Below are 52,761 nucleotides of genomic sequence, written 5' to 3' on the forward strand. Positions count from 1 at the left end.
CGGGATGATCCACGAATCTGCACCGTGGGGCCCTGGGCCTACAAGGGTCTCAGAACCCCCACCCTCATAGGGTCTGACCCGCCCACCCCGTCGCGTGCTGTCGGGTTTGAGAATCATTCTCATTAGACGGTAGAGTCGGGGCATGGCCCCCCACCGTCGTCCCCTCGTCGCCGCCGCACTCGTCGGCGCGCTCGCGCTGTCGGGCTGCGCGGGCGGCGCCTCCTCCGCATCCGACGGTGTCTTCACGATCGTGACCTCGACGACCGTCTACGCCGACATCGCCGCGGCGATCGCGGGGGATGCGGCCGAGGTCACCCCGATCATCGCCTCGGCCTCGCGCGACCCGCACGAGTACGAGGCCACCGCCGCCGACCAGCTCACGGTCGCCGGTGCCGACCTGCTCATCGTGAACGGCGGCGGCTACGACGGCTTCGTCGACACCCTCGTCGACGCCACCGGCACCACCGCGCCGGTCCTCACCGCCACCGGTGACGCCGGCCACGACCACGGCGAGCACGAGGATGCCGACGAGCATGGCGACCACGAGGACGACGGCCACGACCACGGTGCGAACGAGCACGTCTGGTACGACCCGGCCGCCATGGGCGCCTTCGCCACCGTCATCGCGACCGAGCTCGGCGAGCTGCTGCCCGACGACGCCGACACGTTCCAGGCCAACCTCGACACCTTCCTCGCGGGGATCGACGGGCTGGACGCCGAGCTCGCCGGCATCCGTGCCGAGTACGGCGGCACCCGCGTGCTCGCGACCGAGCCGGTCGCCGGCTACCTGCTCGAGGCCGCCGGGCTCGACGACGTCACACCGCCCGCCTTCAGCGAGGCCGTCGAGGAGGGACAGGACGTGCCGCCCGCCGTGCTCCTGGACGTGCTGGAGCTCATCGCCGATCATGGTGCGGGGGCGGTCGTCGCCAACGCACAGACCGGCGGCGCGGAGACCGACCGGGTCATCGCGGCCGCAACCGACGCCGGCATCCCGGTCGTCGAGTTCACCGAGTCGCTGCCGGACGGCCAGACCTACCTGCAGTGGATGGAGCAGAACGTGACCGATCTCGCCGAGGCGCTCTCCCGGTGAGCGACGCCCCGATCCCGCTGCGCATCACCGGCGCCGCCCTCCGCCGCGACGGGCAGGAGCTGTGGAGCGGGCTCGACCTCGCCGTCGCGCCGGGCGAGCTCATCGCGGTGCTCGGCCCCAGCGGTGCGGGCAAGACGACGCTGCTGCGCGCGATCCTCGGCCTCGAGCGGCTCAGCGCCGGCACGATCGAGGCCGTCGGTCGGCCGGTGCGCCGCGCCGGGAACCGCCGCATCGGCTACATCCCGCAGCAGCGGCCGCTGCCGCGCCACACCGCCCTGCGCGGTCGCGACCTCGTCACGCTCGGCGTCGACGGCCACCGGTTCGGCCTCCCCTTCACCCGCCGCGGCGACCGCGACCGGGTCGACGCGCTCGTGGATGCGGTCGGCGCAGCATCCTTCGCCGATCGCCCGGTGGGGGTGCTCTCCGGCGGGGAGCAGCAGCGCCTCCGGGTGGGGCAGGCGCTCGCGAACGACCCCGGTCTGCTCCTGTGCGACGAGCCGCTCACCAGCCTCGACCTCGCGAACCAGCAGGCGGTCGTGGCACTCATCGACCGCTACCGCCGCGAGCAGGGGGCGGGCGTGCTGCTGGTCACCCACGACATCAACCCGGTGCTGCACCACGTCGACCGCATCCTGTACCTGGCGGGCGGCCGGTTCACGCTCGGCACCCCCGAGGAGGTGCTCACCTCGAGCACGCTCAGCGACCTGTACGGCGCCCCGGTGACGGTACTCCGCGCCGGCGGGCGGCTCGTCGTGGTCGGGGCACCCGACGCCACCGAGACGCATCACCACCACCCGCACGAGCACCCGGAGGTCGGGCTGTGAACTGGTCCGACATCGGCGACGCCCTCTTCGGCGGCCTGCCGCAGTACGGGGCCATCCTCGCCCTGGTGCAGAACTCCGTCTGGGCCGGCGCGGTGCTGGGGATCGTCGGCGGACTCATCGGCGTCTTCGTGATCCAGCGCGACATGTCGTTCGCGGTGCACGGCATCAGCGAGCTGTCGTTCGCGGGCGCCGCCGCGGCCCTGCTCGTCGGCGTCGACGTCGTGACGGGGTCCCTCGTCGGCTCGCTGGCGGCGGCGGTGCTCATCGGCTGGCTCGGCGCCCGGGCGCGGGACCGCAACTCGATCATCGGCGTGCTCATGCCGTTCGGCCTGGGCCTCGGCATCCTCTTCCTGTCGCTCTACAGCGGCCGGAGCGCCAACCGCTTCAGTCTGCTCACCGGCCAGATCGTGTCGGTGCGCAGCAGTGAACTCGGTGCGCTCATCGTCATCAGCGCGGTCGTGTTGGTCGCGCTGCTGCTCGTCTGGCGGCCGCTGCGGTTCGACTCCCTCGACCCGCAGGCCGCCGCCGCCCGCGGCGTGCCCGGTCGCGGCATCTCGCTCGTGTTCATGGTGCTGCTCGGGCTCATGGTCGCCGTTGCCGTGCACATCATCGGCGCCCTGCTCGTGATGGCGCTGCTGGTCACCCCGGCCGCCGCCGCGATGCGGGTGTCGTCGGGGCCGGTCGCGGTGCCGCTGCTGGCGGCGCTGTTCGGATTCGTCTCGGCCGTGGGCGGCATCCTGCTCGCCGTCGCCGGGACGCTGCCGGTGAGCCCGTACATCACCACGATCTCGTTCGTCATCTACCTCGTCTGCCGCGGCGTCGGCGCCCGACGCGACCGCTCCCTGGCCGCCGAATGAGCACCCGTTCGGTGACCGCGCACCCGATCGGATGCGCACTCGCGAAACGGGTGCGCGCTCACCGGATGCGGACTGCCGGGCCGTCCTCAGACGGGCATCGGTAGACTCCGGGCATGGCTCAGCGCAACACCTGGCAGCGCGAGCGCGTCCGCGAGGAGCTGCACGACGCGCAGGGGTTCCTCAGCGCGCAGGAACTGTACGCGCGGCTCCGCGAGGCCGACACCGGCATCGGGCTGGCGACGGTGTACCGCGCGCTGGCGACGCTCGCCGCCGACGGCTCCGCCGACACGCTGCAGAGCCCCGAGGGGGAGAGCCTGTACCGGGCGTGCGAGTCGACCGGGCACCACCACCACCTCATCTGCCGCTCGTGCGGCATGACGGTCGAGATCGAGGCCTCCGAGGTCGAGCAGTGGGCGCAGCGGACCGCCGCGAGCCACGGGTTCCGCGAGGCCGAGCACGTCGTGGACATCTTCGGCCTGTGCGCGGCGTGCGCCGCGGCTGAGGATGCCGATCGTGACGACGCGTAGCCCGTTCACCCCGCAGACCGTCAAGGTCCGCCCCCGCGGCGCCCGCACCGCAGCCGGGCTCGGCATCGGGATCGCCGTCATCGCGGCGATCGTGCTCGTCGACGTCGTCGCACCGGGCCTGATCCCGGGCGGGCTGCCCTCCCGCCTGCAGGACGGCCTCACCCTCGCGCTCAGCGTCCTCATCGAGTCCATGCCGTTCGTCGCGCTCGGGGTCGGGCTGTCGATCCTGATGCAGGTGTGGATCCCGGCCGGGACCATCGAGCGGTGGCTGCCGCGCGCCGGCTGGGCGCGGCGAGCCGTGCTGTCCGTCCTCGGCATGGTCATCCCGGTGTGCGAGTGCGGCAACGTGCCCTTCGCGCGCGGCCTGCTCATGCGCGGGTTCAGCGTCTCCGAGACGCTCACGTTCCTCATCGCCGCGCCGATCGTGAACCCGATCGTGATCATCACGACCCACCAGGCCTTCGGGTTCTCGGACGGGGTGCTCGTCGCGCGGCTCCTCGGCGGCTTCGCGGTCGCGAACCTCATCGGCTGGCTGTACAGCCGGCATCCCTCGCCCGACGCCCTCCTCACCGACCGGTTCCGCGACGCCTGCGACCTCGTCGTCGGCGAGACCGGGGGCCGCGGTCGCCGCACGCTCGCGCAGCTCGTCGTCGAGTTCCGCGCCGTCATGCCGGCCCTCGTCATCGGGTCGGCGCTCGCGGGCGCCGTGCAGGTGCTCGTCCCGCGGGAGACGCTGCTCGCGATCGGCTCCGACCCGATGCTGTCGATCATCGCGATGATGGCGCTCGCCCTCGTCGTCTCGATCTGCTCGAACGTCGACGCCTTCTTCGCGCTCTCGTTCGCCAGCACCTTCACGCCGGGTTCGCTCGTCGCGTTCCTCGTCACGGGTCCGCTCGTCGACGTGAAGATGATCGCCCTGCTGCGCACCACCTTCACGACCCGGGCGCTCGCCGGCATCGTCGCGGTCGTGCTGCTGTTCTCCTTCGCGCTCGGGACGGTGGTGAACCTCCTTGTCTGAACACGCGTCCCCGGCCGCCCGTCGCCGTTCCCTCGCCACCCGGTGGCTCGGGGTCGGGCTCGCGGCGTGCCTGTCCGTCGTGACGCTGGGACTCGCGGTCACCGGCCGCCTCGGCCTCTACATCAACCCGGACTCGACCTGGTTCGCCGTCGGCATGGCGGTCCTCACCCTCGTCGGTGTCGCCGCGAGCTTCGTGCTCCCGTGGGGTGCCGAGGACGACCACGGGCACGACCATGCGCACGCGCACGATGCGGCGTCGGAGGCGGATGCGGGTCACCACCGTGTCGGCCCGCTCGGCCGTGCCGCCACCGCCGTCGGGGGCACCGTCGCGACCGTCGTGGTGCTCGGCGCCCTCGCGCTGCCGCCGGCCTCGCTCTCGCCGGAGCTCGCCGCATCCCGCGACGTCGGCACGGCGCCGCTGTTCGGCGGCGTCGACACCGTGGCCCTCGCGACCTCCGGCGACACCGCGGAGTTCGGCGTGGGGGACTGGGCGAGCGTGTTCGCCACCGCCACCGACCCCGGCGCATTCGCGGGGGAGCAGGTCACTCTCACCGGGTTCGTCGGCGGCGGTGACGGCGACGGCTTCGCCCTCACCCGCCTCGTCATCACGCACTGCGTCATCGACGCGCAGACCGCGAGCGTCCCGGTCGCGTGGGCCGACGCCCCGGCCGACGGGCAGTGGGTGACCCTCAGCGGCACGATCCGCGAGGGCGCGGACGGACTCGAGATCGTCGCCGCCGAGGTGACCCCGATCGACGAACCGGCGGAACCGTATGAGTACTGACCCGGCCGCCCGCCGCGGGTCGGCCGCCGCATCCCGCCGCTCCCGGCGCGACCGTTCACGTCGCCGGCGGTACCTCGGCGCGTTCGCGGCGGTGCTGGGCGCGCTCGCGCTCGTGGGGGCCGGGGCGGGCGCGGTGCTGACCGTGCAGGGCCCGCGCGTGACCGCGGAGCAGTTCGACCCGGACGCGGCGGTCGCCGCATCCGGGGCGCGCATGATCTTCACGACCAGCCAGGCGCTCGACGAGGTGACCCCCGAGCAGGTGCGTGTGACCCCGGCGGTGCCGGTGACGGTGGCGACGTCCGGACGCTCGGTCGGCGTGCGGTTCGGGGCACCGCTGTACGACGACACCGAGTACACCGTCACGATCAGCGGCCTCACCGGCGTCGGCGGCGGTGCGACCTCGGAGATCACCCGCACGTTCCGCACGCCGACGCTCGACGTGTTCGCGATGCGCCGCGGCGACGACGCCGACACGGTCTACCGGTCGCCCCTCGACGGCGAGGACGCGGTGGCGCTGTTCTCGCACCCGCACATCGAGGACTTCCGGGCCACGGCGTCCGCCCTCGTGGCCTCCGTCCGCGACGAGGACGACCTGCCGCAGCTCATCGTCACCGACCTCGCCGGCGAGCACGCCCGCACCCTGCCGCTCCCGGGCGACGGCACCGGCACCGTGGCCGAGCTGCAGTCCGCCGACCGCGGCGACGTGATCGGCTACACCTACACGGATGCCGACATGACCGCCCCCGACGCGCGCGCGAGCGTGCTGTACACCGCGTCGTTGAAGCCCGGCGAGGCCGACGCGGAGCCGGTGCCGGTCACCGTCGCGGGGGAGCCCGTCAGCGCGGTCGGCTGGCGCTTCGTGCCCGACACCGACCGCATCCTGGTGCTGAGCTTCGACGGCAGGCTGCTGCTCGCGGCGCCCGGCGACGAGGAGACCGTCGACCTCGGCGACGCGTCCGGCATCCTCGGCGTCGCCCGCGGTGCGACGTCCGCCGTCATCCAGCGCGCGGACGGCCTGTACGTGATCGACCTCGCCGACGGGTCGAGCGAACCGCTGCCGCCCGCGACCGGCGTCGAGGGCTACCTCGGCCGTGTCGTGCCGCTGCCGGGCGGCGACGAGACGCTGCAGCAGTACACCACCGCCGGTGCGAGCAGCGTGTACCGGGTGAGCGCCGACGGGGCGGCCGAGCCGGTGTTCGCGGTGGACGGCACCGACGCCCTGCTGCAGACGTGCGTCTCGCCGTCCGGCCGGTACGCCGCGTTCCTGGTGCAGCCGGATGCCGCATCCAACCCGTACCGGACCGGCTACGACCTGCCGCTGCCCGAGCGCGTCGACACGCACGTGATCGACCTCGACGAGGGGTCCGAGGTGTCGGTGCTCGGCGCGTTCGGCATCTCGTGGTGCCAGGCCCCGGTCTCCTGAGCGCACCACGAAACCCTGATCCCGGGGAAAGTTCATATCTTCCCATTGACAATGGGAAGATATCTTCTCTATAAAGGATCCATGCGACGGAAACCTGGCACCCTGCTGCCGATCGAGGTGGCGATCATCGACGCGGCGCTGCAGCTGCAGCGGCGTGGCGAGGAGCGGTTCCACGGATTCGGCATCGCGCGGGTGATCGCCGAAGGCGGCGATTCCGACGGGCTGACGTCGCACGGCACGCTCTACAAGGCCCTCGGGCGGCTCGAGGCCGCCGGGCTCCTCTCCAGCACGTGGGAGGACGCCGCCGAGGCCGCCGCCGAGGGTCGCCCGCGTCGTCGCCTCTACGCGATCGACGGCGCCGCGGCCTCGGTGGCGCTGGCCCAGCACCGCCAGTCCTCCTCACCGGCCGTCCCGGCATCCCGCCGGGCGGCATGGGGCACGCTGTGACCGGGCTGCGGGTGCCGGAGCGCACCGCCGGACCGGGGGCGGGGTTCGCCGCCGACATGGTCCGAGGATGGGTCGACTTCTACACGGGTTGGGTGAGCGCGCCGGCGGCCGAGCGTCGACGCGAAGAGATCCGCTCCGACCTGTGGGAGCAGCAGGCCCACGCCCGTGAGATCGGGACCCCGCCCATCGCGGTCTCCCTCTCGATCGCACGGCGTGCAGTCGTCGGCATCCCCGCCGACGTGCTGTGGGTACAGAATCAGCGCGCGGCGATGCGGAGTCGGCCGGCAGAACAGAAAGCGACAGCAATGAACTCCGTAGGACGTTTCGCATCCCGCTGGTGGTGGGCCCTCGGCGCCGCCGTGCTGGCGGTGGTCATCTTCGCGCAGGGCCTCGGCCAGCTGCTTGAGCCCGGCATGCCCTACCTCGCGGGCTCGATCTCGGCCATCGTCGTGTCGATCCTCCTGGCCGCGGGCGTGGTGCTGAAGGCGCGCATGCCGCGCACGGCGGCCGCGCTCATCGCCGCCGGCGCCTCGGCCCCCGCGATCCTGTGGTGGGCACCGCTCGTCATGATCGCCGGCATCGCCGTCTTCCTCGGGGCCGCGGTCGACCTCGTCCGCCGCCTCGCCCAGCGTGATGTCGCGCTCGGCGCGTTCGCCGGGCTCGGCATCCTCGCCATCGCCGCCGCGTTCATCGGCTACGTCGTGGTCGCGAACGACGCCGACCCCGTGGGCCTCGTATGGCTCGCGCCGGCGCTCGCCGGCGCCGCGGTCCTCGTCGTCGTGGGCAGGGCCCGTCCCCGCTCCGGGGCGAAGCGCACCGCACTCGTCTGACCGTGGCACGCGCCCCGTCCGAGGCGGCACCCGCCCCTCGGACCCCTCCGACCCCTGCGCGCCGAGGCCTCCGCCTCGACTCCGCGCGCGCCGGGGCGCGCCCCGGGATGTCGCTCGGAACCGACATCCCGGGACGCGTCGTCTCCGTCCGTAGACTCGCCGCATGTCGGATGACCGGGTGCGCGCGGCGACGCGCGACGACCTCCTCGACCTGCCGCTGCACGTCGCCCCCCGCCTCCTCGGCGGTCGGCTCGTGACGGAGGTCGGCGGCGAGCGGGTCGTGCTGCGGATCACCGAGGTCGAGGCGTATCACGGCAAGGGCACGGGCGAGATCCCGGACCCCGGCTCGCACGCCCGCATGGGCCGCACCGCGCGGAACGCGACGATGTGGGGCGAGCCCGGGCACCTGTACGTGTACCTGAGTCACGGCATCCACTCCTGCGTGAACGTGGTGAGCGGCCCCGAGGGGCTCGCCGGCGGGATCCTGCTCCGCGGCGGCGAGGTGCTCGAGGGCGCGGATGCGGCGACCCGCCGCCGCACCGAGCGCCGGGGCGTCGTGCGCTCGCCGCGCGACCTCGCCCGGGGGCCGGGCCGGCTCGGCGACGCGGTGGGTCTGCGTCATCCGGTGCACGACGGGATCGACGCGGTCACGGGCACCCCGCAGGCGGGCGCCGTCGCGCGGCTGCTGCTGCGCGCCGAGCCGCTCGCGGACTACGCGTCCGGGCCTCGCGTGGGGGTCGCCGGTGTGGCCGGCACGGCCGCGTTCCCGTGGCGGTTCTGGATCCCGGGGGACCCCACGGTCTCCCCGTTCCGTCCCGGCCGCGGCGCCGCCTGACCCGCCCCCCGCCGGCACCGATCACCGATGCCGCCGAGACCACATCCATTCGCCGAGACCACATGCAATTGGATGTGGTCTCGCGCGCAAGATGTGGTCTCGCGGCCGGTTAGTCCGTGAGGATGAGGCGCTCGATCGCGCTGACGACCCAGGCGCGGTAGGCGGACTCGGTCCAGCCGGCGTCGTGCACGAACTGGGTGTGCCCCTCGGGCGAGATGAGGAACGACAGCGCGCTCGCGAGCTCGGCGTCGGGGCGCGCGCTCGCGCACAGCCCCTTCGCCCGGAGCATGCCGACCGCGGCGAGCATGTCGTCGCGCCTGCTCGCCTGGAGCGAGGCGAGCCGCGTCGCCACCGCCGCGTCCGCCGACGCGGCGTCGAGCACGCGGGGCCACAGGCGGGAGACCCGGGCGTTCGCCGCCGTCACGAAGTCCACGACGAACGGGACGAGCTCGGATGCGGGCAGCGCCGCCGCGCGCTCGCCGAAGTCCCGCTCGTGGAGGGGGCCCTCGCCGGTCTCGGCCCCCACGAACGCGTGGTCGAAGGCGGCGAGCAGCAGTGCCGACTTCGGGCCGTGCTGCTTCACCGTCTCCACCGAGACGCCCGCCACGGCGGCGATCCGGGCGAGCGAGGCGCCGGCGTAGCCCTGATCGCCGAACACCTCGGCGGCGGCTTCGAGGATGCGTCGGCGGGTGTCGGCGGCCTGCGCTTCGCGCAGCGGAGAAACATAGGGAGCCACGATGATTGACTTTCCTTTAGGGGTAGTGAATACTTCACGGGTAGTTTCAACATCCTAACAGTTCAAGGACAACCGATGCTCTCGCTCCTCATCTGCTGCACCCCGGTGCACGGGCACGTGATGCCGACCCTCGCGGTCGCGCGCAGCCTCGTCGCCGCCGGCCACGACGTCCGCTTCCTCACCGGCGCTCGCTACCGCGCCGCGGTCGAGTCGACCGGCGCCCGATGGGTCCCGCTCCCCGCGGAGGCCGACTACGACGACCGCGACATGGATGCGGCCTTCCCCGGCCGCGTCGGCCGCACCGGCGTCGCGGGCGCCCGGTGGGACCTTCGCAACATCTTCCTCGAGCCGGCCCCGGCACAGCTGCGCGCCGTCGACGACCAGCTGCGGCTCCAGCCGGCGGACGTCGTGCTCACTGAGAGCATGTTCTTCGGCGCCATGCTCCTGCTCTGCCGCCCCGCCGGTGCACGGCCCCCGGTGGTGAACCTCGGCATCGTGCCGCTCAGCGTCCGCAGTCGCGACACGGCGCCCTTCGCCCTCGGCATCCCGCCGCTGCCGGGGCCGGTCGGCCGCATCCGGAACGCCCTCATGGGGTGGACCACCGACCGGTTCGTGTTCGCCGAGCTGCAACGGGATGCCGAGCGCATGGCCCGCGAGGTGGTCGGCGCGCCGCTGCGGCAGCCGGTCATGAACTACCTCGCGACGGCCGACGCGATCGTGCAGTTCAGCGTCGCCGAGTTCGAGTACCCCCGCAGCGACCTGGCCGTGCCGGTGCACTTCGTCGGGCCGGTCTCGCTCGCCCGGCCCTCGGATGCGGCCGTGCCGGACTGGTGGGACGACGTCGAGCGCGGCGACCGGCCCGTGGTGCACGTCACCCAGGGGACGGTCGCGAACGCAGACCTCGGCGACCTGGTGCTGCCGACGATCCGCGCACTCGCCGACCGCCACGTGCTCGTCGTCGCCAGCACGGCCGGTCGCGAGCTCCCGGCCGGCGCGCTGCCGACGAACGCGAGGGTGGCGTCGTACCTGCCCTACGACCGGCTCTTCCCGCATCTGCGGGCGCTCGTCACGAACGGCGGGTACGGCGGCGTGCACTATGCCCTGGCGCACGGGGTGCCCATCGTCGCCACCGGCAACACCGAGGACAAGGCCGAGACCGCCGCCCGGGTCGCCTGGAGCGGTGCCGGCCTGCGCCTGCGCCCGCAGCGCGACGGCCGGGTGGCCGAGGGGGAGCTCGCCCACGCCGTCGGACGGCTCCTCGCCGAACCCGCCTTCACGACGAACGCCCGCCGCATCGGCGACGCGATCGCCGCCGCACCGGGACCGGCCGGTGTCGAGGCGGTGCTCACCGAGCTCGCCCGGCCCACGGTCCGATGACCGCCGGGGCGGGGTCAGAGCGACGCGACCTCCGTACCCAGGTACTGGCCGTAGAACACCCGGGTCGCGACCTCCCGGCGACTGGAGGCGCCGGTCTTCTCGAAGATCGACTTGAAGTGGTCCTGCACCGTGTAGGGGGAGAGGTGGAGGGATCGGGCGATCTCGGCCGTGCTCTCGCCGCGGAGCATCGCCTGCACGACCGTCGCCTCCCGCTCGGTGAGCCCGTAGGCGGCGACGAGCAGCCCCATGATCTGCGGCGGCGACGCCGGTTCGATCGTCACGGCGATCTGCGTCGCGTCGCCGTCGGCGAACGGCGCCGCGTGCAGGGTGTACCAGCGGCCGGAACGCCCCCGCGCGCTGATGCGGGCGGCGCCGAGTCGGCGACCGCCGACGAGCGAGTCGACCAGGGCGGTGACCGGGATCGGCAGCTCGGCCGGGCGGGCGGGGGCGAGGTCGGCGAGCCGGTCCTCGGCCGCGGCCGTGGCGTGCACGAGATCGCCGCCGTGGAAGATGAGCACCGCCGGGCCCACCGCATCCTGGAGTCCGCCCGCAGCCACCGCGACGACGGTGCTCGCGCGCAGGCCCGCAGCGATCGTGCCCTCCAGGCGGTGCAGGAACTCGACCTCGGCGTGGTTGAACCCGGGGCCGCCCTCGCGGTAGAGCGCGTACGTGCCCCACAGTGCCCCGCCGGTGCGCGCGACGCCGCGCAGCTCGTGCTCGGCGCCGATCTCGGTGGCCACGACCTCGCGGAACCGGCCGCTGGCGTTCTTGTCGCCGTCCGTCTCCTCCTCGAGGATGCTGACGCCGACCGTGCGCGTGGACAGCTCAAGGAAATGCGCGTAGTCGGTCTGCGCGTACTCCCAGAACAGGAAGGTGCGGTCGCCGACGCCGTCCAGCCCGATCTTGTGCGACCGGGTGAGCAGCGACGTCGCCGGATCGACCGTGCCGACGCAGATCGCGTCGAACGGGACCGCGCGTGCGAGCACGTCGGAGACCTCGGTGACGTAGTCCTCGAACCCGAGTCCGGCGCGCGCGAGCGCCGTCAGCGCATCGCCGGTGCGCGAGGCCGGAGCGGTCGTCATCCCAACAGTGTCCACCCGCGCCCCGCGCGACGAAACCCCAGGTTTCTGGGGTCTTCCGCACCCCAGGTCGGCGGCCGCCGAGGACCCCTCGAACGAGGTCTTCCGCGCCCCGGCGTACAGGAGCATGCTCGACCCATCCAGACGGCGATCCCCCGGACGCCCTGCCCACGAACGAAAGCGACGACATGACCACCGAACACCTCTCCTCCCAGCGGCCGGTCCTCCCCGGCGAGCACCTCGAACGGCTCCGCGCCGACCTCCACGGCACGCTCGTGCTGCCGGGCGACGCCGACTGGGACGCCGCGCGACAGGCCTGGCAGCTCCTGGCCGACCAGCACCCGACCGCCGTGGTGCTCGCGGCCGACGAGCACGACGTGATCGCCACCATCACCGCCGCCCGCAAGCTCGGTCTCAGCGTTGCGCCGCAGGGCACCGGGCACGCCGGCAACACCATCGCCTCGCTCGAGGACACGATCCTCCTGCGCACCGGCGCGATGGACACCGTCGAGATCGACCCCGTCGGCCGCACGGCCCGGGTCGGCGCGGGTGCCACCTGGGGCGCGGTCGCGAACGCCGCCGCCGAGCACGGACTCGCCGCGGTCACAGGCCTCGCCGGCACCGTCGGCGTCGTCGGGTTCAGTCTCGGCGGCGGCCTCGGGTGGCTCGCGCGCTCGCACGGCCTCGGGGCCAACAGCATCCTCGCGTTCGACGCCGTCGACGCGCACGGGCGCGCGGTCCACGTCGACGCCGACCAGCACGCCGACCTGTTCTGGGCCGCCCGGGGCGGGATCGCACCGGTCGTGGTCACCGCGATCGAGCTCCGGCTGTACCCGCTGCCGGAGATCTGGGCCGGCAGCCTGATGTGGCCGCTGGAGCGGGCCGCCGACGTCGTGCACGCCTGGCGCGACTGGATCCAGGACCTCCCGGAGACGGTGACCTCGCTCGCGCGCGTGCTGCGGTACCCCCCGATCCCGGAGCTGCCCGACTTCCTCCGCGGCCGCGCGTTCGTCGCCGTCGAGGCGGCGCTGCAGGCCGACCCGGATACGGTCGCGGCACTGCTGCAGCCGCTGCGGAACCTCGCTCCCGAGATCGACACGGTGCACCCGATGTCACCCGCGGAGCTCGCGACCGTGCACGGCGACCCGCCGCAGCCGAGCGGTGCCGAGGGCGCCAGCGTGCTGCTGGAGGAACTCGACGTCGACACCGTCGACGCCTTCCTCGACGCGGCCCTGGCACCGGTCGCCGCGCCCCTCGTCTCCATCGAGGTGCGGCACCTCGGCGGGATGCTGACGCCCGGCCGAGCCGAGGGCGGGGCCGTCTCGTCGGTCGACGGCGAGGGGCTCGTCTACGCGATCGGCATCGTGCCGTTCCCCGAGGCGCTCGAACCGGTGCGCACCGCCACCGCGGCGGTCGCCGACCGGCTCGACCCCTACGCGACGGGGCGGCGGGTGAAGAACTTCTGCGAGACGCCGGTGCCCGCCCGGGAGCTGTTCGGTGCGGCGACCGACCGCATCCGCGCGGTCGCGGCATCCTGGGACCCGGAGGGCGTCATCCGCCTCGGGCACCCGCTCGACTGATGCGCCCGCCGACTGACCCGAAGGCCCGGGTCAAGCGCGACACGCCGGGCGTGCTAGGATCGTCTTTTGTCTGCGCGCACTCCAGCGCGTAGTTCGTGTCCACTCCCTCTCTTCCAGGTCGGAAACGACCGGGCGGAGCGTGGATGCAGACAAGGGATCTTGGGTGGGGCCGTCCGGCCTCACGGTACAGAAGGAGACATCACCATGGCAGCAGTGTGCCAGGTGACCGGCGCGGTTCCCGGCTTCGGTCACAACATCTCGCACTCGCACCGCCGGACGAAGCGCCGCTTCGACCCGAACGTGCAGAAGAAGACCTACTTCGTTCCGTCGCTGGGTCGCAACATCAAGCTGAACGTCTCGGCCAAGGGCATCAAGGTCATCGACGCCCGTGGCATCGAGGCGGTCGTGCGTGACCTCCAGGCGAAGGGTGTGAAGCTCTAATGGCCAAGAAGGCACAGGACGTCCGTCCGATCATCAAGCTGCGTTCGACCGCGGGCACGGGGTACACCTACGTGACGCGCAAGAACCGCCGCAACAACCCCGACCGCATCGTGCTCAAGAAGTACGACCCGGTGGTCCGCAAGCACGTCGAATTCCGAGAGGAGCGCTGATCCATGGCGAAGAAGAGCAAGATCGCGCGCAACGAGCAGCGCAAGGTCGTCGTTGAGCGCTACGCCGCCAAGCGCGCCGAGCTGAAGGCGGCGCTCGTCTCGCCGAACAGCACGGACGAGGAGCGCGAGGCCGCTCGCGTGGGCCTGCAGAAGCTGCCCCGCAACGCGTCGCCGGTGCGCGTCCGTTCGCGCGACGTCATCGACGGTCGCCCCCGCGGTGTCCTCACGAAGTTCGGCATCTCGCGTGTCCGCTTCCGCGACATGGCGCACCGTGGCGAGCTGCCCGGTGTCACCAAGTCCAGCTGGTGAGCTGACCACAGCACAGACGGAAGGCCGGGATCCCCTCAGCGGGGTCCCGGCCTTCCGCTGTTCCCGGGGGCGAAATCCCGGTTTCCGGGGCGGATGCGGGCCCAATCCGGGGGACACGCCGTCACAGTGGGCGCGAAATCGCCGAAAATCCGCGGAATCACGCGGATCGCGGGTATATTCGAGCGCGGTCGACCGACCAACCGGGATCCGCTCCCGGACCATAGCCAAGCAACGGCGGCATCCGCCGTCTGGAGGACAATCCACATGGCCGACAAGTCCATCACCAAGACCGAGCTCGTCGCGAGCATCGCCAGCGCCACGGGCCAGAGCCAGTCCGCCGTGTCGACCGTGCTCGACTCCCTCTTCTCCACCGTCGCCGAGGCCGTCGCCAAGGGCAACAAGGTGTCGATCCCGGGCTGGATCGCGTTCGAGCAGGTCGAGACCGCCGCCCGCACCGGCCGCAACCCGCAGACCGGCGCCGAGATCGCCATCCCGGCCGGCAAGCGCGTCAAGGTGACCGCCGGTTCCAAGCTGAAGGCCGCCGTCAAGTAACGACGCCTCCGCACCCGGAAGGGGGACGCCGCGAGGCGTCCCCCCTTTCGCGTCCCCGGCCGCCACAGGTCCCGTCCACCTGCACCCACGTAGGCTGGAGGCGTGATCCCGACCGTTGCCGCCCGCGGCGCGGACGCCCCGCCGGCAGCCGCCGGGCGCGACGTCCTGCGCGTCGCCGGACCCGTGATCCTCCTGATCGCGGCACTCATCGCCCTCGTCGCCGCACTCGTGGTCGGCGGGGGAGCGGCCCCGCTCGCGATCGCCGACGCCGGACCCGTCGTGCGCTGGGGCCTCCCGGTCGCCAAACTGGTCGTCAACCTCGCCGCCGCCGTCATGGTCGGCTCGCTCGTGACCGCCCTGTACGCGCTCCGTCAGGGCGACCGGCCGTTCGACGTGGCGCTGGACCTCGCCTCGCTCGGCGCGGCCGTGTTCACCGTCGCATCCGCGTGCAACGGCTTCCTCACCTTCGTGAACGTGATGAACGCCACCCCGAGCGCCGACTCGCTGTTCGGCGAGCAGCTCGGCCGGTTCCTCATGGAGACCGAACTCGGCCGCACCTGGCTCATCACGACCGTCGCGGGCGCGACGATCACGGTGCTCACCTTCGTCGCCCGCTCGTGGACCGCGACGCTGCTGGTCGCCGTCCTGGCGATCGCGTCCCTCGTGCCGATGGGCACCCAGGGGCACTCGGGCGAACTCTCCAGCCACAACGCCGCGACCGCATCCCTCGTGCTGCACATCATCGCCGCGGCGGTGTGGCTCGGCGGGCTGCTGCTGCTCGTGGTCATCCGTCCGTTGCTGACCCGCACCGCCCTCGTCGACGTGCTCCTGCGCTACTCCAGCATCGCGCTGGTGGCGTTCGTGGTCGTCGCGGTCTCGGGCACCGTCCGCGCGGCGGTCGCGGTGGTCAGCTGGGACAACCTCGTCACCCCGTACGGGGCCGTGCTCGCGGTGAAGGTCGTGGCGCTCCTCGGCCTCGGCGTGCTCGGGGCCTGGTACCGCACCCGCCTCATCCGCGCCATCGCCGACAAGGATGCCGCCGGGCGCCGGTTCTGGCTGCTCGTGCTGTTCGAACTCGCCCTCATGGGGGTCGCGAGCGGGGCCGCAGCCGCCCTCGCACGCACCGCGCCGCCCGCATCCGAGACCGCGGCCGACCTCTCGGACCCGGCCGTGTACCTCACGAACGGCCCGGTGCCCCCGGAGCTCGTCCCCACGAGCTGGTTCACCGCCTGGGACTTCGACCTCATCTGGGTGTTCGTCGTCGCGTTCGGGCTGTTCTTCTACCTCGCCGGGGTGTGGCGCCTGCGCCGCCGCGGCGACACCTGGCCGGTGTACCGCACGGTGCTGTGGGTGCTCGGCATGCTGCTGCTGCTCTGGGTCACCTGCGGTCCGGTCAACGCCTACCAGGACTACCTGTTCAGCGTGCACATGCTCGGCCACATGCTGCTGAACATGGGCGTGCCGGTGCTGCTCGTCCCGGCCGCGCCCATCACGCTCGCGCTGCGGGCGATCCGCAAGCGCGACGACGGCACGCGCGGCGGGCGCGAGTGGATCATGTGGGCGATCCACACCCCGTTCGGCAAGGTCGTCACCCATCCGCTGTTCGCCGCCGCGATGTTCATCGGTTCGCTGTGGCTCTTCTACTACAGCGACCTGTTCCGCTGGTCGCTGTACGACCACCTCGGGCACGAGTGGATGACCGTCCACTTCCTCATCAGCGGGTACCTGTTCGTGCTGAGCCTCATCGGCATCGACCCGATCCCGTACCGCTTCCCGTACCCGCTGCGGCTCGTGACGCTCGTCGCGGTGATCGCGATGCACGCGTTCTTCGGCATCGCGATCATGATGCAGACGGGGCTGTTCGTCGCCGAGTGGTACGGGTCCATGGGGCGCACCTGGGGTGCGACCCCGCTCGAGGACCAGTACGTCGGCGGCGGCATCGCGTGGAGCGTCGGCGAGATCCCGAGCGTCATCCTCGGGATCACGGTGGCGATCCAGTGGAGCCGGAGCGACGACCGCATCCAGCGTCGCCGCGACCGGCACGCCGACCGCACCGGCGACGCCGAACTGGAGGCGTACAACGCCCGGCTGGCGCAGCTCGCCGAGCGCGACGCGCGCGCCACCCGCTGACTCAGCCGGCGTTCATCCCGCCGATGTGGATCGACGCCGTGCCGTCGCCCAGCACGTCGATCGTGCCCGTGACGAGGAACGGCACGTCGGCCGAGACCTCGCGGCGGCTGCCGTCGGAGATCGCCCGCACCCCGACCTCGATGTGCGCGACGGCGGCGGTCTCGGGGATGCGCCAGCCCGCGCCGTCGGCGACGAGCGTCACCTGCGGCTGCTGCACGATCGACCACTCCGGCAGTTCGTCCACGCGGTTGTTCACGACGTACCCGAACGGGCACCCGGTCGGCTGCAGCACCTCCTGCCCGGCGCACTCGAGCAGGAACTCCTCCACGCGCTGCTGCACGAGGTCGGTGAACTTCTCGGTCGGCGCGGCCTCCACCGTCACCGGGACGCTGCGCATCGGGGCGTCGGAGAGTACCGCCACCCCGTTCGTGTGCGCGATGGCGGTGTCCACCGTCACCGCGTAGATGCCGGGGGAGAAGATGAGCATGGGGATCGACGCCGCCGGGTCGGCGTCGACGCCGTCGACCGACACCTGGCGCTTGTCGACCGTGAACCCGTTCACCGCGAAGACCATCGAACCCGTCACCCGCAGGTCGACGACCGCGAGCGGGCTCTGCGAGAACCGCCACGCCGGGGCGATCCCGATCCAGCCGTCGCGTTCGAGCCGGAAGGTCACCTCGCCCTCGTGCCCGGCCGCGGTGAACGCCACGTCGACGACGACCCGGTCGCCGTCCTCGCGTTCGTCCACCACCCGGGCGTCGCGGAGGTTCCCGAGCGCAGCCCGCCGCAGCAGCGCATCGGATGCAGTCGGCGGCAGCCCGGCGGACTCCAGCTGCGCCGAATCCAGCGCGACGCCGGGCAGCGCCAGCGCGTCGGCCGCCCGGCCGTGCTCGAGCATCGACAGGTAGCGCAGCACGAACGCGGACGGACTGTAGAACTCGCGGTAGAGCACGGCCGAGCCCGCGACGAAGGCCCCGAGCAGCAGCGCGCCGACGAGCGCCAGCAGCGTCAGGTCCCGCGCCGCCCGCGCCCGCTCCCCCTTGCCGGCCTCAACCACGGGTTCAGTCTAGGAACCACGACCCGCCGAAGGCTGACGCCGCCCTGTGGAGAATCGCGCCGCGTCCCCGCCGTCGTCCCGCAGGAGGGCGGGCGGCGCCGCGCCGCCTACGATTGAGCGGGTGATCACCGTTCCGCTGTCCACCGAGCAGGAGGCGCTGTTCCGCCTCATCGAGGACACCAGGGAGCACGTGTTCATCACGGGCCGCGCCGGCACCGGCAAGTCCACGCTGCTGCAGTACCTGTCGTGGAACACCTCGAAGCAGATCGCGATCTGCGCGCCCACGGGCGTCGCGGCGCTGAACGTCGAGGGGCAGACCATCCACTCCCTGTTCCGCCTGCCCATCGGGCTCATCGCGAACACCGAGCTCGAGCAGAACGACGCCACGCGCAAACTGCTGAACGCGATCGACACGCTCGTCATCGACGAGGTGTCGATGGTCTCCGCCGACCTCATGGACGGCATCGACCGGGCGCTGCGGCAGGCGCGGGCCAAACGCCACGAACCCTTCGGCGGGGTGCAGGTCGTCATGTTCGGCGACCCGTACCAGCTCGCACCGGTCCCGCCCCGCGGCGACGAGCTGCGGTACATGCGCGACCACTACCGCTCGAACTGGTTCTTCGACGCGCACGTGTGGGCGGGGCAGGAGACCGGCGACGGCCTCGTCGACCTCGGCCGCCACGGGGCGGCGCTGCGCATCGCGGAGCTCCGGCAGATCCATCGGCAGTCCGACGACGGGTTCAAGGCGCTCCTCAACGCGGTGCGCCATGGGCACGTGACCGCCGACATGGCGAAGATCCTCAACGACACGGGTGCCCGGCGCCCGCCGGAGCCCGGCCCCGACGAACCCCCGATAATCACGCTCGCGACCCGGAACGACCGGGTGAACGCGATCAACCGCCGCTACCTCGAGGAGTTGCCGGGCAAGTCGCAGACCGCGCAGGCCGAGGTGAACGGCGACTTCGGCCGGGGCGAGGCGGCGTTCCCCGCCGAACTCGAGCTGCGGCTCAAGGTCGGTGCGCAGGTGATGTTCCTCCGCAACGACGTGCAGCCCTTCGGCGAGGGCCCGCGGTGGGTCAACGGCACGATCGGCACCGTGACCCGGATCACCGGCGGCAGCGTCCGCGTCGAGGTCGACGGTGTGCAGCACGACGTCGAACCCGCCGTGTGGGAGCGGTTCAGGTACGCGTACGACCCCGCGACCCGGTCGCTCAGCCGCGACATCGTCGCGGAGTTCACGCAGTTCCCGCTCCGCCTCGCCTGGGCGGTGACGATCCACAAGTCGCAGGGCAAGACGTACGACCGCGCGATCATCGACCTCGGTTCGGGTGCGTTCGCCGCCGGGCAGACCTACGTGGCGCTGTCCCGGCTCACCTCGCTCGACGGGTTGTACCTCAGCCGTCCGCTGCGCCCGAGCGACGTGCGGGTCGACCCGGATGTGCAGCGGTTCATGCGGGACGCCCGCGCCGCCGCATCCTGAGCATTCCCCGCCCCGGAACGACGACGGCGCCGGGACCGCCCGTGGGCGGTGTCCCGACGCCGTCGTGCGTCCGGTCCGGTCAGGCGACCTGCGCCTGCTTGGCCCGGGCGAGGTCCTCGAAGAGCTCGGTGTTGAAGCGGTAGGCCAGCAGCACCTCGTCGATCACGCGCTCCTGCTCGGCCGCATCCCACGGGGTCTCGTCGAGCTGCTCGCGGTAGGTCTCCTTGAACTGGGCCGGGTCGGCGATGTCGTCGAAGACGTAGAAGCCGATCCCGTTCGTCTCGAAGCCGAAGCGGCGCGCCATGAGCTTGCCGATGAACTGTCCGCCGGACAGGTCGCCGAGATACCGGGTGTAGTGGTGCGCGACGAACCCGCCGGCCCACGTCGCGCCGACCTTGCGGATGCGCTCGACGTAGCGGACGGTCGTCGGCAGCGGCTCGATGCGCTCGCGCCAGTCCGGCCCCACCAGGAACTCGAGGTCGGCCTCCAGTGCGGGGAGCCGGGTGAGCCGATCGGTGATGAACGGTGCGGCGATCGGGTCGGTCTTCATCCGCTCGGCGGCGGTCTCCAACGCCTCGTAGATGAACCAGTGCTGGGCCACGAGCGCGATGTAGTCGTCACGGGTGCCTTCGCCCTTCAGGAGGTCGGACATGAAGCCGGAGCCCTCGCTGTTGGAGTGTGCCCCCGAGGACCGCTCGCGCAGCGCGGTGGAGAAGGGGATCGGGTCGCTCATGCGACTCATCATACCTTCAGGTAAGCAGAACCTAAATCGCTCGGTGACGAGAGGATTCCCGCTCAGTGGGGACGCGGCTCGATCCCGAGCTTCGCGCAGGCCGCGTCGTAGAGCGCGACGATCTCCCGGCGCACCTCGGCGCGCTCGCTGATGGGACCGCCCGGCCACGACACGCGCAGTTCGCCCTCGCCGGCCGTGCCGGTGACCTGCCAGACGCCGCCGTCGCCGTCGAAGCCGGTCATGCGCGACCCGGTGACGTCGGGGTCGGTGCCGAACGCGCGGGCGATGAGGAGGTTGTCGTCGGAGTGGTCGGAGTTCATGTGCCCGAGCACGCCGGCGAGGATCTGGTCGTCGAAGACATGTGCCATGCGTCCAGGCTAGGACCATCGTGATGGGGCTGTGATCTGCGTGTGTTTGAATGCTGGAGCACGACGACCGGGGGTGACCATGCAGTTTCAGTCCGCAGTGCGACGGACGGCTGCGGCGGCCATCGGCATCGCCCTCGTCCTCGCCGCCGCGACCGGCTGCGCCCCCGAGCGCGAGGTGACGATCGACCTGCCCGCGCAGACCGACGCGGCGTTCCCCGGCGAGGTGCAGACGCAGCTCGAGGATGCGGTCGCCTCGGCCATGACCGCGACCGGCGCGACCGGCGCGGTCGTCGGCGTGTGGGCGCCGTGGGCCGGCTCCTGGGTCGCGGGGGTCGGCGAAGCCGACACGGCGGACGCCTTCCGGATCGCGAACGTCACGCGGTCCATGACCTGCGACGTGCTGTACCAGGTGGCGGCCGAGGGCACCGTCTCGCTCGACGACCCGGTCACCGACTACGTCGCCAGCATCGCCAGCGTGCCGTCCTCGGTCACGCTGCGCTCGCTCTGCGACGGGACGAGCGGACTCGGGTCGTACTCGGCCCGCATCGGCTCGGACTTCCTGGACACCCCGGAGCGCCGCTGGAACCCCAACGAGCTCGTGGCCTACGGCGTCGGCAGCCTCGACGCGTCCCTCATCGGCACCACCTGGCGTGACTCCGACGCGGCCTACGTGCTGCTGGGCCTCGCGCTCGAGAAGGCGACCGGCCGCTCGGCGGGCGACCTCTTCGACGCCTACGTCGTCGACCCGCTCGGGCTCACCGCCACCGGGCTCCCCGGCGGCGGCGCCGCGGCCCCCGGCGACCCGGCCCTGACCGGCCTCATCTCGCAGCGCGCCGAGGACGGCACCGTCGCATGCGCCGACACCCGCGACGTCACGGTGCTGTCCTCGAGCATGGGCTTCACCAACAGCGGCGCCGTCTCGACCGTCACCGAGCTCGGCACCTACGTGCAGGCCCTCGCGACCGGCGCCCTCCTGCCCGAAGGCGCGGACCGGTTCGCGTCCCCGATGCCGGTCGGCCCCGACCAGCCCTCGTGGTTCTCCACCGCAGGAGGCGCGTACCTCGCCGGCTCGCTCATCGGGCAGTACGGCTCCGCGCCCGGCTACATCACGGCGGCGTTCTCCGACCCCGCCACCGGGCTCACGGTCGCCGTCGTGCTGAACAACTCCGTCGCACCGGAGTCGCTCGGCGCCTACCTCGCGTGGGAGCTCGCCGCCATCGCGTCGAAGGCCCCCGCCGCATCCGGCGAGACCGCGCCGCCGGCGGGGCTGCCATGGACGGCGCAGCAGTTCCACGACGCCATCACCGCCTACGCCGTCTGCGCCCCGCCCGCCTCGTGAGCGCGCGACTCGGGCGCACGCCCGCCATCGCGCTCGTGTTCGTCGGTCTCGCCTGCCAGGAGATCGGCGCGTCCGTCGCGGTCCTGCTGTTCCCGCAGACCGGCCCGCTCGGCATGGTCATGCTGCGCCTCGTGTTCGCCGCCGTCGTGCTGCTGCTCATCGCGCGGCCCTCGCTGCGCGGTCGCGACGCGGCGTCCTGGCGCGCCATCGCGTGCTTCGGGTTCGTGCTGGCCCTCATGAACGGGCTGTTCTACCTGGCGCTGGAGCGGTTGCCGCTCGGCGTGACGGTGACGATCGAGGTGCTGGGACCCCTCGTCCTGTCCATCGTCGCGGCACGGCGTGCGGCGGCCTGGGTGTGGGCCGCCCTCGCGTTCGTCGGCGTCGCGGCGCTCGGCGGCGGCGGTTGGGACCGGCTGGACCCGCTCGGCGTGCTCTTCGCGCTCGGGGCCGCCGCGAGCTGGGCCCTCTACATCCTGGCCTCGACCGAGACCGGCAAGCGGACCGCGGGGCTCGACGGGCTCGCCCTCGCGATGGGCTTCGGCGCACTCCTGGCGCTGCCGTTCGGACTCGTGGACGCCGGCGACGCGCTGCTGCGTCCCGACGTCCTCGCCCTCGGATTCGGCGTCGCGATGCTGTCGTCGATGCTGCCCTACGCGTTCGAGCTCATCGCACTGCGGCGGGTGCCCGCATCCGTCTTCGGCATCCTCATGGCGCTGGGGCCCGCCACGGCGTCACTTGCGGGGTTCCTGCTCCTCGGGCAGGGGCTGCACGCGCTCGAGATCGTCGGCATCGCGCTGGTCATCGCGGCGAGCATGGGTGCGGTGCTGACGGCCCCCAAACCCGCCGCCGAGGAGCCGTTCACCGAGCCCCTCGCCTGAGCCTCGGCGCCCGGACCGGCGGCCCGAACTCCTCAGATCCGGCGCTGTCCGGGCGGCGACCGGCGGACGGAGGCGGAAACTGAGGAGTTCGGGCACCGCGCCGGTCAGCCGGCGAGGATCGTGTCGACCAGGTGCTCGCCCACGGGCCCGTCCATCCGCAGCACCACGAGGGTGCGGACGCCGTCGTGGTCGCGGGGGCCCAGGCGCTGCCCGCGCAGGTCGGCGATCGTCTGCCCGCGGCCCGGGCCCCAGGAGGTGTCCACCTGCACCGGCACGCGCGGGGCGACGCTCGGTGCGAGAGCACCGGCGGCGATGACGGCCGCGAGCGGGTCGTGCAGCGCCGAGGCGCGCTCGCCGTAGGTCGGCAGGTAGAAGTCGAAGTAGTGGTCGAGGATCTCGCCGATCGCGCGGACGAAGGGACGCTCGGATGCCAGGAGCCGCTGCCGCTGCGCCTCGGTCAGCACGTGCTCCATGGTGACGTCGAGCGGCACGAGCGTGACGTCCCAGTCGGCGCCCAGCAGCGCCTCGGCGCCCTGCGGGTCGTTGTAGACGTTGGCCTCGGCGACCGGGGTGATGTTGCCCGGCACATGCGCGGCACCGCCCATGGCGACGGCGTGGGAGATCCGCGACGGGAGCGTCGGGTCGGCCTCGAGCGCCTGCGCGATGTTCGTCAGCGGGCCGATCGTGAGCAGCACGAGCCGGCCGGCGTGCTCGTGCGACAGGTCGATGAGCAGTTGCGCGGCCGAGCGCGGGTCGAGCGCCGTCGTCGCCCGCGGCAGCTCCACGCCGCCGACGCCGTTCTCTCCGTGCACCCAGGCGGCGCCGCCGCCGTACGGGTGGTCGACGTGGTCGTGCGCGCCGAGCGCCACCGGGATGTCGGGGCGGCCCGCGAGCGCCAGCAGGTCGAGGGCGTTCTGCGCGGCCTGCGCGGCCGAGGTGTTGCCGCTGACGGTGCCGATGCCGACCACCTCGACGTTCGGCGATGCCAGCAGGTAGGCCAGCGCGAGGCTGTCGTCCACGCCGGGGTCGCAGTCGAGGTACACGGGCAGGCGGTCGTCCATGGGGCTCCAGTCTTCAGCGCCCGTCGGGTCACGGGCATCCTTCGGTTATATCCCGCCCGTGTTGCCGGTTCGTGACACGGTGCCCGCCGGACGCCCGTGGTGGAATGGACGGATGCCACAGATCTTCGGCCCCCTCTGCGTGGTGGGCAGCATCAACGTCGACGTCACCGCATCCGTCGAGCGCCTCCCCGGCGCCGGCGAGACCGTGCTGGGCGGTCGGCTGCGTCGGGATGCGGGCGGCAAGGGTGCGAACCAGGCTGTCGCCGCCGCGCGGCTCGGTGCCCGGGTGCGGATGGTCGGCGCGGTCGGTGACGACGACGACGGCCGCGCGATGCTGCAGAACCTGCAGGATGCGGGGGTGGACGCCTCGGCGGTGTGGCTCGGCGAGGAGCCGACCGGCACCGCGCTCATCACGGTCGACGCGGCGGGCGAGAACCAGATCGTGGTGTGCCCTGGCGCGAACGACACCGTGACGGTCGACGGGGTGGACTTCGACCCGGCCGAGGCGGTGCTGGCCCAGCAGGAGATCCCCGAGGCGACGGTCGCGGCGCTCGCCGAGGTCGTGCCGGGGTTCCTGGCCGTGAACGCCGCCCCGGCGCGGCCGCTGCCGGGGGCGCTCGTCGCGCGGGCGGATCTCATCATCGTGAACGAGACCGAGTACGGGCTGCTGCCCGAGGTGCGCGGCGCGCGCCGGGTCGCGGTCACCTACGGCGCCGCCGGGGCCGCGATCCTCGAGCACGGCGCCGAGGTGGCCCGGGCCGCCGCGCCGAGCGTCACGGCCGTGAGCTCGGTGGGTGCGGGCGACGCGTTCTGCGCCGCGCTCACCCTGGCGCTGCACGCCGGCTGGGAGCCCGAGCGCGCGCTGCGCGCGGCCTGCGCGGTCGGCGCCGACGCCGTCACCCGGCTCGGTGCCCAGCCGCCGTTGCGCCGCCTCGACGCCTACGCCTGACCCGCGGCACGGGCCCCCGGAGGCACCGGCCGCCTGCGCACAACTCAGGCAGAATCGGCCTCCGGCGGCCGGATCGGGGCCGAAACGGTGATTCTGCCTGAGTTGTGAACGTCAGGCGGGGTCGCCGATGCGCTCGAGCGCGTCCACGACGAGGCCCCAGAACCGGCCGTGGTCGATGCCCGTCGCGGCGAACGTGCGGCAGTCGGCGGGCGCGGGGGCGCGGCGGTCGGCGAGGGTCATCCCGAGGGTGTGCGTGCCGGTCAGCTCGACCGCGAGCGGCACCCGCTCGGCCGGGACGACGGCCGCGTCGATGACGCGGGCGACCGCCACCGGGTCGTGCACGGGCGGGTGCTCGAAGCCCTGGGTCTCGAGGTAGCTGCGGCCGAAGAAGTCGAGGAGTTCGAGCACGAACCGGGCGGGGCCCGTGCCGACGGCGGCGATCCGTTCGACGACCTCGGGGGTCGCGAGGGCCTGGTGGGTGGCGTCGAGACCGACCATGACGACCTGCCACCCGGCGGTGAAGACGATGTGCGCGGCCTCCGGGTCGATGAGGATGTTGAACTCCGCCGCCGCGGTCCAGTTGCCGCCGGCGGTGCCGCCGCCCATGAGCACGACCTCGCGCACGCGAGCGACGATGTCGGGGGCGAGCCGGGCGGCCAGGGCGAGGTTCGTGAGCGCGCCGGTCGCGACGAGGGTCAGCTCGCCCGGCCCGTGCGCCCGCACCGTGTCGATGATGAGCTGCACCCCGTGACGCGGATCGAGTCCGCCGGTGGGCTCCGGGAGCACCGGCCCGTCGAGCCCGGACTCCCCGTGGGTCTCGGCCGCGGTCTCCTGTGCGCGCACCAGCGGCCGGTCGCACCCGGCGGCGACGGGCACCCCGGTGATCCCGGCGACGGATGCCACGGCCAGCGCGTTGCGGGTGACCTTGGCGAGCGTCTGGTTGCCGGCGACCGTCGTCACCGCGACGAGGTCGATGTCGGGGTTGCCGGCGGCGAGGAACAGCGCGATCGCGTCGTCGTGGCCGGGGTCGCAGTCGAGGAGGATCTTCGTGGGCACCCAGGAAGCCTACGCAGCCGCCTCAGCCCTCGCGGACGTCTGTCGCCTGCGCGGCCGCGGTGATGCGTGCGGCGTCCATCCGCTCCGCCGCCGCGAGGAGGTCGCCGGGTTCGTCGCCGCCGTGCCGGGCGATGAGCGCGAGGTCGCCGCGGAGGTTGATGAGCGCACCGCCGAGGCCCGCCGTGATCGCCTCGGCCGCGACGCCGAGGTCGGCCCGTACGCCGGCCGCCGTGTGGCGGGCGGTCTCGGTGAGGAGCGCGACGAGCGCGTCGCCGGTCTCGCCGAGCTGCACCGAGGTGCGGGCCCCGGTCTCGCACGTCTCGCGGATCGCCGCGTCGCGGTCGGGGTCGTCGGTCGGGCGGGCGAGGGCGGCGCCGAGTCCGGCGGAGGCCGCCGCATCCGCGAGCGTGTCGCGCAGCGCATCGGCCCGCAGCGCGTCCGCCCGGACGCGGAGCCCGTGCTCGTCGTCGGGGTCGCTGTAGGCGAGCACCATCGCGAGGAGGGCCGCGCCGATCCCCAGCAGCACCCCGGATGCGGATCCGCCGCCGGGTGCGCCGTCCTTCTGCGCGAGCCGGTCGAGCCATTCCTGCAGCGGCGCCGACGGCGCGGCGCGTTCCCGTGGATCCATGCGTCCATGGCAACGGGGGCCGGCGGCGGGTGTCAACGGGTGGCGTCCCGGGGACCGCCGTGCCAGGCGGCCGGGTCAGCCCCGGCGGCGACGGCGGTTCGAGAGCACGCCGAACACGCCGGCCGCGAGCACCGCGACCGCCCACGAGGTCACCTCGGACGGGGCTCCCGCCGCGGCGGCGGTCGCGGCGTCGACGGTCGTGGCGGCGTCCGGTGATTCCGCTGCGAGGGCGGGCACGCTCACGAGTGCACCCGCGAGGCCGACCGAGAGTGCGACGAGTCCGGCGAGCAGTCGTGACCACAGGGTTCTCACGTGACGCACCTCGGAACGGGCGGCTCCGGCGTCGCGCGGATGCGCGACGCTCCTTCGACGGTGCCCAGGCCCGAAGGGTCAGCCTAATGAGGGCCGGCGACGGACTGCGTGAATCACCTAGTCGCCCCGGTAGTACACGGCGAGGGGGCCGTCCGGGCCGTCGATGACGCGCACCGGGGTGTCGAAGATCTCGGTGAGCACGGCATCCGTCATGATCTCCGCCGGCGGTCCCGACCGCACCACCGCGCCGTCCTTCACCGCGCAGATGTGGTCGGCGTAGTGCCCGGCGAAGTTGATGTCGTGCAGCACGATCACGATCGTCTTGCCCAGCTCGGTCGCGGCGCGGCGGAGGTGGCGCATCGTGTCGACGGCGTGCTTCATGTCGAGGTTGTTCAACGGCTCGTCCAGCAGCACGTAGTCGGTGTCCTGGGCGAGCACCATCGCCACGTAGGCGCGCTGCCGCTGCCCGCCGGAGAGTTCGTCGAGGTAGCGTCCCTCGAGGTCGGTGAGGCCGAGGAAGTCGATGGCGTCGCTGATGTGCGCCTCGTCCGCCGCGGTCAGCCGGCCCTTCGAGTGGGGGAACCGGCCGAACCCGACCAGCTGGCGCACGGTGAGCCGGGCCACCACGTGGTTCTCCTGCCGGAGGACCGCCAGGAGCTTCGCCAGGTCGCGGGACGGGGTCTTCGCGACGTCGTGCCCGCCGACCTCGATCGTGCCCGCATCCGTGCCGAGGAGCCGTCCGATCATCGTCAGCAGCGTGGACTTGCCCGCACCGTTGGGGCCCACGAGCGCCGTGATGCCGCCCGCCGGCAGAGTGACGGAGACGGGGCCGATCGCGACCTCGGAGCTGTAGTCCTTGCGGACGTCGGTGAGCGTGATCACAGGCGGCCCTTTCTGAGGAGGATGAGGAGGAACACGGCGCCGCCGACGAACTCGATGATGATCGAGACGACGCCCTGCGCGTCGAACACGTGCTTCATCACGACGTACGCGCCGGCGAGCACCACGAAGCCGGTGAGCGCGACGACCGGGAACACGTACCGGTGGTCCGCGGTGCCGGCGAACTGGTACGCCAGCGTCGCGACCAGGAACCCGAGGAAGGTCAACGGTCCGACGAGCGCGGTCGACACGGCCATGAGCACGGACACGAGGGTGAGCGTCCAGATGAGCTCGCGCCGGTGCTGCAGGCCGAGCGCCGTGGCGGCGTCGCGGCCGAGGGCGATCACGTTCAGCCGCCGGGAGCGACTCCAAAGGAGCACGAGCGCGACGGCGGCGAGCGGGACGGCGACCGGGAGCAGCGCCGCATCCGCGTTCGACACGCTGCCGAACAACCGGGCGGAGAGCACGTCGAACTCGCTCGGGGTGAGCAGGCGCTGCATGAACGCGGAGACCGAGCCCAACCCGCCGCCGATGACGATGCCGACCAGGAGCGTGACCTGCAGGTCGCCGCGCCGCCCGGAGAGCAGCCAGCCGTAGAGCAGCAGCGCGAAGCCCACCATGAGCGCCACCTGCAGGAGGAACTGGCCGACGCCCTGCAACGCCAGGACCCCCGCCGTCCCCAGCACGTACACGGCCGTGGTCTGCACGGCGACGTAGAGCGCCTCGAACCCCATGATCGACGGGGTCAGGATGCGGTTCTCGGTCACGGTCTGGAACGCGACCGTCCCCACCCCCTGGCAGCACGCCACGACGGCCATCACGATGACGCCGGTCGTCCGCAGTTCCGCGATCCGCAGGAACCCGGCGGAGCCGAAGGGCATCGGGTTGTCCCAGGCGAGGAGGACGACCGTGATCGCGATCGCCGCCACGGCGAGGATGCCGACGGTGAGGGCGTAGCGACGCCGGGCCCGACGGGTGGGAAGGGCGTGAGCGGTGTGGGATCGGCGCGCCGTGCCTGCGAGCTCAGCCACGGCGCCGCTGCCGGAGGATGAGGGCGACGAACACGACCGAGCCGACGATGCCGAGCACGAGCGACACCGGCACCTCGAAGGGCATGATGACCGTCCGGCCGATGAGGTCGCACACGGTGACGACGGCGATCCCGAGCAGGCACACCCACGGCAGGTTGCTGCGCAGGTCGTCGCCGCGGGCCATCGAGACCACGTTGGGCACGATGAGGCCGAGGAACGGGAGGTTGCCCACCACGACGGTGACGACGCCGGTGGCGATCGCGACGAGGGCGGTGCCGAGGAGGACCACCCGGTCGTGATCCAATCCGACGCCGGTGGCGATGTCCTTGCCGAGCCCCGCGAGGGTGAACCGGTCGGCGGCGATGAAGACCGCTACGGTCACGGCCACGACGATCCACAGCGGCTCGTACTGGCCGCGCAGCACCGAGGTGAAACTGCCGGCGAACCAGACGCCGAGGTTCTGCAGCATGTCGGTCTGCAGCGCGACGAACGTGGAGACCGACCCGACGACCGCGCCCAGCATGATGCCGACGAGGGGCACGGTGAGCGAGGAGCGCAGCGAGATGCGGCGCAGGAACAGGAAGAACACCATCGTGCCGACGAAGGCGGCGGCGATCGCGCCGCCCATGCGTTCGAGGATGCCGGCACCGGGGTGGAGCACCATCACGGTGATGAGGCCGAGGCCGGCCCATTCGGTCGTGCCGGTGGTCGTGGGGGCGACGAACCGGTTCTGGCTGAGCAGCTGCATGAGCAGGCCGCACATCGACATGGCGGCACCGGCGAGCACGAGGGCGATCGTGCGTGGGATGCGGGTGACGGCGAACATGGCGGCGCCGTCGTCGGCGCCGACGACGTCGTACACGCCGGTGAAGAGCGAGAGGACGAGCAGGCCGAGCACGACGGCGCAGCCGATCAGCAGGCGGCCGTCGAGGAGGCGCCCGCGCGTCCGCGCGCGGGACGGGGTGCGGGGGGATGCAGACATGGGAGGGATGCGGGTGGGGCGCCGCGTGCGAGGCGGCGCCCCAGGGGTCAGCGACCCGACTCCAGCGCGTCCGCGAGCGCGTTGAGGAACTCGGTGTAGGTCTGGATGCCCTCGTTCGTGTAGGTGTCGGCGGGCATGTACACGATCCGGCCCTCGGCGACCGCGGTGACGCCCGCGAGCGCCTCGGAGTTCTCGAGGATGTCGGCGGCGGGGGTGTACGCCGGGTCGTCGGCCGAGACGGCCGCATCCCGGTCCATCACGAGGATCCAGTCCGGGTTCGAGTCCGCGATGGCCTCGACCGAGATGTCGTCGCCCTGGTGGTCGTCGGTGGCGCCCTCGACCTGCAGCGCGGGGGTCAGCCCGAGCAGGTCGAACACCGGGCCGAGCGTGCGCCCGACGGTCGGGGCGATGTAGCCGATCTCGCCGCCGGAGGTGGTGACGGCCATCACGGTGTCGTCCGCGTCGTACGCGTCGATCACGCGCTCGACCGCGGCGTCGAACCCGTCGACGAGCTCCGCGGCCTCGGCCTGCTTGCCGAAGATCTCGCCGAGTACGGTGACCTGGCGCTTCAGCTCGGCGCCGAAGTCCTCACCCTCACGGGGGTCGAGGTCGATGATGGTGGCGTCGGGGACGAGCGCGGCGATGTCGTCCTGGTACTGCGTGAACCGCTGCCCGTTGATGACGAGGTCGGGCTCGACGGCGACGAGCGTCTCGAGGTTCGGCTCGCGGTGGTTGCCGATGTCGAGGATCGACTCGTCGGTCTTGTAGGGGTTCGTGGCGGGCATGAGCGACACCGCGGCGGCGCTCAGCTCGACGCCCCAGTCCGACAGGGTCTCGAAGGTGCGGTTGTCGAGCGCCACCACCGAGGTCGGGGGCAGGTCGATCGTGTGCGTGCCGGTGTTGTCCTCGATCTCGACCGAGGTGGCGGGCGCGACCGTCTCGGCGGCGGGCTCCGCCTCCGCAGCGGCGCAGCCGGCGAGGGCGATCGCGGATGCCGCGAACAGCGAGAGCGCGACGAGGGGACGTGATCTGGACATGGGGGTGCCTCCTTGGCGTGGGACGACGGGCTGCGGGCGCGACGAAGGACGCGTTCGGGATCCGGGGGGATCGCCCGCAGCCCGTCTCGATGAGTTAGGTAAGGCATGCCTAATGAACGCGACGTCAGGCTAACCCAGCGGCTCCCGGTTGTCGAAACCCGCGTGTCACACGGGCCGGCCGTCGGCCGGTGCCCATGCGCCCCCGCATAGGATGAGCGGGACCGCGCGCCCGCGCGTCGAGGAGGATGCAAGTGGCCAGCGAACGCACGACGTGGGTGCTCGTCGACGGGGAGAACATCGACGCGACCCTCGGCAGCTCGATCCTCGGACGCCGGCCGCAGCCCGACGAACGCCCCCGGTGGGACCGCATCCTGTCGTTCATCGCGCGCACCTGGAACCAGCAGGCGAACGGCCTGTTCTTCCTCAACGCCTCCACGAACCTGCCGATGCCGTTCGTGCAGGCGCTGCTGGCGATGGGCTTCCAGCCGGTGCCGCTGTCGGGCGACGCCGACGAGAAGGTCGTCGACATCGCCATCCAGCGGACGCTGCAGGCGCTGCGCGACCGGCAGGACGACGTCATGCTCGTCAGCCACGACGGCGACTTCGTGGACGACATCGGCGCGCTCGCCGACGGCTCCCGCCGCCTCGGCGTGCTGGCGTTCGACGAGTTCCGCAACGCCGCGTTCGCGCAGATCCCGGGCGTGCGCCTGTACGACCTGGAGTACGACGCGGGCGCGTTCGACGCGCAGCTGCCGCGCGTGCGCATCATCCCGATCGACGAGTTCGACCCGGCGCAGTTCCTCCGCTGAGCCGCACGGGATTCGGCGTCCCGAAAGGATGAGAATCCGCCGCTCGGTTTGGGGCGTGCCCGTCCGGGCCGGAAGACTGGGAGGGCTCCCGCCGCGTCCGCCGGTGCGTTGAGCCACTCCCCGCCACGCGCCGACGGCCAGCCGCGTGGGCCATCCCCTCCCCGGATCCGGATCCCGTCGTGCCGTTCGTCACCCTGCTCCTGCTCGCCCTCGGCGTGTCCGCCGACGCCTTCGCCGTCGCCCTCGGCCGGGGGCTCTCGCTGCGCGGCGCGGTGGTGCGCAACGGCCTCGTGCTCGCGCTGGCCTTCGGCGTCGCGCAGGCGCTCATGCCGCTCATCGGCTGGCTCCTCGGCAGCGCGTTCGCCGACCTCATCGCCCCGTTCGACCACTGGATCGCGTTCGTCCTGCTCGTCCTCCTCGGACTCCGGATGCTGTGGGAGGCCCGTCCGGGCCGTCACGACGACGCGGTGGAGCCGGAGGACCGGTTCACCGCGCGCGAGGTCGTCGTGCTCGCGGTCGCGACGAGCATCGACGCGCTCGTCGTCGGGGTGAGCCTCACCGTGTGGGACGTGTCGATCTGGCTCGCCGTCGCCGTGATCGGCGTCGTCACGTTCCTGTGCTCCTTCGCCGCCGTGCTCGTCGGACACCGGATCGGCACGCGGTTCGAGAAGCCGGCGGAGGTCGTCGGCGGACTCGTGCTCATCGGCATCGGCGTCAGCATCCTGCTCGAGCACCTGCTGGCCTGAGAAGCGGCAGGCGTAGCGTGGAGGGATGCCCACCACCGTTCGCCGCATGCAGGACCTGACCGTCGAAGACCACCTCATCGAGGTGCCGCTCGTCTGGGGCGACCCCACCGATGGCCGCACCATCACGGTGCACGCCGCAGTGGTGAGCCGTGAGGGCGGCGAGCAGCTGCCGTTCCTCACGTTCCTGCAGGGCGGCCCCGGCAACGAGGCGCCGAGCCCGTTCCACGCCCCGACGAACCCGGGCTGGCTCGACGACGCGCTCGCCCACTACCGGGTGGTGCTCCTCGACCAGCGCGGCACGGGCAGGTCCACGCCGGTGTCCGACGGCATCCTCGACGAGTTGTCCGCCGCCGAGGTCGCCGAGTACCTGACGCATCTGCGCGCCGACAGCATCGTCCGCGACGCGGAGGCGATGCGCGAGCATCTGGGCGCCGAGACCTGGAGCACCCTGGGGCAGTCGTTCGGCGGGTTCACGACGCTCGCCTACCTGTCGACGGATGCGGGTTCGCTCGCCGACGTCTTCATCACCGGCGGGCTCAGCGCGATCGGCCGCCACCCCGACGACGTGTACGCGCTGTGCTACGACAAGATGCGCGTGATGACCGAGCGGTACTACCGCCGGTTCCCCGCGCACCGCGACGCGATGCGACGGCTCGTCGACCTCGCCGACGCCGGCCGGATCGTCCTCCCCGGCGGCGAGGTGGTGTCGCGCTCCCGGCTGCGGTCGATCGGGTCGCTGCTCGGCGGGGACAACGGCTGGCAGACGCTGTGGTCGCTGCTCGAGCACGACCCTGCGACGAACGCCTTCCGGTACGACCTCGCCGCCGCGCTGCCGTTCGGCGGCCGCAACCCGCTGTACTTCGTGTTCCACGAGTCGAGCTACGCCGACGGGTTCGCCACGGAGTGGTCCGCCGAGCGCACCGAGCCCGCCGACTACCGGGACGACGTGACCCTCCTCACCGGCGAGCACGTCCGCCGCGAGTGGGCGCAGACGGTGCCGGCGTTCCAGCCCTGGGCCGAGGTCGTCGACATCCTCGCCGCGCACCCCTGGCCGCGGATCTACGACGCGGACCGCATCCGCGAGGCAGACCCGACCGGCGCCGCCGCGATCTACGTCAACGACGTCTACGTGCCGGTGGAGTTCTCGCTCGAGACCGCGGCGCTCATGCCCGGCGTGCAGACCTGGGTCACGAGCGAGCACGAGCACTCGGGCCTGCGCACCGGCCGGGTGCTCCCGCGCCTCATCGAGCTCGCGCAGCACCGTCGCGTCCGCTGACGGCGCGCCGCCGCATCCGCCCTCAGCGCACGCGGAGCCACACCGTCGTCGCGGCGGGGAGCCGCCCGGCCTCGACCGGGGCGCTCGCGAGCAGCACCTCGCCGTCCGGGAGCGGCACGGGGTCATCGCCGAAGTTCGTGACCGTGCGCCAGCCGCCGGGGCGGGTGAACGACAGCACGGATGCGGCCGCCTCGTCCCAGACGAGGTCCTCGGCGCCCTGCAGCTCGCGGCGCAGCCGCAGCGCGTCGCGGTAGAGCTCCAGGGTCGAGCCGGGGACGCCGTTCTCGGCCTCGACCGCCACGTCGCCGAACCACGTCGGCTGCGGCAGCCACGCGCCGTCGTCGCCGAACCCGAACGACGACCCGCCGCGGGTCCACGGCAGGGGCACCCGGCATCCGTCTCGGCCGAGGCCGTCGAAGCTCCAGCCGTCCTGGCCGACGCACCGCAGGTACGCCGGGTCCTGCCGCGCCTCGGGCGGCAGGTCGCCCACCTCGTGGAGACCGAGCTCCTCGCCCTGGTACAGGTACGCCGACCCCGGGAGGGCGAGCATGAACAGCGTCGCCGCCCGCGCACGCCGCAGGCCCAGGGCGAGGTCGACGCCGTCGGCCGGTGCGCCGGCGAGGATCCACTCGACGCCCTGCTTCTTATCGGTCCGGCCGCCGAGGGGCGGCAGCCCGTACCGGCTCGCGTGCCGGACCGAGTCGTGGTTCGACAGCACCCAGGTCGACGACGACCCGGATGCGGCGACCTGCGCGAGGTTGTCGGTGACCACGGCGCGGAACTGCGCCGCGTCGAAGTCGGCGTTCAGCAGGTCGAAGTTGAACGCCTGCCCGAGGCTCGTCGGCGCGGCGTACCGGGCGCGGCGTTCGGCGTTCGCGACCCACGCCTCGGCGACCGCGGTGCGGGGCGGGTCGTATTCGTCGAAGAGTCGCCGCCACTCGGCGTACACCTCCTGCACCTCGTCGCGGTCGCGGAGCGGGTGCCGCCCGTCGGCGCCGTCCATCGCCTCCAGTTCCGCCTGTGTGGGCAGCGGGTCGGGCAGGTGCTTCACCAGCATGTGGGCGACGTCGATGCGGAATCCGTCGACGCCGCGGTCGGACCAGAACCGCAGGGTGCGTAGGAAGTCCTCGCGCACCTCCGGGTGGTCCCAGTCGAAGTCCGGCTGCTCGGTGGCGAACGAGTGCAGGTACCACTGCCCGTCGCCGACGGGTTCCCACGCAGGCCCGCCGAACACGCTGGTCCAGTCGGCGGGCGGCAGTTCGCCGCGCTCGCCGCGGCCGTCGCGGAAGATGTACCTGTCGCGGGCGGCGCTCCCGCGCCCTTCGGCCAGCGCCTCCTGGAACCACGGATGCTGATCGGAGGAGTGGTTCGGCACGATGTCGACGATCATCCGGATCCCGGCGTCGTGCAGCGCCGCGATGAGTTCGTCGAACTCGTCGAGGGTGCCGATGCGCGGGTCCACCCCACGGTAGTCGGCGACGTCGTAGCCGCCGTCCGCGAGCGGCGAGGGGTAGAAGGGGCTGAGCCACACCGCATCCACCCCCAGCCGTTGCAGGTAGGGGACCCGCGACGCGATGCCGCGGAGGTCGCCGATCCCGTCGCCGTCCGCGTCCGCGAACGAGCGCGGATACACCTGGTACACGGTGGCCTGCCGCCACCAGTCGGCCGTGGGGGTCGTCGTCACCGTCATCCCTTCAATGCTCCCTGGGTCACGCCCTCCATCACCCATCGCTGGGCGAACAGGTACGCGATGATCGCCGGCGCCATCGCCATGAGATACGAGGCGAAGGCGACGTTGTACTGGCTCGAGAACTGGTTCTGGAAGAGGTTCTGCCGCACCGGCAGCGTCTGCAGGTCCGCATCCGAGATGATGAGCGACGGCATCATGAAGTCGTTCCACGCGTAGAGGAACGCGAAGATGCCGACGGTCGCGCTCATGGGTGCGAGCAGCGGGAAGATGAGCCGCCAGAACACCTGCCAGGTCGAGGCGCCGTCGATGCGGGCGCTCTCCTCGAGCTCCATCGGGATGGAGCGCAGGAACGCGGTGAACAGCAGGATGCTGAAGCTCATCTGGAACATCGTGGCCAGCAGGATGACCCCGAGCGGGTTGTCGAGGCCGACGCGTCCGGTGAGCTGGATCTGCGGCAGGGCGACGACCGGGAACGGGATGAACATGGCCGCGAGCAGGTAGAAGAACGACCAGCGGAAGAAGCGGCGGTCCCAGTTGCGGACGATCGCGTACGACGCGAACGCGGACAGGATGATCGTCGCGACGACGGTGCCGGCCGTGACGAGGAACGACATGGCGAACCCGACCGGGAACTTCGTGAGGTTCCAGGCGTCGATGAATCCCTGGATGCTGAACGGCATCGGCAGGCTGAAGGCGTTGCCGTCGACGGCCTGCCCCGAGGTCTTGAACGCCATCGACACGGTGACGTACAGCGGCAGCAGCACGGTCACCGCGCACAGCAGCAGGATGACGGTGGTCGACCATCTCGAACGCTCGGCCCGGCTGCCGCGTCGACGGCCGGGGTCGGGGACGACGACGGATCTGGTGTTCGCCGCGGGTGCGGTCTGCGTGGCCATCAGAGTGCGTTCCTTCCGCGGGTGACCGAGAGTTGGAGGACGGCGATGACCACGGTGACGATGAAGAACAGCGTCGCGGTGGCCATCTGGTAGGCGTAGTCGCCGGTCTGGAACCCGCGGATGATCGTCATCGCGATGCTGCGGGTGGACGTGCCGGGGCCGCCGCCGGTGAGGCCGACGATGATGTCGTACGCGTTCAGGAAGTTCTTGAACCCGAGGATCACGTTGATGACGACGTATCCGGCAACGAGCGGCACCGTGATGCGCAGCAGCTGCTGCCGTTTCGAGGCGCCGTCGATGGATGCGGCCTCGTACACGTCGCCCGGCACCGACAGGAGCCCGGCGATGTAGATGAGCAGTGCGCTCGGGATCGCCTGCCAGGCGGTGACGATCACGATGCCGAGCCACGCCAGGTCGGGGTTGGCGAGGATGCTCTCCGAGAGGAACGGGATGCCGAGCGCCGAGCCGACGGCCGGCAGGCTGTTCTGGAAGAGGAACTGGAAGACGTAGGCGATGATGATGCCCGAGACGACCATCGGGATGACGAACACCGCGCGCAGCCCGGTCTTCATCCGGATGCGGGCGGTGAGCCCGACCGCGAGGAGGAACGCGAGGACGTTCACGAGGATCACGGTCACGAACGAGAAGCCGAACGTGAACAGGAAGCTCGAGAGCACCGCCGGGTCGCTGAACACGGCGATGTAGTTCGTGAAGCCGATGAAGTTCCAGTCGCCGAGGCCGATGGAGTCGGTGAAGCTGAAGAAGATGCCGATCACCCCGGGCAGCGTGATCGCGAGGGTCAGCAGGATCAGCGGTGGGAGCAGGAAGGCGTAGTAGATCGGCTCCACCCGCCCGCCGCGGCGGACCGGCTTGTCGCTGCCGGTGACGATCGTGGTCGTCTCGCTCATCGGTCGGTCTCCTCGCTGCCGGCGGCGACCGGCTGGCGGAAGGCCAGGCGCGCCCAGTCGGCGTCCATCGTGCGCAGGATGCCCTCCGCATCCGATCCGAGGGCGAGGGCCTGCGCGTAGTTCTCGGTGGGGATGGCGCGCGGGTTCAGCACGCCGGGGCCCTGGTAGACGGCGCCCTCGTTGTAGTACGCGATCATCCCCGCGATCCGCGGGTCGCTCGGGTCCTGTCCGGTCGTGGTGGGCACGAACCCGAGTTGCGACTCGTTGTAGGCCTGGATGCGCTCGGGGTCGAAGAGGAACTCGAGGAAGTCGTAGGCGCCGTCGGGGTTCGCGGCCTCCTCGGGGATCATCGTGACGAGGTCCATGTTCACGCGGACCTTGAGGTCGGCGGGGTCGTCGGTCATCGGCAGCGGGAACGTGCCGAGTTCGAGGTCGGGCGCGGTCTTCGCGATCTCACCGAACGCCCATGGGCCCTGCAGCAGCATCGCGCCCTCGCCCTTGGCGAAGCCGACGTTGCCGGCGTCGTAGCCGCGGCCCTTCGCGCCCGGCTGCGTGTACTCGGCGGCGAGGAGCTGCATCTTCTCGACCGGCTCGAGGAAGTCCTTCTGGAACGAGACCTCGGAGTCGGGGCCGACGTCCTCGCCCTCCTCGGCGAGCCGCTCGTAGAAGTCCAGCACGTCGATCGAGCCGCCGACCGCGTAGTCGAACCAGCCCTGGTTGACCGTCCACGCGTCGGCGAACGTGGCGTAGAACGGCGGGATGCCGGCGGCCTTCAGCGCGTCGCACACCTCCAGCAGCTCCGTCCAGGTCTGCGGCACCTCGAGGCCCTGCTGCTCGAAGATCTCCATGTTGTAGATGACCGAGGCGCCCATGACCGAGTAAGGGAGGGCGGTGGTGCGACCCTCGCAGACGCCGTACTGCTCGAGCAGCGGCTGCATGTCCTCACGGATGGTGGCGGCCGCCTCGGTCTCGGAGAGGTCTTTCAGCGCGCACCGCTGCACGAACCGCGCGACCTCCTGGTTGTAGTTCGCGAGCATGAGATCGGGCGGGTTGCCGCGGACGAAGCTCGCCGAGACGACGTCGATGCCGGAGGTGTCCATCTCGACGACGTACTCGTCCTGCGAGTCGTTGTATTCGGCGACGACGTCGTTCATGAAGTCGATCGCCTCGCGCTTGCTGAAGGTGAAGTGGATCGGCTCCGGGCCGGAGCCGGGACCGCATGCGACGAGCAGCGGTGAGAGCAGTGCGCCGCCGATGGCGGCGGCCGTCAGGCGTCTGGTGCGCCTCGAGAGTGCAGACATCATCGTCCTTCCCGGGGGTGGAAGCGCATAGATCCAAGCAGTAAATCTAAAGCCCGTATCTAAGCGTGGAGACCACTGTCGCACCCGCCTGCGCGCCCGTCAACCTCTTGTATTGTCGGGAACATGACTCTCGGTTCGGCGAGTTCGCCGCAGCTGCTGCGCCGGATGAACTCGGAGGCGGTGGTGCGGTTCGCGCTGGATGCGGACGAGTTCACCGCGGCCGAGGCGATGGCCGCGACCGGTCTCACTCGCTCGACGGTGCTGACCGTGTGCGACGACCTCGTCGACACCGGCTGGCTCGACGAGGTCGCGGACAGCCGCGCCGCCGGACTCACGGTGAAGGGGCGACCCGCCCGCCGGTACCGCCTGCGCGGCGACGCCGGACTCATCGCCGCGGTGGACGCGGGCGAGCACCGCATCACGGCGGCCGTCGCCGACCTCCGCGGCCGCATCCTCGCCGAACGCTCGGGCTCGCACGGTGAGGACGGCGCCGCGCGGCGGGCGGTCGCCGCATCCGTGCTCGAGGCGGCCGTGGCGGCCGCGGGCGGCGTGCCGTCGGACGTGCTGCTCGTCGTCGTCGGCGTGCCCGCGCCGGTGGATGCGGACGGACGCTCGCCGGAGGGCGAGCACGGCTACTGGGCCGCCATGAACCCCGGGTTCGACGACCTCGTGCCCGGGGCGGCCGCGGTCGTCGAGAACGATGCGAACCTCGCCGCGATCGCCGAGCGCATCCACGGCGGCGGGGCGCGTCTGGAGCACGTGGTGACGGTGCTGTCGGGCGAGCGGCTGGGGGCCGGGGTCATCGTGGACGGTCGCCTGCTCCGCGGTGCGCGCGGCGGGGTGGGCGAGATGCGCTTCCTCAGCGTCGTCGAGGGCGCGGGATCCGCGGCAGGCATCGCCGCCCTCGCGCGCACCTGGGCGGCGGATGCGGTCGCCGCCGGCGCCGCGACGAGCCTCACGGCCGAGGCGGGCGCCGAGGACGTCTTCGCGGCCGCGGCCGAGGGCGACGAGGTGGCCGGGGAGATCATCGCGCGGCTGGGGGAGCGGGTGGCGCGGTTCGCCGCGGTGCTCGAGAGCCTGCTCGACGTCGAGCGCGTCGTCATCGCGGGCGCGATCGCCGACGCGGTGGAACCCGTGCTGCGGGAGGCCCGCCGGGTGCTCGACCGCGAGTTCCAGCCGCCGACGCCCGAGGTCGTCGCGAGCACCCTCGGCGCGGAGGTCGTGGTGCTCGGCGCGATCGAGTCGGCCCGAGACCGCATCCGCGAGGCGCCGCTCGCGTTCACGCCGCGCGCGCGCTGACCGCGGCCGCCGGCACCCGCCGGGTGGGTGCCGGGCATCCGCCGCGTCGGGCGCCGGCATCCGCCGCGTTGGGCGCCCGAACTCCTCAATTCCGGGGTGTTTCGTGCCCGCGGCACCCGGTCGTCGCAGAAACTGAGGAGTTCGGGCGCGTCAGAGCTGCGAACCGTCGACGGCGAATGTGTCGCAGGCGCCCGCGCCGCCGTCGTAGCCGACGTCGAACCAGCGCTGGCGCTGCTCGCTCGAGCCGTGGGTCCACGATTCCGGATCGACGCCGCCGCCCGACTGCTGCTGGATGTGGTCGTCGCCGACGGCGGCCGCCGCGTTCAGGGCGTCGGTGATCTGCGCGCTGGTGGGCGCCTGCAGGAACGGGGTGCCGTTCTCGTCGTCGGCGACCGTCATGCCCGCGACCCACGCGCCGGCGTAGCAGTCGGCCTGCAGCTCGGTGCGCACGCCGTTGCTGTCGGGGCCGGTGCCGTTGTCGGGATGCTGCTGGAACACCCCGGTCAGCGCCTGGATGTGGTGCCCGTACTCGTGCGCGAGCACGTACAGCTGCGCGAGCGGTCCGGCGGAGGCGTCGAAGCGTTCGCGCAGGAGCGAGAAGAACGTCGGGTCGACGTACACGGTCTCCTCCGGCGGGCAGTAGAACGGGCCGACCGCGTTCGAGGCCGTGCCGCACTGCGTGGGCGTGGAGCCGTCGACGACGATGAGCTGCGGCGCGCGGTACCCCTCGAGCTGGCCGGCCCAGAACTCGTCGAGCGCGAGGGAGGCGGCGGCGAGCCGGCAGCCGTCGTTCGCATTGGCATCCTGGCCGGTCTCGCAGTTCTCGATCTCGGTGCCACCCGGGTCGGCGTTCGGGTCGGGCGCCGTCCCGCCGCCGAGGAGCGACGAGAAGTCACCGCCCGTGAACAGGTTCAGCAGCAGCACGACGACGGCGCCGAGCCCGACCACCCCGCCGCCCGCGACGGCGACGCCCGCGCCGCGGCGTCGTGCCCGGTTGCCGCCCACGCGGGCGTTGTCGTTGAACGTCATGCGCTCACGGTAGGGCCCTCCGCGCCCGCGCGACCCCTGCTTGACGGCGGCGCCCGCGATGGCGCAGGGGCCCACCCCGCGTCGCGGGTGCCGCGCGTCGCGGCCCCCGCACCGCGGCCCGCGCGGCCCGCCCCCGCTTCGCGGCCCGTCCCCGGTTCACCCGTCGCAAATGCAGGGTGTCGCCGCCGCGGATGCGCCATTTGCGACGGGTGAACCACCGGAAAACCCCTCGAATCTGGGATGTCCGTGCGGGGCGGGCACTCGTAGCGTGATCTGCGGCGTACGGGAGGGCCGTGCGCCGTGCCGGAAGGGTCACCATGCGCATCCGCTTCTCCGTCGTCGCGACGGCGCTCGCCGCCTTCGCCGCGTTCCTCACCGTCGGCTGGTCGGTCTTCCCCGGGTTGCTGCTGTCGGCATGGGGACTCGAGACGGGAGACGCGACGACGGTGCTCGTGCTCGCCCAGCGCACGGCGGCGCTCTACCTCGGCCTCGCCGTACTCGGCTTCCTCGCGCGGCGGGCGGGCCCGTCGCCGGCACGGCGTGCGATCGCGGTCGGCACCGCGGTGCTGTGTGCGGCGCTCGCGTTCTCGGGCGTCCTGTGGTTCGCGATGGGCGTGACCGGCGTCGGCGCGCTTGCGACCGCCGTGTTCGAGCTGCTCGTCGGGGCCGCCTACCTCGTCGCCGACCGCACCGACGTGCCCGCCCGTGCGATCGCGGCGGGATCCGACCTCAGCGAGCGTGGAGTCCCAGCGCCTCCGCCAGCTCGGTGAGCGCGGGCACCGGGTCGGCCGAGGCGGGCAGGATCTGCACGCACACGTGGTCGGCGCCGGCATCGAGATGCGCGTCCACGGCGGCGGCGAGCACCGCGGCGGTGCCGTGCGGCGCGAGCGCGTCGACCGCCGCATCCGTCACATCGCCGTCGAGGTCGGCGGGGTCGAAGCCGTGCCGCTCCAGCGTGCGGCGGTAGTTCGCGAGCCCCGTGTACCGGGCGAGGAACCGTCGCGCGGTCGCCCGCGCCGTGTCCGCATCGGTGTCGGGCACGAGTCGCTGTTCCGGTGCGACGAGTCGCCCGGGGCCGACCACTTCGCGGGCGAACCGCGTGTGCGCGGGCGTCGTCATGTACGGATGCGTGCCCGCCGACCGCTCCGCGGCGAGTGCGAGCGTGCGGGGTCCGAGCGCCGAGATCACGCGCCGGTCGACCGGGACCCCCTCCGCGTCCAGCACGTCGAGGTACGCCTCGAGCGCGGCGAACGGGCGCTGGTACCGGTCGCCGAGGGCCTCGCGATGGCCGATGCCGATGCCGAGCGTGAAGCGGCCGGGATGCCGCTCCTCGAGTCGGTGGAAGGATGCGGCGACCTCGGCGGCCGGGTCCTTCCAGATGTTCACGACGCCCGTGGCGACGGTGATGGTCTCGGTGGCGTCGAGGAGCGACTCCGCGATCGCGAGGTCGCCGTCGGGCGATCCGCCGATCCAGACGGCGCCGTACCTGAGCCGTTCGGCGGCGCGTGCGAGGTCCGGGTCGAGCAGGCCGCCCGAGCGCCAGAGGCCGACCCGGCCGAATCGGGATGCGGGGGACGTCTTCGTCATGGTGCTCCTTCGCCGTCGGGGGTTCCGGCTCGACTGTATCCGCCGCATTCACCCGTCGCAGATGTCGCGTCGCGGACGCCGACATGCAGCATCCGCGACGGGTGAACGGGTCAGACCTCGAGGCGGCTGCGACGGGTGACGACGAGGGTCAGCGCGGCGGCGCCGGCGAACGCCGCGGTCACGAAGGTGGCGATCGCCTGGTTCGCGAGGGATGCGGCACCGCCGGGGAGCAGCGCGTACATCGCCGACAGGATGCCGAGGCCCACCGCCGTGCCGGTGCGCTGCGCGGCCGTGACCATGGCGCTGGCGACGCCCGCGTCGCGCCCCTCGGTCTGCACGAACGCGGCGTTCGCGTTGGGGCCCACGAACAGTCCGACGCCGACGCCGGTGACCAGCAGCGGCACGAGCATCACGAGGAACGTGAGCGCGGTCGCGGGGAGCGCGAGCACGAGCACCCCGACGGCGGCCAGGCCGGCCGTGATCATGGTGAGCCCGCCGGTGATCATGCGCGTGCCGTATCGCTGCATGAGCGGGCGGTTGAGCACCGCGCCGACGACGCTGCCGATCGCGAACGGGCTGACGAGCAGGCCCGCGGAGAGCGCGTCGTGGCCGAGCGCCTCCTCCCACAGGAGCGCCAGCACGAGGAACGACGAGGTGAAGCCGGCGAAGCCGAGGAAGGTGCTGACGACGCCGATCGGCAGTGCCCGCTGCCGGAAGAGCCGGGTGGGCACGACGGCGAACCGGTCCTGTCGGGCCCGCGCACGGATCCACGCCCCGAATCCGGTGAGCAGCAGGATGCCGGCGATCAGCATGACCGTGGACCAGACCGTGAACCCGCCGCCGAGTGAGAACGGCAGGATCGCGAGTCCCACGCCGAGGGTGAACAGCAGCATCCCGAGCGGATCGGACCCGCGTGCGCCGAGCGGCTTCGTGGTCGGGAGCACGAAGATCGCCAGCGCGACCGCGAGGATGCCGACGGGCACGTTCACGAGGAAGGTGAGGCGCCACCCGATCTCGCCGCCGGAGTGGATGAGGATGCCGCCGAGCAGCGGGCCGACGGCGCTCGAGGCCCCGAACACCGCGCCGAGCACGGCGAAGGGTCGCGCGCGCTCCGGGCCCTTGTAGAGCAGCTGGATGATGGCGTTGACGGGCGTCATGGTGAGTCCGGCGCCGACGCCGGCGAGCACGCGGGCCAGCACGAGCTGCGTGGGGTCGGGGGCGATGCCGCACCAGAGGTTCGCGGCGGTGAAGACCGCGACGCCTGCGACGAAGACGCGCTTGTGGCCGAACTGGTCGCCGAGCCGCCCCGCGGGGAGCAGCACGAGCGCGAACGCGAGGGCGTAGGCCGTGAGGACGAGCGACTGCTGCGTCGCGTCGGCGCCGATCCCGTCGCGGATGGCGGGGACGGCGAGGTTCACGCTCGTCACGCTCAGCAGCGTGAGCGCGGCGGGGATGAGCAGGACGGTGAGCGCGAGCCGGCGCCGCTGCGGCGGCGCGGAGGTCGTGTCGGTGCGGGTGGTGAGGTGCGTGTCACGCATGAGGTTCCTCCTTCGGGAGGACCCTCGAGGCGGGGATCCCGCCCGCGACAGCCCGCCCGAGTCGTGAATCGATCGGTGGCTGCCGTGGCAGGGTGTTGGTCCCGCGCCATGTAGGAGGTCGACGACCCGAGACTGTCCAAGCGCACCAGCAGGACACCCTCATGGCATTTTCGGCAGCCCGAGTCTAGGGGGTCACCCGCTTCAGGTGCACGGCGTTTTTCAGCGGGGCGTCAGGCGGGCCACATGGTCGCGGGCGGCTCCGCGCCGTCGAGTGCGGTCGAGATCGCCTGCAACTGCTCGATGGCTCCGCGCATCGACTCGGCGCCCAATTGCTCGGCGAACTGCTCCTGCAGCACCGCGATGCGGCGTCGGCCTTCCTGTGCACCGGCTCGGCCGGCATCCGTCACCTCGTACCAGATGACCCGTCCGTGGAACGGATGCGGCACCCTCGTCACCCAGCCACGTGCTTCCAGTGCGGACAGCGCGGTCGACGCGGACTGTGGCGTGATGCGGAACCGTCGGGCGAGGTCCGACCCGGACATGTGGCCGAGTTCGTCGAGGTGTACCGCGATGCCGAGCTGCGTGATCGTCACGTCCAAGCCGTCGATCGCGTCGACGAGGCGCCGCTGCACCGCCTGATTCGCCCGGAACAGTGCATACGGCAGACCATCCGTCCACCCGGGAACCGTTGTCATCCGACCATTGTTCCAGAACTGTCAACTCGTCGCGTTCCGAACATATTTTCAGCTTCTACCAAAGATATAAGCCGTCTGATACTGTTCCGGCATCCGCGACTCCGCGGATCCCCGACGACGAGGAGATGACGATGACGACACTCGAAGAAGAGATCACCGCGGCGGGCGGGCCGCTCGGCCTGCTGCGTGCCGGCCGATCGGGGGCGTTCCCGTTCCCGATCCGCCCTGAGTTCACGAACTGGCGCGACGAGCAGGAGGCCTGGCGCACCTCGGCCGCCCTGATGGATCTGTCGCACCACATGCCCGACCTGACCCTGCGGGGGCCCGATGTCCACCGCCTGCTCTCCGCGGTCGGCGCCAACTCCTTCCGCAACTTCGGGGCGATGAAAGCCAAGCAACTCGTCGCCGTCGGGCCGGACGGGTCGATGATCGGCGATGCGATCCTGTTCGGCCTGGGCGACGAGCACGTCCGTGTGGTCGGTCGGCCGCCCGCCCTGAACTGGCTGCAGTTCCATGCCGAGACGGGTGGGTACGACGTCGAGGTGCACCGGGACGAGCGCACCGTGCAGAACCCCCGCGGGCGGGAGCTGTACCGGTTGCAGCTGCAGGGCCCGACGGCGGGACCCATCTACGAGAAGGTCAACGGTGGGCCCCTCCCCGAGATCCCGTTCTTCCACATGGGGAGATTCCGGGTCGGGTCGCACGAGGTCACCGCGCTCAACCACCGGATGAGCGGCTTCCCGGGCTTCGAGTTCTTCGGGCCCTACGAGGAGTTCGAGAGTGTGCGCGACACACTCCTGGAGGCCGGCGCGGAGTACGGGTTGCGGCAGGTCGGCGCTCGGGCCTACGCATCCGTCGCGACCGAATCCGGGTGGATCGCGAACACCGTTCCGGCCTTCTACAGCTCGCCTGAGACTCGCGCGTACCGGGAATGGCAGTCGGGGCGCTCATTCGACGCGAACCTCCAGGTCGGCGGTTCCTTCGCGCCGGATCGGATCGAGGACTACTACGTGACGCCGTGGGACCTGGGCTACGGCCACGTGCTGAAATTCGACCACGACTTCATCGGCCGGGATGCCCTGGAAGCCCGCAAGGACGAGCCTCATCGGCGCAAGGCGTGGATCCGGTGGGCTCCCGGCGAGGCGGCGCGCATCGTCGCGTCGTACGAAGCGCCCGGCGCGGAGCGGTTCAAGTACCTCGAGATGCCTGCAGCCTTCTACGCCGGCGCCCAGTTCGACCGGATCGAGGATGTCGACGGCGGGCTCATCGGTGTCGCGATGCTCACGAGCTACACCTCGAACGTGCGCGGGTGGATCTCGCTCGGCATGATCGACGAGGCCGAGTGGCGTATCGGCCGTGAGGTGCGTCTGGTCTGGGGTGAGCCCGGTGGGGGGAGCGCCAACCCGCTCGTCGAACGTCACACTCAGACGGCGGTTCGCGCGACGATCATCGATCGGCCGTTCGCGGAGGGTACCGAGGGCTCCGGGAATCGCTGACCGGCCTGCGAAGCGCGAGGGGGCCGCCTGCTCGGGCGACCCCCTCGCTCAACGTCCGGCGCTACTGCTCCGACCGGTATGCCGTGCGCGCGTACTCGTTGTACGGCGCAGGACGTACGGTCGCGCGGATCCTCGGGAATTCGGGCACCGACTCAGTCGCATCCGGTCCGGGATGCCGGCCCCACACCACCTCGACGCTGGTCCCGGGAGCTGCCTGGTCCGCTTCGATGAGCGACAGCGCCAGGACGCGGTCCAGCGGCGCGATGCGCGCGGTCTGGAACGTCACCCCGACGAGGCGTCCGTCCTGCTCGATGCGATGGCGGCCGTAGTCGTTCAGGAAAGCCCCGGGATCGCCCGGCAGCGCCGCGAGATCCGCGGGCTCGAACTCGAGCGTCACCTTCTTGCGCGTCGCCGTCTCGCGCGCGGCCGCGAGGGCGTCCCGACCGATGAAATCGTGGTCGAGCGAGATGGAGCGGCCGTAGCCGAACTCCCATGGGGAGGCGTAGTAGTCCTCGATCCGCTCGGAGTAGAAGCTGCCGTACAGCGGATTCTGCCCCTCGTATCCGAACAGGTTGACCGAGGAGCGGAACTCCGCCAGCTGCGGGTCTGCATAGACCGCGGGCGTGGGTGCCGGGATCCACCCCGACTCCACGCCGTTCGTCGAGTAGGCCAGCGCTCCGACCAGTGCGACACGCAGATCAGCGCCGGCTTCGAGCAGCGCGGCCTTCACTGCGTCGTGGTCGGCGTACGAGCCGATGAACTCGTAGCCGGCCTGGCCGGCCATCCCGTGCCTGAGTGCGCGGAACGAGGCGCCCGCGAGCGACACCGGCGTCGAGTGGAAGAAGCGGGTCGGCGGCAGCGGGCCGCCGAAGGCTCGCTCGACCAGGGCGAGTGCCGCCGGTCCCTGTACTTGGAGGCGGAACAGCCGAGGATCTCCCGGTGTGAACGACCGATCCGGGTCGATCTCCACGTCCACCTCGTACCCGCCGCGGGCAGCGTGGAAGGCGACCCAGTTCTGCGCGGCCGGCACACCGGACAGGACGAACGACTCCTCGCCCTCCCGGAGCAGGATGCCGTCGGTGATGAGATTCCCGTCGGGTGCCACAGGGATGAACTGCTTCGCCTGCCCGATCGCGAAGGTCGACAGGTCGTTCGCACTCACCTCTCCCAGCAACCGCAGTGCGTCACGCCCCCGGAGGAACGTGTCGCTCATGTGGTACGAGAGGTCGGCGATCGTGACGTCGGTGCGCCACGCGGCCTGCTCGTTCGCCCAGCCGCCGTACTCGTCCTGGACGATCGGCGGCTTCCACGGGGCGCTGTCCGGTTTCCAGAGCAGTCGTACCGGAGAACCGGCTTGATCGATGCCTTGCTGCAGACTCACGAACTCCCATGCCATGTCGGCTCCTTTGCCAGCGGTGAGATCGCCCGGGTATTCAGACGCATGAAGAACTGTAAGGCGTCTGAATACCCTGGCGAAAGCCCGGAGGTGGTACGAGATCGAGTTTCAGACAGTTGACAACATTGCAGACAGGTGGATATCGTCGGAGCGTTGCGCGACCTGCGCCGCAACCGCATCGCGAACTCGAAGGAGAGGACATGACGGTCGTAGACACCCAGCCCCGCCCGCCGCGCGCGGAGAAGCTCGCCGCGGACGAGGCGGTGCTGCTCGTACAGGGCCCGGACGGACCCGGCATCGTCGCGGCCATCTCCGGCGTCCTGTCCGCGCACGGCGCGAACATCATCTCTCTCGACCAGTACTCGGACGATCCCGACGGCGGACACTTCTTCCAGCGGACGGTGTTCCACCTGCAGGATCTCGCGGCGGCACGGCCGGTGCTCGAGGACGCCCTCGCACTCGAACTCGGGAGGAACCGTGGCTTGGACTGGACGCTGTCGGTGCGCGCCGTCCCCAAGCGGGTCGCGATCCTCGCGTCCACCTCCGACCACTGTCTGCTCGATCTGCTCTGGCGGCACCGGCACGGTGACATCCCGATGACGGTGCCGATGGTCATCTCCAACCACACGGTGGTCGCCGACGACGTCCGCGGCTTCGGCGTTCCGTTCGTCCACGTCCCCTCCAGCGGACCCGACAAGCGCGCCGCTGAGGCGAGGATCGTGGAGCTGCTTCAGGGCAACGTCGACCTCGTGGTGCTGGCCCGGTATATGCAGATCCTGTCCGCGGACTTCCTCGAGCAGGTCGGGGCGCCCGTCATCAACATCCACCACTCGTTCCTGCCCGCGTTCATCGGTGCCGGCCCGTACCGCAAGGCCAAGGAGCGCGGCGTCAAGCTGATCGGCGCGACCGCGCACTACGTCACCGAGGATCTGGACGAGGGCCCCATCATCGAGCAGGACGTGGTGCGCGTGACGCACGCCGACTCCGCCGCGGACCTGCAGCGGCGAGGCGCCGACGTCGAGCGGCTCGTGCTCGCACGCGCTGTCACATGGCACTGCCAGGACCGGGTCATGCGCAACGGGCGCGAGACCGTCATCTTCTGAACCCCCACCCTGAGACCAAGGACCCGACGACGATGTCACTGCTCCACCACCATTCCCTCGAGATGACCGGCAAGGACGTGCCCGAGCTCGAGACGGCCGTGCCGTCGATCCCGGCGGGAACACGGATCAACGTCACCTTCCTCAGCAGCGAGGACCTTCCCACCCGGCTCGCCGCCGCGAAGGCGGTCAAGGATGCCGGCTTCGTCCCCGTGCCGCACATCGCCGCGCGCCGCCTCGCCGACGTCGGCGAGCTGCGGACGATCCTGGAGGCGTTGCGCGACGCCGGCGTCAGTGAACACGTCTTCGTCGTCGGGGGTGACCCGCAGCAGCCGATGGGCCCATACGACTCCGCGCTCGAGGTCATCCGCACGGGGTTGCTGCCCCAGTACGGTGTGCGCGAGGTGAGCATCAGCGGCTACCCCGAAGGCCACCCCGACATCTCGGACGAGCGACTGTGGTCCGCGCTGAAGGACAAGAGCGCCGCCCTTGCGCAGCAGGGGCTCGGCGCCACCGTCATCACCCAGTTCGGGTTCGACGAGGCGCCCATCCTCCGTTGGATCGAACGCGTGCGGGCGGAGGGCGTCGACGCACCGATCCGCATCGGTGTGCCCGGTCCTGCCGGCGTCAAGCGACTCGTCGGCTTCGCGCGGCGGTTCGGAGTCGCTTCCAGCGCCGGCATCGTGCGGAAGTACGGCTTCTCCCTGACGAACCTCATCGGCACGGCCGGACCCGACCGGCTCATCGACGCACTCGAGCGCGGCCTCGACCCCGCGCAGCACGGCGAGGTGCTGCTGCACTTCTACACCTTCGGCGGCGTCGCGGCGACGGCGCGATGGATCCACGACCGCGACCTGCCCGCATCCCGTCCCTGACCGATCCACCCACGCGGGTGACCCCACCGACTCGACGACGAGAGGAACACACCATGAACGGACCCGACCTCCAGAGCGCCATCGACCGCGCAGGCTCACCCATCCGACTCCTTTGGACACCGGATGCGGCACCCTGGACGGTGCCGGTGGTACAGCCGGAGTTCACCGGCTGGGCCGCGGAGCAGCAGGCGTGGCGCTCCGGCGTGGCGCTGTTCGACCTGTCGTTCCACATGTTCGACACGTTCTTCGAGGGACCCGACGTCACCCGCCTGCTGAGTGAGGTCAGCGCCAACCAGTACCGCAACTTCGCCATCGGCCAGGCCAAGCAGTTCGTGCCGGTCGCGTACGACGGCAACATCATCGTCGACGGCATCCTGCTGCGTACCGGCGAGGAGGCGTACACCCTCACGGGTGTGCCCGCCGCGCAGAGCTGGGTCAAGTACCACGCGGATGCCGGCGGGTACGACGTCGAGTACTCCACCGACCCGGACTCCTCCGTGCGCACAGACCGCGACCCACGACTCTTCCGGTTCCAGGTGCAGGGGCCCCTCGCAATGGACGTCGTCGAACGGGCGCTCGGCGGACCCGCGCCCGAGGTCAAGTTCTTCCATTCGGCGATCGTCGAGATCGCGGGACGCCCGGTCCGTGCTCTCCGGCATGGCATGGCGGGCCAGGCCGGGTTCGAGTTCATCGGCGACTTCGCCGACTACGGCGCGGTGAAGGACGCCATCCTTCGGGCCGGCGAACCCTCGGGACTCGTGCAGGTGGGCGGCAAGGCCTACTTCACCAACGGCGTGGAGAGCGGCTGGATCCCGACCCCGACCCCGGCGATCTACACCGACGAACGGCTCGCCGACTACCGGCGGTCCCTGAGCGCATTCTCGTACGAGGGGAAGAAGCCGCTCAACGGCAGCTTCTACTCCGACCACATCGAGGACTACTACATCTCCCCGTGGGAGCTCGGCTACGGTCGCTCGATCTCACTCGATCACGACTTCATCGGCCGAGACGCGCTCGCCGCCGCACGCGACGAGGTGCGGCGCACGAAGGTCACGCTCGAGTTCGACCGTGACGACGTGCGTGCGGTGCTCGGTGCCGACCTCGACTACCTCAACAGCTACGGGCGATTCCGGATCGAGGCGGCGGACGGCCTCATCGGCATGACGTTCTGGACCTCCCACATCGGCCCCGTCGGCACCGTGCTCTCGCTCGCGCTGGTCGACACGGCGTTCGCCGAGCCCGGGACGCAGGTCGAGGTCGTGTGGGGCGAGCACCCGGGTCACGGGACCGCGCCCGATGCCGACCTCGGGTTCCCGCGGATCCGTGCCACCGTGCAGACCTCGCCGTATGACGAGTTCGCGCGTACGGCGTACCGGGCGAACGCAGCGGTCTGAGTGTCCAAGGCGGTGGTGGCGGTGCTGTGGAGTGCCGCCACCACCGCGTCGGCCGAGGAGGGGTGATGACGGCTGAGAGGCTTGACGGTGTCGCGACGGCGGCGGCGATCACGCGGGAGTTGACCGAGCGGGTCGCCGCGCTGAAGGAGCGGGGGATCACCCCGGGGATCGCGACGGTGCTGGTGGGTGCTGACCCGGCGTCGCAGCTGTATGTGGGGATGAAGCACAAGCGGTCGCAGGCGATCGGGATGAATTCGATCCAGCGTGAGCTGCCGGCCGATGCGACGCAGGAGCAGGTCGAGGCGTTGATCGACGAGCTGAACGCGGACCCGGCCTGCCACGGGTACATCGTGCAGCTGCCGCTGCCGAAGCACATCGACACGGATCGGGTGCTGGAGCGGATCGATCCGGCGAAGGATGCGGACGGGTTGCACCCGACGAACCTGGGCCGGCTCGTGCTGAACGTGAACACGCCGATCACGTCGCCGTTGCCGTGCACGCCGCGCGGGGTGATCGAGCTGCTCACCCGGAACGGGTACGACCTGAACGGCAAGCACGTCGTGGTCGTCGGCCGGGGGGTGACGATCGGGCGTTCGATCGGCCTGCTGCTGACGCGTCGTGACATCAACGCGACGGTGACGCTCACGCACACCGGCACGGTGGATCTGCCGCGCTACCTCAAGGACGCCGACGTGATCGTCGCGGCCGCGGGGGTGAAGCACCTGGTGACCGCGGCCGATGTGAAGCCCGGCGCCGCGGTGCTGGATGTGGGCGTGACCCGTGAGGACGACCCGGAGACCGGCAAGTCCAAGGTGTTCGGCGATGTCGCACCGGATGTCGCGGAGGTCGCCGGTTGGTTGTCCCCGAACCCGGGTGGTGTGGGTCCGATGACGGTGGCCCTGCTCATGACGAACGTGGTCGAGGCCGCCGAACGCGCCGCATCCGCCTGATCCTTCTCCTGCTCACCTGTCGCGAACTGCGGCGCGGGCCGACACTTCGCGACAGGTGAGCAGCGGTGGGCCCGGACTCAGCGGGACGGGATGAGGAGAACGCCCGGGGCGACCTGCACCTCGGCAGCGATGTCGGCGGTGATCGTCACGGGGAGGAGTTCCGCGGTGCGGTCGGCGGTCGGCATCCATGTGCGGCCGGGTTCGACGACGATCACCATGCCCTCCGCGTCGCCGACTGGGACGAACCCGTCGGTGCGGAATTCGCCGTACGCCCGGATGCCGGCATCCTCCAGGCGGTCGACCGCCGCGGCGACGTCGGCGACCGCGATGCCGACCTCGCTCACACAGAGGAGCTCCACGCCCCGGGGCGCGGGATGCGGGAGCTCCTGCCGTTCGATGAGCTCGAGCACCTGGCCTTCGGGACCGTCGAAGTACACCGAGCGCGAGTGCCAGCCGGCTGGGCCGGCGAATTCGTCGCTACCGTCGCGGGTCATGATCGGTGCGCGTTCGGCGATCCACCGTTTCGCCGCGGCGAACGACCCTGTCGGGATGTTCACTGCGAGGTGCAGCGCGCCGGCAACGGGACGGCGTTCGAAGACGAGCGTCGTCCAGCCCACTCGCACAGTGACACGGTCAGCCGCCTGTGCGACCTCCAGGCCGAGCCGGGCGCCGTAGAACCGGGTGATCGCGCTCAGGTCCTGTGCAGGAAGGACCACTTCGTGCATCCGCATGCCCCCATCGAAGCGCCTCCGACCAGGCCTTTGCCACTCGCCCGAGCACAAAGCCGACGCCGATTTGCCACATGCGCGAAACATGCGTATGCTTTTACTTGTTCGCCCCACAGGGAAGAGCGCCGGAAGGCAGCCCCCTCAAGCGGTGAACGAATCCCATTCTTCCTGACACGGTTTCGTGTGTAGGATGGGGTGTCCGGCTTTCGGATGCGGTCTTGTCCCACTGTTCCTTCTGGAGCGACGTGC

54 protein-coding genes are annotated in these 52,761 nt (G+C 71.7%); 31 read left to right on the plus strand and 23 right to left on the minus strand.

What is annotated here, in order from left to right; genetic code table 11:
- The first annotated feature begins 142 nt into the window (after window positions 1-142).
- From ACWAUO_RS14780 to ACWAUO_RS14825, 10 genes are all read left to right on the plus strand, one after another.
- Window positions 143-1,090, plus strand: coding sequence for a metal ABC transporter solute-binding protein, Zn/Mn family (locus ACWAUO_RS14780; protein ID WP_460776518.1), 948 nt, complete (start codon window positions 143-145; stop codon window positions 1,088-1,090).
- Window positions 1,087-1,914 (plus strand): metal ABC transporter ATP-binding protein, encoded by an 828-nt coding sequence (locus ACWAUO_RS14785; RefSeq protein ID WP_460776519.1) that lies wholly within the window; start codon window positions 1,087-1,089, stop codon window positions 1,912-1,914. The genes ACWAUO_RS14780 and ACWAUO_RS14785 overlap by 4 nt, the downstream gene beginning before the upstream one ends.
- Window positions 1,911-2,771 (plus strand): metal ABC transporter permease, encoded by an 861-nt coding sequence (locus ACWAUO_RS14790; protein WP_460776521.1) that lies wholly within the window; start codon window positions 1,911-1,913, stop codon window positions 2,769-2,771. Before ACWAUO_RS14785 ends, ACWAUO_RS14790 begins: the two co-directional genes overlap by 4 nt.
- Window positions 2,772-2,884: 113 nt before the next feature.
- Complete coding sequence (locus tag ACWAUO_RS14795) at window positions 2,885-3,298, plus strand: Fur family transcriptional regulator (RefSeq protein WP_460776522.1); 414 nt, start codon at window positions 2,885-2,887, stop codon at window positions 3,296-3,298.
- A complete protein-coding gene (locus ACWAUO_RS14800; protein WP_460776524.1) occupies window positions 3,276-4,316 on the plus strand; it encodes a permease in 1,041 nt (346 codons plus the stop codon). Before ACWAUO_RS14795 ends, ACWAUO_RS14800 begins: the two co-directional genes overlap by 23 nt.
- Window positions 4,309-5,100, plus strand: a complete 792-nt coding sequence (locus ACWAUO_RS14805) for a TIGR03943 family putative permease subunit (protein WP_460776525.1) — start codon at window positions 4,309-4,311, stop codon at window positions 5,098-5,100. Before ACWAUO_RS14800 ends, ACWAUO_RS14805 begins: the two co-directional genes overlap by 8 nt.
- The gene (locus tag ACWAUO_RS14810) at window positions 5,090-6,523 is read left to right on the plus strand and encodes a hypothetical protein (RefSeq protein WP_460776527.1); all 1,434 of its coding nucleotides are present in this window, start codon (window positions 5,090-5,092) and stop codon (window positions 6,521-6,523) included. The genes ACWAUO_RS14805 and ACWAUO_RS14810 overlap by 11 nt, the downstream gene beginning before the upstream one ends.
- 81 nt (window positions 6,524-6,604) lie before the next feature.
- Window positions 6,605-6,970, plus strand: coding sequence for a PadR family transcriptional regulator (locus tag ACWAUO_RS14815; protein ID WP_460776528.1), 366 nt, complete (start codon window positions 6,605-6,607; stop codon window positions 6,968-6,970).
- Complete coding sequence (locus ACWAUO_RS14820) at window positions 6,967-7,800, plus strand: hypothetical protein (RefSeq protein ID WP_460776530.1); 834 nt, start codon at window positions 6,967-6,969, stop codon at window positions 7,798-7,800. The genes ACWAUO_RS14815 and ACWAUO_RS14820 overlap by 4 nt, the downstream gene beginning before the upstream one ends.
- Window positions 7,801-7,963: 163 nt before the next feature.
- Entirely contained in the window at window positions 7,964-8,635 is a 672-nt protein-coding gene (locus ACWAUO_RS14825; protein ID WP_460776532.1) for a DNA-3-methyladenine glycosylase, read from the plus strand.
- A gap of 109 nt (window positions 8,636-8,744) precedes the next feature.
- Here ACWAUO_RS14825 and ACWAUO_RS14830 read toward each other — a convergent pair whose 3' ends face one another.
- Window positions 8,745-9,371 (minus strand): TetR/AcrR family transcriptional regulator, encoded by a 627-nt coding sequence (locus ACWAUO_RS14830; RefSeq protein ID WP_460776533.1) that lies wholly within the window; start codon window positions 9,369-9,371, stop codon window positions 8,745-8,747.
- 75 nt (window positions 9,372-9,446) lie between these two features.
- On the opposite strand from ACWAUO_RS14830, the gene ACWAUO_RS14835 reads away from it, so the two are divergent.
- Window positions 9,447-10,748 (plus strand): glycosyltransferase, encoded by a 1,302-nt coding sequence (locus tag ACWAUO_RS14835; RefSeq protein ID WP_460776535.1) that lies wholly within the window; start codon window positions 9,447-9,449, stop codon window positions 10,746-10,748.
- Window positions 10,749-10,762: 14 nt separating this feature from the next.
- Here the strand turns inward: ACWAUO_RS14835 and ACWAUO_RS14840 are convergent, their stop codons facing one another.
- A complete protein-coding gene (locus ACWAUO_RS14840; protein ID WP_460776536.1) occupies window positions 10,763-11,830 on the minus strand; it encodes a helix-turn-helix transcriptional regulator in 1,068 nt (355 codons plus the stop codon).
- A 185-nt stretch (window positions 11,831-12,015) separates the two neighbouring features.
- On the opposite strand from ACWAUO_RS14840, the gene ACWAUO_RS14845 reads away from it, so the two are divergent.
- From ACWAUO_RS14845 to ACWAUO_RS14870, 6 genes are all read left to right on the plus strand, one after another.
- Window positions 12,016-13,407, plus strand: a complete 1,392-nt coding sequence (locus ACWAUO_RS14845) for an FAD-binding oxidoreductase (RefSeq protein WP_460776538.1) — start codon at window positions 12,016-12,018, stop codon at window positions 13,405-13,407.
- A gap of 204 nt (window positions 13,408-13,611) precedes the next feature.
- The gene (gene rpmB, locus ACWAUO_RS14850) at window positions 13,612-13,848 is read left to right on the plus strand and encodes a 50S ribosomal protein L28 (RefSeq protein WP_013584774.1); all 237 of its coding nucleotides are present in this window, start codon (window positions 13,612-13,614) and stop codon (window positions 13,846-13,848) included.
- Window positions 13,848-14,018: a 50S ribosomal protein L33 gene (gene rpmG / locus ACWAUO_RS14855; protein WP_029145259.1), complete on the plus strand. Its 171-nt coding sequence runs from the start codon at window positions 13,848-13,850 to the stop codon at window positions 14,016-14,018. The genes rpmB and rpmG overlap by 1 nt, the downstream gene beginning before the upstream one ends.
- Window positions 14,019-14,021: 3 nt before the next feature.
- Window positions 14,022-14,327, plus strand: a complete 306-nt coding sequence (gene rpsN / locus ACWAUO_RS14860) for a 30S ribosomal protein S14 (protein WP_460776539.1) — start codon at window positions 14,022-14,024, stop codon at window positions 14,325-14,327.
- A gap of 264 nt (window positions 14,328-14,591) precedes the next feature.
- Window positions 14,592-14,879 (plus strand): HU family DNA-binding protein, encoded by a 288-nt coding sequence (locus ACWAUO_RS14865; RefSeq protein WP_460776541.1) that lies wholly within the window; start codon window positions 14,592-14,594, stop codon window positions 14,877-14,879.
- A 105-nt stretch (window positions 14,880-14,984) separates the two neighbouring features.
- Entirely contained in the window at window positions 14,985-17,009 is a 2,025-nt protein-coding gene (locus ACWAUO_RS14870) for a cytochrome c oxidase assembly protein (protein ID WP_460776596.1), read from the plus strand.
- A 1-nt stretch (window position 17,010) separates the two neighbouring features.
- On the opposite strand, the gene ACWAUO_RS14875 is transcribed toward ACWAUO_RS14870, so the two are convergent.
- Window positions 17,011-18,066 (minus strand): hypothetical protein, encoded by a 1,056-nt coding sequence (locus tag ACWAUO_RS14875; protein ID WP_460776542.1) that lies wholly within the window; start codon window positions 18,064-18,066, stop codon window positions 17,011-17,013.
- Window positions 18,067-18,187: 121 nt separating this feature from the next.
- On the opposite strand from ACWAUO_RS14875, the gene ACWAUO_RS14880 reads away from it, so the two are divergent.
- On the plus strand, window positions 18,188-19,546 hold the full coding sequence (locus tag ACWAUO_RS14880; protein WP_460776544.1) for an ATP-dependent DNA helicase: 1,359 nt from the start codon (window positions 18,188-18,190) through the stop codon (window positions 19,544-19,546).
- 79 nt (window positions 19,547-19,625) lie between these two features.
- Here the strand turns inward: ACWAUO_RS14880 and ACWAUO_RS14885 are convergent, their stop codons facing one another.
- On the minus strand, window positions 19,626-20,279 hold the full coding sequence (locus ACWAUO_RS14885; protein ID WP_460776545.1) for a biliverdin-producing heme oxygenase: 654 nt from the start codon (window positions 20,277-20,279) through the stop codon (window positions 19,626-19,628).
- A 62-nt stretch (window positions 20,280-20,341) separates the two neighbouring features.
- Complete coding sequence (locus ACWAUO_RS14890) at window positions 20,342-20,647, minus strand: DUF2470 domain-containing protein (protein WP_460776547.1); 306 nt, start codon at window positions 20,645-20,647, stop codon at window positions 20,342-20,344.
- Between the two features lie 79 nt (window positions 20,648-20,726).
- Between ACWAUO_RS14890 and ACWAUO_RS14895 the strand changes: the two genes are divergently transcribed.
- Window positions 20,727-21,986 (plus strand): serine hydrolase domain-containing protein, encoded by a 1,260-nt coding sequence (locus ACWAUO_RS14895; RefSeq protein ID WP_460776598.1) that lies wholly within the window; start codon window positions 20,727-20,729, stop codon window positions 21,984-21,986.
- Complete coding sequence (locus ACWAUO_RS14900; protein ID WP_460776548.1) at window positions 21,983-22,864, plus strand: EamA family transporter; 882 nt, start codon at window positions 21,983-21,985, stop codon at window positions 22,862-22,864. The genes ACWAUO_RS14895 and ACWAUO_RS14900 overlap by 4 nt, the downstream gene beginning before the upstream one ends.
- 104 nt (window positions 22,865-22,968) lie before the next feature.
- On the opposite strand, the gene ACWAUO_RS14905 is transcribed toward ACWAUO_RS14900, so the two are convergent.
- Window positions 22,969-23,925 (minus strand): nucleoside hydrolase, encoded by a 957-nt coding sequence (locus ACWAUO_RS14905; protein WP_460776550.1) that lies wholly within the window; start codon window positions 23,923-23,925, stop codon window positions 22,969-22,971.
- A 112-nt stretch (window positions 23,926-24,037) separates the two neighbouring features.
- On the opposite strand from ACWAUO_RS14905, the gene ACWAUO_RS14910 reads away from it, so the two are divergent.
- Entirely contained in the window at window positions 24,038-24,874 is an 837-nt protein-coding gene (locus ACWAUO_RS14910; protein ID WP_460776551.1) for a ribokinase, read from the plus strand.
- A 111-nt stretch (window positions 24,875-24,985) separates the two neighbouring features.
- Here ACWAUO_RS14910 and ACWAUO_RS14915 read toward each other — a convergent pair whose 3' ends face one another.
- The 7 genes from ACWAUO_RS14915 to ACWAUO_RS14945 all read right to left on the minus strand — a co-directional run bounded on the left by ACWAUO_RS14915 (window position 24,986) and on the right by ACWAUO_RS14945 (window position 30,799).
- Window positions 24,986-25,930, minus strand: a complete 945-nt coding sequence (locus ACWAUO_RS14915; RefSeq protein ID WP_460776552.1) for a nucleoside hydrolase — start codon at window positions 25,928-25,930, stop codon at window positions 24,986-24,988.
- 22 nt (window positions 25,931-25,952) lie between these two features.
- The gene (locus tag ACWAUO_RS14920) at window positions 25,953-26,558 is read right to left on the minus strand and encodes a cyclodeaminase/cyclohydrolase family protein (RefSeq protein WP_460776554.1); all 606 of its coding nucleotides are present in this window, start codon (window positions 26,556-26,558) and stop codon (window positions 25,953-25,955) included.
- Window positions 26,559-26,633: 75 nt separating this feature from the next.
- A complete protein-coding gene (locus ACWAUO_RS14925) occupies window positions 26,634-26,870 on the minus strand; it encodes a hypothetical protein (RefSeq protein ID WP_460776556.1) in 237 nt (78 codons plus the stop codon).
- A 117-nt stretch (window positions 26,871-26,987) separates the two neighbouring features.
- Complete coding sequence (locus tag ACWAUO_RS14930; RefSeq protein ID WP_460776557.1) at window positions 26,988-27,752, minus strand: iron ABC transporter ATP-binding protein; 765 nt, start codon at window positions 27,750-27,752, stop codon at window positions 26,988-26,990.
- Window positions 27,749-28,780 (minus strand): iron chelate uptake ABC transporter family permease subunit, encoded by a 1,032-nt coding sequence (locus tag ACWAUO_RS14935; RefSeq protein ID WP_460776558.1) that lies wholly within the window; start codon window positions 28,778-28,780, stop codon window positions 27,749-27,751. The genes ACWAUO_RS14930 and ACWAUO_RS14935 overlap by 4 nt, the downstream gene beginning before the upstream one ends.
- Window positions 28,773-29,762 carry an ABC transporter permease gene (locus ACWAUO_RS14940; protein ID WP_460776560.1) on the minus strand — a complete coding sequence of 330 codons (990 nt, stop codon included), beginning with the start codon at window positions 29,760-29,762 and terminating at the stop codon, window positions 28,773-28,775. Before ACWAUO_RS14940 ends, ACWAUO_RS14935 begins: the two co-directional genes overlap by 8 nt.
- A 47-nt stretch (window positions 29,763-29,809) precedes the next feature.
- A complete protein-coding gene (locus tag ACWAUO_RS14945; RefSeq protein ID WP_460776562.1) occupies window positions 29,810-30,799 on the minus strand; it encodes a siderophore ABC transporter substrate-binding protein in 990 nt (329 codons plus the stop codon).
- 245 nt (window positions 30,800-31,044) lie between these two features.
- Here ACWAUO_RS14945 and ACWAUO_RS14950 point away from each other — a divergent pair, with 245 nt between their 5' ends.
- The 3 genes from ACWAUO_RS14950 to ACWAUO_RS14960 all read left to right on the plus strand — a co-directional run bounded on the left by ACWAUO_RS14950 (window position 31,045) and on the right by ACWAUO_RS14960 (window position 33,630).
- Window positions 31,045-31,608: an NYN domain-containing protein gene (locus ACWAUO_RS14950; protein ID WP_460776564.1), complete on the plus strand. Its 564-nt coding sequence runs from the start codon at window positions 31,045-31,047 to the stop codon at window positions 31,606-31,608.
- 179 nt (window positions 31,609-31,787) lie between these two features.
- Window positions 31,788-32,354 (plus strand): manganese efflux pump MntP, encoded by a 567-nt coding sequence (locus ACWAUO_RS14955; RefSeq protein ID WP_460776566.1) that lies wholly within the window; start codon window positions 31,788-31,790, stop codon window positions 32,352-32,354.
- A gap of 25 nt (window positions 32,355-32,379) precedes the next feature.
- Entirely contained in the window at window positions 32,380-33,630 is a 1,251-nt protein-coding gene (locus ACWAUO_RS14960; RefSeq protein WP_460776568.1) for an alpha/beta fold hydrolase, read from the plus strand.
- 22 nt (window positions 33,631-33,652) lie between these two features.
- Here ACWAUO_RS14960 and ACWAUO_RS14965 read toward each other — a convergent pair whose 3' ends face one another.
- Genes ACWAUO_RS14965 through ACWAUO_RS14980 form a run of 4 tightly spaced genes read right to left on the minus strand, consistent with a single transcriptional unit; the run spans window position 33,653 to window position 38,425 of the window.
- On the minus strand, window positions 33,653-35,320 hold the full coding sequence (locus ACWAUO_RS14965; protein ID WP_460776569.1) for a glycoside hydrolase family 13 protein: 1,668 nt from the start codon (window positions 35,318-35,320) through the stop codon (window positions 33,653-33,655).
- Window positions 35,317-36,216, minus strand: coding sequence for a carbohydrate ABC transporter permease (locus ACWAUO_RS14970; protein WP_460776570.1), 900 nt, complete (start codon window positions 36,214-36,216; stop codon window positions 35,317-35,319). Before ACWAUO_RS14970 ends, ACWAUO_RS14965 begins: the two co-directional genes overlap by 4 nt.
- Complete coding sequence (locus ACWAUO_RS14975; protein ID WP_460776572.1) at window positions 36,216-37,124, minus strand: carbohydrate ABC transporter permease; 909 nt, start codon at window positions 37,122-37,124, stop codon at window positions 36,216-36,218. The genes ACWAUO_RS14970 and ACWAUO_RS14975 overlap by 1 nt, the downstream gene beginning before the upstream one ends.
- Window positions 37,121-38,425 carry an ABC transporter substrate-binding protein gene (locus tag ACWAUO_RS14980; RefSeq protein WP_460776574.1) on the minus strand — a complete coding sequence of 435 codons (1,305 nt, stop codon included), beginning with the start codon at window positions 38,423-38,425 and terminating at the stop codon, window positions 37,121-37,123. Before ACWAUO_RS14980 ends, ACWAUO_RS14975 begins: the two co-directional genes overlap by 4 nt.
- Window positions 38,426-38,548: 123 nt before the next feature.
- Between ACWAUO_RS14980 and ACWAUO_RS14985 the strand changes: the two genes are divergently transcribed.
- Window positions 38,549-39,724, plus strand: a complete 1,176-nt coding sequence (locus tag ACWAUO_RS14985) for an ROK family protein (protein ID WP_460776575.1) — start codon at window positions 38,549-38,551, stop codon at window positions 39,722-39,724.
- 150 nt (window positions 39,725-39,874) lie between these two features.
- Here ACWAUO_RS14985 and ypfJ read toward each other — a convergent pair whose 3' ends face one another.
- Window positions 39,875-40,753 (minus strand): KPN_02809 family neutral zinc metallopeptidase, encoded by an 879-nt coding sequence (ypfJ, locus tag ACWAUO_RS14990; protein ID WP_460776577.1) that lies wholly within the window; start codon window positions 40,751-40,753, stop codon window positions 39,875-39,877.
- Between the two features lie 317 nt (window positions 40,754-41,070).
- Here ypfJ and ACWAUO_RS14995 point away from each other — a divergent pair, with 317 nt between their 5' ends.
- A complete protein-coding gene (locus ACWAUO_RS14995; protein ID WP_460776578.1) occupies window positions 41,071-41,523 on the plus strand; it encodes a hypothetical protein in 453 nt (150 codons plus the stop codon).
- Here ACWAUO_RS14995 and ACWAUO_RS15000 read toward each other — a convergent pair.
- From ACWAUO_RS15000 to ACWAUO_RS15010, 3 genes are all read right to left on the minus strand, one after another.
- The gene (locus tag ACWAUO_RS15000; protein ID WP_460776580.1) at window positions 41,483-42,340 is read right to left on the minus strand and encodes a TIGR03620 family F420-dependent LLM class oxidoreductase; all 858 of its coding nucleotides are present in this window, start codon (window positions 42,338-42,340) and stop codon (window positions 41,483-41,485) included. The genes ACWAUO_RS14995 and ACWAUO_RS15000 overlap by 41 nt on opposite strands.
- A gap of 110 nt (window positions 42,341-42,450) precedes the next feature.
- On the minus strand, window positions 42,451-43,878 hold the full coding sequence (locus ACWAUO_RS15005; protein ID WP_460776582.1) for an MFS transporter: 1,428 nt from the start codon (window positions 43,876-43,878) through the stop codon (window positions 42,451-42,453).
- Between the two features lie 230 nt (window positions 43,879-44,108).
- Window positions 44,109-44,573 (minus strand): MarR family winged helix-turn-helix transcriptional regulator, encoded by a 465-nt coding sequence (locus ACWAUO_RS15010; RefSeq protein ID WP_460776584.1) that lies wholly within the window; start codon window positions 44,571-44,573, stop codon window positions 44,109-44,111.
- Here ACWAUO_RS15010 and ACWAUO_RS15015 point away from each other — a divergent pair.
- A complete protein-coding gene (locus ACWAUO_RS15015; RefSeq protein WP_460776585.1) occupies window positions 44,567-46,069 on the plus strand; it encodes an aminomethyl transferase family protein in 1,503 nt (500 codons plus the stop codon). The genes ACWAUO_RS15010 and ACWAUO_RS15015 overlap by 7 nt on opposite strands.
- Window positions 46,070-46,130: 61 nt before the next feature.
- Here ACWAUO_RS15015 and ACWAUO_RS15020 read toward each other — a convergent pair whose 3' ends face one another.
- Window positions 46,131-47,465: an aminomethyl transferase family protein gene (locus ACWAUO_RS15020; RefSeq protein WP_460776587.1), complete on the minus strand. Its 1,335-nt coding sequence runs from the start codon at window positions 47,463-47,465 to the stop codon at window positions 46,131-46,133.
- 200 nt (window positions 47,466-47,665) lie between these two features.
- Between ACWAUO_RS15020 and purU the strand changes: the two genes are divergently transcribed.
- The 4 genes from purU to ACWAUO_RS15040 all read left to right on the plus strand — a co-directional run bounded on the left by purU (window position 47,666) and on the right by ACWAUO_RS15040 (window position 51,784).
- Window positions 47,666-48,568 carry a formyltetrahydrofolate deformylase gene (gene purU, locus ACWAUO_RS15025; protein ID WP_460776589.1) on the plus strand — a complete coding sequence of 301 codons (903 nt, stop codon included), beginning with the start codon at window positions 47,666-47,668 and terminating at the stop codon, window positions 48,566-48,568.
- Between the two features lie 32 nt (window positions 48,569-48,600).
- On the plus strand, window positions 48,601-49,440 hold the full coding sequence (locus ACWAUO_RS15030; protein ID WP_460776590.1) for a methylenetetrahydrofolate reductase: 840 nt from the start codon (window positions 48,601-48,603) through the stop codon (window positions 49,438-49,440).
- Between the two features lie 53 nt (window positions 49,441-49,493).
- The gene (locus ACWAUO_RS15035) at window positions 49,494-50,834 is read left to right on the plus strand and encodes an aminomethyl transferase family protein (protein WP_460776592.1); all 1,341 of its coding nucleotides are present in this window, start codon (window positions 49,494-49,496) and stop codon (window positions 50,832-50,834) included.
- A gap of 65 nt (window positions 50,835-50,899) precedes the next feature.
- Complete coding sequence (locus ACWAUO_RS15040; protein ID WP_460776593.1) at window positions 50,900-51,784, plus strand: bifunctional methylenetetrahydrofolate dehydrogenase/methenyltetrahydrofolate cyclohydrolase; 885 nt, start codon at window positions 50,900-50,902, stop codon at window positions 51,782-51,784.
- 77 nt (window positions 51,785-51,861) lie between these two features.
- Here ACWAUO_RS15040 and ACWAUO_RS15045 read toward each other — a convergent pair whose 3' ends face one another.
- Window positions 51,862-52,515 carry a VOC family protein gene (locus ACWAUO_RS15045; RefSeq protein WP_460776595.1) on the minus strand — a complete coding sequence of 218 codons (654 nt, stop codon included), beginning with the start codon at window positions 52,513-52,515 and terminating at the stop codon, window positions 51,862-51,864.
- Window positions 52,516-52,761: the final 246 nt, after the last annotated feature.

The sequence above is a fragment of the Microbacterium sp. GXF7504 genome (assembly GCF_054798235.1).

Excerpts from the sequence above, each read along its gene's own strand:
- ACWAUO_RS14985 (WP_460776575.1), top strand. The coding sequence starts at position 38,549 with ATGACTCTCGGTTCGGCGAGTTCGCCGCAGCTGCTGCGCCGGATGAAC.
- rpsN (WP_460776539.1), top strand. The coding sequence starts at position 14,022 with ATGGCGAAGAAGAGCAAGATCGCGCGCAACGAGCAGCGCAAGGTCGTC.
- ACWAUO_RS14835 (WP_460776535.1), top strand. The coding sequence starts at position 9,447 with ATGCTCTCGCTCCTCATCTGCTGCACCCCGGTGCACGGGCACGTGATG.
- ACWAUO_RS15005 (WP_460776582.1), bottom strand. The coding sequence starts at position 43,878 with ATGCGTGACACGCACCTCACCACCCGCACCGACACGACCTCCGCGCCG.
- ACWAUO_RS14970 (WP_460776570.1), bottom strand. The coding sequence starts at position 36,216 with ATGGCCACGCAGACCGCACCCGCGGCGAACACCAGATCCGTCGTCGTC.
- ACWAUO_RS14920 (WP_460776554.1), bottom strand. The coding sequence starts at position 26,558 with ATGGATCCACGGGAACGCGCCGCGCCGTCGGCGCCGCTGCAGGAATGG.
- ACWAUO_RS15035 (WP_460776592.1), top strand. The coding sequence starts at position 49,494 with ATGAACGGACCCGACCTCCAGAGCGCCATCGACCGCGCAGGCTCACCC.
- ACWAUO_RS14895 (WP_460776598.1), top strand. The coding sequence starts at position 20,727 with ATGCAGTTTCAGTCCGCAGTGCGACGGACGGCTGCGGCGGCCATCGGC.
- purU (WP_460776589.1), top strand. The coding sequence starts at position 47,666 with ATGACGGTCGTAGACACCCAGCCCCGCCCGCCGCGCGCGGAGAAGCTC.
- ACWAUO_RS15020 (WP_460776587.1), bottom strand. The coding sequence starts at position 47,465 with ATGGCATGGGAGTTCGTGAGTCTGCAGCAAGGCATCGATCAAGCCGGT.
- ACWAUO_RS14810 (WP_460776527.1), top strand. The coding sequence starts at position 5,090 with ATGAGTACTGACCCGGCCGCCCGCCGCGGGTCGGCCGCCGCATCCCGC.
- ACWAUO_RS14910 (WP_460776551.1), top strand. The coding sequence starts at position 24,038 with ATGCCACAGATCTTCGGCCCCCTCTGCGTGGTGGGCAGCATCAACGTC.
- ACWAUO_RS14845 (WP_460776538.1), top strand. The coding sequence starts at position 12,016 with ATGACCACCGAACACCTCTCCTCCCAGCGGCCGGTCCTCCCCGGCGAG.
- ACWAUO_RS14905 (WP_460776550.1), bottom strand. The coding sequence starts at position 23,925 with ATGGACGACCGCCTGCCCGTGTACCTCGACTGCGACCCCGGCGTGGAC.
- ACWAUO_RS15010 (WP_460776584.1), bottom strand. The coding sequence starts at position 44,573 with ATGACAACGGTTCCCGGGTGGACGGATGGTCTGCCGTATGCACTGTTC.
- ypfJ (WP_460776577.1), bottom strand. The coding sequence starts at position 40,753 with ATGACGTTCAACGACAACGCCCGCGTGGGCGGCAACCGGGCACGACGC.
- ACWAUO_RS14945 (WP_460776562.1), bottom strand. The coding sequence starts at position 30,799 with ATGTCCAGATCACGTCCCCTCGTCGCGCTCTCGCTGTTCGCGGCATCC.
- ACWAUO_RS14950 (WP_460776564.1), top strand. The coding sequence starts at position 31,045 with ATGCAAGTGGCCAGCGAACGCACGACGTGGGTGCTCGTCGACGGGGAG.
- ACWAUO_RS14865 (WP_460776541.1), top strand. The coding sequence starts at position 14,592 with ATGGCCGACAAGTCCATCACCAAGACCGAGCTCGTCGCGAGCATCGCC.
- ACWAUO_RS14995 (WP_460776578.1), top strand. The coding sequence starts at position 41,071 with ATGCGCATCCGCTTCTCCGTCGTCGCGACGGCGCTCGCCGCCTTCGCC.
- ACWAUO_RS14780 (WP_460776518.1), top strand. The coding sequence starts at position 143 with ATGGCCCCCCACCGTCGTCCCCTCGTCGCCGCCGCACTCGTCGGCGCG.
- ACWAUO_RS14795 (WP_460776522.1), top strand. The coding sequence starts at position 2,885 with ATGGCTCAGCGCAACACCTGGCAGCGCGAGCGCGTCCGCGAGGAGCTG.
- ACWAUO_RS14885 (WP_460776545.1), bottom strand. The coding sequence starts at position 20,279 with ATGAGCGACCCGATCCCCTTCTCCACCGCGCTGCGCGAGCGGTCCTCG.
- ACWAUO_RS14975 (WP_460776572.1), bottom strand. The coding sequence starts at position 37,124 with ATGAGCGAGACGACCACGATCGTCACCGGCAGCGACAAGCCGGTCCGC.
- ACWAUO_RS14980 (WP_460776574.1), bottom strand. The coding sequence starts at position 38,425 with ATGTCTGCACTCTCGAGGCGCACCAGACGCCTGACGGCCGCCGCCATC.
- ACWAUO_RS14840 (WP_460776536.1), bottom strand. The coding sequence starts at position 11,830 with ATGACGACCGCTCCGGCCTCGCGCACCGGCGATGCGCTGACGGCGCTC.
- ACWAUO_RS15045 (WP_460776595.1), bottom strand. The coding sequence starts at position 52,515 with ATGCGGATGCACGAAGTGGTCCTTCCTGCACAGGACCTGAGCGCGATC.
- ACWAUO_RS14940 (WP_460776560.1), bottom strand. The coding sequence starts at position 29,762 with ATGTCTGCATCCCCCCGCACCCCGTCCCGCGCGCGGACGCGCGGGCGC.
- ACWAUO_RS14960 (WP_460776568.1), top strand. The coding sequence starts at position 32,380 with ATGCCCACCACCGTTCGCCGCATGCAGGACCTGACCGTCGAAGACCAC.
- ACWAUO_RS15000 (WP_460776580.1), bottom strand. The coding sequence starts at position 42,340 with ATGACGAAGACGTCCCCCGCATCCCGATTCGGCCGGGTCGGCCTCTGG.
- ACWAUO_RS14800 (WP_460776524.1), top strand. The coding sequence starts at position 3,276 with ATGCCGATCGTGACGACGCGTAGCCCGTTCACCCCGCAGACCGTCAAG.
- rpmG (WP_029145259.1), top strand. The coding sequence starts at position 13,848 with ATGGCCAAGAAGGCACAGGACGTCCGTCCGATCATCAAGCTGCGTTCG.
- ACWAUO_RS15040 (WP_460776593.1), top strand. The coding sequence starts at position 50,900 with ATGACGGCTGAGAGGCTTGACGGTGTCGCGACGGCGGCGGCGATCACG.
- ACWAUO_RS14815 (WP_460776528.1), top strand. The coding sequence starts at position 6,605 with ATGCGACGGAAACCTGGCACCCTGCTGCCGATCGAGGTGGCGATCATC.
- ACWAUO_RS15030 (WP_460776590.1), top strand. The coding sequence starts at position 48,601 with ATGTCACTGCTCCACCACCATTCCCTCGAGATGACCGGCAAGGACGTG.
- ACWAUO_RS14965 (WP_460776569.1), bottom strand. The coding sequence starts at position 35,320 with ATGACGGTGACGACGACCCCCACGGCCGACTGGTGGCGGCAGGCCACC.
- rpmB (WP_013584774.1), top strand. The coding sequence starts at position 13,612 with ATGGCAGCAGTGTGCCAGGTGACCGGCGCGGTTCCCGGCTTCGGTCAC.
- ACWAUO_RS14890 (WP_460776547.1), bottom strand. The coding sequence starts at position 20,647 with ATGGCACATGTCTTCGACGACCAGATCCTCGCCGGCGTGCTCGGGCAC.
- ACWAUO_RS14825 (WP_460776532.1), top strand. The coding sequence starts at position 7,964 with ATGTCGGATGACCGGGTGCGCGCGGCGACGCGCGACGACCTCCTCGAC.